The organism is Pseudomonas sp. FSL R10-2189, from assembly GCF_009600325.1.
GTDB lineage: Bacteria > Pseudomonadota > Gammaproteobacteria > Pseudomonadales > Pseudomonadaceae > Aquipseudomonas > Aquipseudomonas helleri.
In genome coordinates this window covers 169,605-224,295 of record NZ_WIVZ01000006.1, presented here as the reverse complement: position 1 = coordinate 224,295, position 54,691 = coordinate 169,605, and the positions used below count along the sequence as shown (strand labels likewise).

Genomic DNA, 54,691 nt, shown 5'->3' with positions numbered 1-54,691 from the left:
TAGAGTCTGAAAGTTCGTTAATAGGGTTGTTGAGGATTTTGTATCCGTCGCTTACTGACGAACTGGTAGGTGCAGGAAGGCTCTCATTTGCAGGCGAGGTTTCTGCCCCCGAAAGTCAGCGTGTTACCCATTCAGAGTTACTAGCGTGGTTTGAACAGCGTACAGGGCAAGTGCTTACTTGGGAGCAACTCCAGAATGCACCATCTACTGTTGCGATTTCGGCAAAAGGCATTTACAAGCCAAAAGAATCTGACTATGCGCTGTCGATTAGTCAGAGGCTAGACAGTCCTTACAGCGATCAAATGCCCGTTTATCAAGAGAATGGAAGTTGGCACTACACCTATGCTCAAGAGGAGAACCCACGTGGCAACTCCGAGAGTCTTTTTACCAATCAAGGGCTGAATAGGTGCAAGGAAAGCGGGGTGCCTGTGGCAGTTCTTGTGCAGCTCACGAAGAAGCCTCAAATCACGACATATAGGGTATTAGGGTTAGCAAAGGTTATCTCGTGGGAGGAAGGGTTTTTTACGCTTGAGAGCACAACATTGTCAGAAGACGGCATCACTGCAAATGCAGTAGATGTATCGTCTACTTTTTCGCCTGACGGTGTTGAAGATAACCGTACTCGCACCTTGAAGGAGATAACTCTACGTCAAGGACAGGGGGCATTTCGCAGTGGGTTACTTACCGCCTATGAGGGACGTTGCGCTATCTCAGGTTCCGCAGTTCAGCAGGTGCTTGAAGCTGCCCATGTCACGCCTTACTTAGGTAAAGAAACCAATCATATTAGTAACGGGCTTCTACTGCGCAGTGATCTCCACACGTTGTGGGACAGAGGTTTAATTTATCTGTGCGAGGAGCTCAAATTACGGCTTAAACCGAGTCTAGAAAACTCGGAGTACTCCTCCCTTGCGGGCGAAAAAATCAGGTCTAGAGCCCCTAATACCCCTGAACTATCAATGGATGCAGTACGAGCACATCGGGAGTGGTGCTGCACGAAAATCAACTCAAACCGAGCCCAGTGAGCTACCTGCAAAATCGATCAGTTGCTGCCACGCAGATGCAAGATGTCTGATCGCGCAAGCCTTGATGCCCGCACACCTAGCCATTTCAACAGCAAGAATCGGAGTGTGGGCACATTCCAGATACTCCTACTATGAAGCTCCAAGCATAGAGGAGCCCACCATGGCTACCACGCCTCAGGTCTTTCCCCCTTAACAATTCCAATCGCTTTTTGGATTGCTCGGCATCAGTCGTGCAATTTGCGGTTCATTTTTAAGTCAACGAACAGCGCCGAAGGCATACCATGAAATTATCTGATTATGTTCGACTACTTGTTCTGGCGGCGCTCTGGGGCGCCAGTTTTCTCTTTATGCGTATCGCGGCTCCTGTTTTGGGCGCATTGCCGACGGCATTCTTTCGCGTGTTGTTGGGCGCTGTTGGCTTGGCTGTCATTCTTGCCCTTTTAAAAACCAAAGTTGACTTCGACGGCAAGCTGAAAAAGATCATGGTGTTGGGGGTTATCAATTCTGGCATCCCATTTTTAATGTATAGCGTGGCGGCACTGTTGTTACCTGCCGGTTATTCGGCAATTTTCAATGCGACCACACCGATGATGGGCGTGATCATTGGTTGGTTGTGTTTCAGCGATTCGTTGACCCTGAAAAAGGGCGCCGGCGTATTAATCGGCCTGATGGGCATTACCGTGTTGACCAGTACAGGCCCCGTCACACTCTCAATGAGTATTGTGATGGGAGCATTGGCCTGTTTGGTTGCCACCAGTTGCTACGGCGCAGCAGGATTTCTGACTAAGAGATGGATCGCTGACAAGGGCGGGCTTGACTCCAAACTTGTCGCTTTTGGCAGTCAGATTGGCGCGACGCTGTTTCTCGCCCCGGTCTTCGGAATCTCAGCCGCGATGAGTCCTCCGGCTACTTGGGGTAACCCTGAGGTTTGGATGGCACTGGTAGCGATGGGGTTTTTCTGTACTGCGTGTGCGTACATCCTGTACTTCCGTTTGATCGCGGATATCGGTCCGGTGCGCTCACTGACAGTGACTTTCCTTGTCCCTCCCTTTGGCGTTATGTGGGGCGTGATATTCCTGGGTGAACATCTTTCGGCCGGGCATTTGTACGGAGGCGGGCTTATTTGTTTAGCTTTGTGGTTCGTTCTTGGCAAGAGCCCTCAACGCAGAGTCCCCGTCCCGGATTGATCCCAAAACCTAACCACCGCCAACCACCCGTTTCAACCGCTTTATGTAACTCCCCACAATCACCTTATGCGCCACCCCCACCGGCACCATATAAATACGCCCATACAGGTTATGGGTAACGACCGACGAGGTAATGGTGAGCAAGCGATCTGCGATCGAGATGCAGATCATCACGTCCAGGTGCCTGTCGCGCTCGGTCAGGATCAGCATCTGCGGGTCGCTGTGCTCCACCAGAAAGAAATCCAGATGATCGCCGACGTGTACGTCTTTACGCTCGGCGCCCGTGAAACCGCCGATCCGTTTTACGCCAAATTTTGCGGAGATCGCGTCCCTTATCTGGAACGCTGTTCGCATGAGCAGCCCCGAGTCGGCGGTGATGATATTCCAGGCGTCAAGCGGGCTGATGTGCACCGGGAGTTGGACCGATCTGATGTGGTAGTAGTCAAGTTCGGACGGCGCGCGCAGTGTGGGTGCAGGGGAGGTGATGGCCAAACTTTTTCCTTCCGGTGAGCTGATTTTATTTATCACAAGGTCCAGAGCCCTACGCACTCTAGAGAATCTCGACCACAGGGGTAATGAGTTTGGCGCCCAGGGCGATTTCTTCGGCCAGCACGCTTTTGAGTGTTTCTTTGCTGCCTTCTTTCATGGTTTCGGCCAGGCGCTGGCGGATTGAAAGCCCGTGGGTGAGGCAGTGCGGTGTTGATTTCAGGGCTTCCAGGCCTTTTAAGGTCAAGACGGCTCCCGAAACTTGGGTGTCGGGGCAGATCTCGCCGGTCAGGTAGCCGGTGCCGATGAGCCAGCGGACGGTGGCATTAAAAAAATCGGCGTCGCTTGCGGGCAGCTCCAGCAGGCACAGGTCGTTGCCTTCAGAGGTGAAGGTGGGCGTCGCCAGTTTTTTTGCGACGAGGTCGTAGGGGATCGGGAAGTGCTCGTACAGCTCGGCAAAAATTTTGCCAGCCAAGTCATTGAATTTATCGATATTGGTATCTGACATGTCGCAGGGCTCCGATAACAGACACTCAGCCTAAGAGGTAGCAGGATTGTAGCTCGCTCCTGCCAGGCTGGCTTCACTCTGGCTCAGCTCTTTGCAGGCGTCATGATCCGGCAAAGGAAAAAAACATCGACTACAGTCATCCTCTGCGCAGGCGTGTGCGTATTAATAACGGCGGTACTGCACGTTACTCGATAAGGATATGGAGTTATTTAATGTCAACGTTATTGGCAGTGAGACCCAAATTAGAAAGAAATATAGAGCTGGCCATTTGGGCCGGCATTGTGGCTGGCGTTATATCGGCGCTGGTGAAGTCGGGCTTTGAGACATTAATTCCGCCCAGAACCCTTAGCACTACGCCGCCCCCGGTGGTGCTTCTGGAGAAGCTCGGTTTTAACGTGGACCTCATGACCTATGAGTGGATGGGGTACAGCATCAACTGGGGCGGTAATGGTGTTCACATCCTGTTTTCTATCGTGATGGCGATTATTTATTGCGTGGCGGTGGAGTTTTTACCCCGAGCAAGAATGCTGCACGGTGTTGGTTTTGGCGTGGGCGTTTCGGTGTTTGCCCACGGTCTGGTCGTTCCGTTGTTGGGGCTTTCGGGGTGGTTGTGGCTGGCGGGCTCGCAAGCGCTGATCTCGGAGTTTGTCGGCACGGCGTTCTGGATTTGGACGATTGAGGCGATCAGGCGTGACCGTCGCTATAGCATTCCACGCAATCAGTTATAAATTTAGTTTTCTGCGACTGGCGATGACGGTCTTGCGCCAGTCGGTTATAAAAGACAGAAATAGACCAAAAGGGGAGCAGTATGAAAAGCCGGGTTCAAAAAAAGCATGTGTTTTTGATTATTTTTATTGCCTTTGCCGTGTTCAGTTTTTTGATGACTAACTGGGATCAATCACTTTGATTTAGTGAGTCGGCTTACGCCGCGCAGGTGTTTAAGCCTTACTCGAACAACAAAAAAGGGTGACCTCAACCGGTCACCCTTTTTTGCGTCTGCGCTTTTACATCATGCGCGCATGTTGGTCCCACAAAATCCAGATCGTTCCTGCAACGATTAACAGCAAGATCAATGACGTAAACAGTATGAGCATCAGGTCATCGCGGTGTGATTTGCCCAAGTCGATGTGCAAGAAAAAGCGCAAGTGCACCACCACTTGCACCAACGCCAGGAAGCCTAATACCGCGAGGGCCTGGGTGCCTGTGACGACCTTGAGCCAGACCAGGCCGAAGGCGATCAGGGTCAGGACCAGGGCCAACACGAGGCCGATGCAATAGCTGCGCTGCTCGTTGCCCGGTTGCGCCTGCACAGTGTTGCTCGATGAGGTTTCCGGGTTCATGTGGCGACTCCGAACAGGTAGACGAAGGTGAAGATCCCGACCCAGACGATGTCGAGCATGTGCCAAAACAAAGCGAGGCGTAAAAGCCGCAGTTTGACTGGTGTATTGACCCCCAGCGTCATCACTTGCACCGCCAGCACGATCATCCAGAGGATGCCGGCCGACACGTGCACAGCGTGGGTGCCGGTCAATAAGTAGTAGGCGGACAGAAAGCCACTGGTTTGCGGCCACGCATTGTGGGTTTCGATCATCACGTAATAGTCGTGGAGTTCGAAAGCCACAAAGGCCGCGCCAAGCACAGCGGTGAGCCCCAGCCAGCCCAGCAGGCGGGCGCGGCTGGTGCTGTATTTCATGGCCAAAATGGCGAAGCCAAAAGTGAAGCTGGACAACAGCAGCAAGAGCGTTTCGATAAAGGCCGAGCCCAGGTCAAAGACCTCGGCAGGCGTCGGGCCATGGGCGATGCCTTGGCTGCTCATGGCGGCATAGGTGGCAAAGAGCGCGGCAAACAGCACCAGGTCGCTCATCAGGAAAATCCAGAACCCGAAGATGACTTCTGAGGCTTTGGCGTGGCTCTCGCGGTCTGTCACGTCCAGGTTCACCCCGGGGTGCAGAGAGTGGGGCGCATTCATAGGGCTGACTCCAACACGTCATCAGGGAGTTTCTGGCCGGGCTGCCCGATTCTGTCCGGGGCGGCCTTGCCCCGGTTTTTCGGGCTCATTTCCAGGTCGCGGGTCACGCCGGGCGTGGCCCGTACGGCGGCCAAAAAGGCCTCGTGTTCCGCTTCGACGCGGCTGGCCGGAATAATCTCGGTTGTCTGTGAGACAAACGAACGTGCGATCACCACAGCCCAAGCGGCGACAAACGAGAACACCACCAGCCACCAGATATGCCATACCAGGCCAAACGCCAGGGTGAAGCTGAAGGCGCCGATCAATGGCGCCGCCATGGAGTTGCGCGGGACTTCGATGTCGCTGTAGGCCGCGGGCGAGCGATAGGCCTGACCGGTTTTCTTGGCTTCGGTAAACGCGTCGCGGCCGTCGACGTGAGGGATGACCGAGAAATTCCACGCCGGTGGAGGGGAGGGGATCGACCACTCCAGCGAACGCCCGTCCCACGGATCGCCCAGCAGCACAGTGAGTTGGCGGCGCTGGCGGATCGACACTGCGATCTGCACCAGCAAGAACACCGTACCGAGCAGCAGCAATGCGGCGCCGAGCATGGCCAGTGCAAACCAAGGGGTGAACGACGGATCGGACCACATCACGGTGCGCCTCGGTGCGCCATTCATGCCGAGCCAGTAGAGCGGGAAGAACGCCAGCAAAAAGCCGGGTGCCATCGACCAAAACGCCGCTTTGCCCCAGCCCTCGTGCAAGCGGAAGCCAAAGGCTTTGGGGAACCAGTACTGCACGGCGGCAAACATGCCAAACAGAACGCCCGGAATGATCATGTTGTGGAAGTGCGCGATCAAAAACAGCGAGTTGTGCACCTGAAAGTCGACGGTGGGGTTGGCCAGCAGAATGCCGGTCATGCCGCCGAGGACAAAGGTCAGCAGGAAGTTGATGTGAAACAGCATCGGCGTGGTGATGCGGATCCGCCCTCGGTACATGGTCAGGATCCAGTCGTACACCTTAACCCCGGTCGGAATACCGATGATCATCGTGGCAATACCGAAAATGGCATTGACGTTGGCACTTTGGCCCATGGTGAAAAAGTGATGCAGCCACACGCCGAACGAGAGCACCGCGATGCACATGGTGGCGTAGACGAGCGAGGTGTAGCCGTAGATCCGTTTGCCGACAAACGTTGAGACCACCTCTGACCACACGCCCAGGGCTGGCAGCAACAGGATGTAGACCTCCGGGTGCCCGAACAGCCAAAAGAGGTTGGCAAAGTTCATCATGTTTCCGCCGTCACCGTTGGTGAAGAAGTGGAAACCGACGTAGCGATCCAGCGCCAGCATGATTGTGGCCACGGTGAGCGGCGCCATGGCGAAGATCATCAAAATCGAGGTGCACAGTGTGGTCCAGCAGAACAGCGGCATGCGAAACATCGACATGCCAGGGCAACGCTGTTTGTACAGGGTCACGGCAAAATTGAGCCCGGTCAGGGTTGAGCCGATCGATGCCAGGGTGACTGACCAGATCCAGTAATCCACGCCTTCACCGGGGCTGAACTCAATGCCGGTATAGGGCGGGTAGCCACTCCAGCCGCCGGTTGAGAACTGGCCGACGACCAACGAGACCATGATCAAACCCGCGCCAGCTGCTGTCAGCATCAACGAAATCGCATTCAGCAGCGGGAAGCTGACATCGCGTGCGCCGATCTGCAGGGGCATCACGTAATTCATCAGGCCGGTGATAAACGGCATCGCCACGAAAAAAATCATGATCGTGCCGTGGGTGGTAAACAGTTGGCCAAAGTGATCAGCCGAGAGATAGCCCGCGCCATCGGCGGCCGCGAGTTGCTGAGAACGCATCACGCCCGCTTCGATCAAGGCCCGCAAGAACATGACCAGGGCGATGACGATGTACATGATGCCGATTTTTTTGTGGTCGACACTGGTCAGCCAGTCCCGCCACAGCGGCTTCCACCAATGCATGACGGTCAGCAAAACCACCACACCGATCGCGCCGAGGATCACAATGCTGCCCGCCCCGGACGCCACGAATTCGCTGGTTGAGGGGTGCTTGATGGCGCCGGCAAACACCAGTGAGTCCCAGCTAAGTTGCCCGAAAATAGTCTCCCAACTCACTGTTCTGCCCCTTTTGTGCTGGAGTGTTGAAGGTGCTGTTCATGCCCTGGTGATGGCTGGGCGCTAGCCGCTTTGGCGTGCCCATGGCCGCCGGTGAAACTGCCGAGAACCCGCTCGAACAAGCCTTTTTCGACACTGCCGTAATAGCGCGGCGCATGCTCGATGCTGGGTTTGAGCAGCTCTTGGTAAGTGCTCAGGTCCAGTGTCTGTGCGCTTTGGCGGGTGTCACGGACCCACGCGTCGAATTGCCCGGCCGGCATCACCACCGTGGGGAACGATTGAGTGGCAAAGCCATCCCCGTTGTACTGCGTGTTACGCCCCCGGTACTCACCGGCGCGGTCCGCCATCAGGTTCAATTGCGTGGTCATGCCGGCCATGGTGTAAATCTGCCCGGCCAGTTGCGGGATCATGAAGGACTGCATCACCGTGCCGCTGGTGAGCTTGAGGCGCACCGGTCGGTCTTGCTCCAGTGCCAGGTAGTCGAGGGTGGCGATACCTTGCTGCGGGTAGATGAACAGGAACTTCCAATCCAGCGAGACCACTTCAATGTCCAGCGGGTCGCTGCCAAGTGGGCGGTACGGGTCATATTTGTGCGTGTGCGCCCACAGCGCCGAGCTGAGGACAATGATCAGAATGATCGGTATGCCCCACAAAACGGCTTCATTACCCCAGTTGAAATCCCAGTCAGGCCGATACGCGCCCCGACCGCCGCGGCGGTAACGCCACAGCACCCAAGGGACGAGGATAAATATCGGCACGACGACGATGAGCATCAGCGAAATAATCGTTTTGAAGTGCTCAAATTGCGCGGCCGCAATCGGGCCTGCGGCGTCGATAAAACCGGCGTTGGCGATCGCCGTGTCAGCAGATGGAGCGGCTTGCGCCAGTGCGGGCAGCAGAAGGCCCGAGACAATCAGAGCGCAGGGTGTGATTCCTTTCACGCGGTAATCTCCTTGAGTCTTACAACTTGATCAGCGCTTTGTTGAGGGGGCTTTAGTCAAGGCATGCGTTCAGATGACCTCCAGTGCAGGGTTCGTCAGGCGACTGCAGTGCAGGGTTCGTCAGGCGACTGCCGGGTGAATGATTGGTACAGGGTGTCAGTTAAGGCTGGAGCGTTTGACCCGCACCGGCACTGATTTGTAAGCCGGAATACCGCTTTGCGGGTCAATGTTGTCCAGGGCAATCAAACAGTTGGCTTCCGGGTAGTAAGCGGCCACCGAGCCGGGCGCGATGGCGTGTTCCACGGCCGTCAGTTTCTCGTAACGCATCTGCCGGCCCGAGGTCACCGTCTCGATGTCCACCAGATCGCCGTGGGCCAGGCCGCGTGCCTGCAAGTCTTGCGCGCTGATGAACAGCACATCGCGTCGGCCGAAGACGCCCCGGTAGCGGTCATCCATGGAGTAAATAGTGGTGTTGTATTGGTCATGGCTGCGCAAGGTCATGAGCCGTAACACATCCTCGCCTTGCACCACCCAGTCTTCATCCACACCTGGGTACACATAAAACTCGGCTTTACCGGAGGGCGTGTGCCAAATGCGTTCGGTAGGCGGCAAAGGCAATCTGAAGCCGCCGGGCACACGGATTCGCTGGTTGTAATCTTCGAAACCGGGGATGGTTTTTTCGATCAGGTCACGGATCAGGTCGTAATTGGCCACAAGCTCCGGCCACGCAATCGACAAATGCGGCAGTGCAGCGCTTGCCATCCCGGCCACGATCGCCGGTTCTGAACGCAGGTGCTCGGAGGCGGGCGCCAAGCGACCGGCAGAGGCGTGGACCATGGACATCGAGTCTTCAACGGTAATCGCTTGCGCGATGCCATTTTGCAGGTCCAGTTCTGTACGGCCCAGGCAGGGGAAAATATAAGTCTCTTTCGCGACCAGCAAATGTGAGCGGTTCAACTTGGTGCCGATATGCACACTCAGGTCCAGCTGTTTCATGGCCGGGAAGCATTGCTCGGGGTCGGGCAGCGCCACCGCAAAGTTTCCGCCCAGGCAAATCAGCGCCTTTGAGGTTCCGGCAACCATGGCTTGCATGGTTTGCACCGCGTTGTGGCCTGGGGCAGCAGGGGGCTTAAAACCCAAGGTCTGTTCAATTTTTTGCAGAAAGCTCGCCGAGGGTTTCTCCGTGATACCCACCGTGCGGTTGCCCTGCACATTGGAGTGCCCGCGCAACGGGCATATGCCGGCGCCCGGTTTACCCAGATTGCCGCGCAGCATCAGCAGATTGCACAGCGAGCGCACGTTTTCAGTGCCGGCATTGTGCTGGGTGATGCCCATGCCATACGTGATGATGGTGGCATTGGATTTGGCATAGGCCGCCGCGACTTGTTCCAGCGCTGTGCGCGTGAGCCCGCTGTGGCGTTCGATCAGCGACCACTCGGTCGCGACCAAGTCTGCTTTCAGTGCTTCAAAGCCGTGGGTATGTGTCGCGATAAACGCGTGATCCAGCACTTCACCGACACGCTCCTCAAGTTCCAGTACAGCTTTCATCACCCCTTTAACCGCTGCCACGTCACCGCCTGCTTTGACATTCAGGTAGGTGGAGGCAATCGGTGTTGACCCATAGGTCGCCATTTCAACCATGTTCTGCGGGTCGGCAAAGGTCTCCAGGGCGCGTTCTCGAATAGGGTTAAACACCAGGATCGGTACTTTGCGGCGTGACACCTCATGCAAAGTACCCATCATTCTCGGGTGATTTGTGCCCGGATTATGGCCAATAGAAATGACCAACTCGCACAGATCAAAATCATCAAGAGACACCGTGCCCTTACCAATACCGATGGATTGCGGCAGGCCGACACTGGTGGGTTCATGGCACAGATTGGAACAATCGGGGAAATTGTTGGAGCCCAAACCGCGGGCAAATAACTGGAACAGATAAGCCGCTTCGTTAGAGGCTCGACCCGAGGTATAGAACTCAACTTGAGTGGGGTCGAGGCTGCGCAGAATCTCGCCAATACGTTCAAACGCAGTGTCCCAGGCCACGGGTTTAAACGTGTCAGAGGCGCGGTCATACACCAGCGGGCAGGTCAGGCGCCCGTAGTTTTCCAGCTCGTGATCGCTGCGATTGAGCAGAGCGCTCACCGTGTGTTCGGCAAAAAACTCCGGTGTCACGCGTTTGCTGGTCGCCTCCCACGTCACAGCCTTGGCGCCGTTTTCACAAAATTCGAAAGTTGAACTGTGCTTTTTGTCAGGCCAGGCGCAACCAGGGCAATCGAACCCATCGGGTTGGTTGGTTCTCAGGAGCGTGCTGACGGCCTGCACATTCTCCATTTGTTCGCGGATAGCATTCGCGGTGGCCTTTAACGCACCCCATCCTCCGGCAGGCGCTGTGTAATCACGAATACCCTCGACCTTTCCTTGCTTGGACATGTTCACTCCTTGAACCCCAGAAAACACGCTCTACGACGGCGTTGAGCCTGAATCCGGGCGCAACCCGACAAACTGACTCACGGTTATAAGTCTGTTTTTTATAAGGTTATTAGCGGTTCGATTGACCATAGGTAAGCGATCTATATCTGTCAAGAATGCCGCCGCTGCCCTTTATAAAGCCTGCGCAGATGAGTGACCGGGCGTGTTTATGTTATTAAGTTCAGCCCAACTGAAGGAGCAGACATCTATGGAAGACACCCTTGCCATCATTGCAACGATGACGCAGTCCGCTGACTTTCACGGCGCTTATGAACACGCCGTTCCGCTTGCGCAGCAGTACCCCAATGCAGTGGCTGCGCAAATAGCAGCGGCTTATGCGTGTGACCGCGTGGGTGATGAAGAACAAGCCCTGGTTTACTATCGCAAGGGCTGGGCGCTTGGCGTGCCTGAAGAACACCGATTTCAGTTTTTGATCGGTTTTAGCAGCACCCTCAGGAATGTAGGGTGCGCGCATGAGTCGCTCGAATGGTTACAACTCGCCAGGGGTGAACAGCCAAACAATCCGGCGCTTGCTGCGTTCACTGCGCTCGCTTTGCACACCGTTGGTGAGACCGAATTGGCGCTCGCCACCATGCTGGAGGCTGCTTTAAAAACGGGGGATGGCAACGGACTGGCACCCTATACCCGAGCGCTGACAGAGTACCGGGATGAGCTATTAGTGGCTGCCGGGAAACCACAGCACAACCCCAGTATTGAAACGGATAAGCCCAGCACTTCGGCTTGAGCCCATCAGATTTTTAGCACTTTGCGGGGGACCAATTGCCTGACTTCTTCAATTGACTTATAGGGAATCAAGCTGCTGGGAAGTTTCGACGTACTGGATAAGTTGTACACGCTGAAGTCAGCATCTATGACCTTTTCTGCCATCAGTTCGAAGGAGGGCAGAATGCGAGATTCCATATGCTCATCCAGCACGCAGGGTGACTTGTCTGATTGAGCCGTCTCATAAAAACGCCCTGTATCAGGGCATAAATCCACCCCGACCAAAAATACTTTATTGAAGCCCGCGTGATAGGCAACTTGCAAAGCAAGATAGGCCACTGTTCTGGCGTCGAAATAACCTTCACTTAAATCTTTACTGAAGCCGATGCTACTGTTTCTGCCTGTATGGAATTTGGAGCGGCGGATCAAATTACCAGGCTCGGCTGAGAATAAATCTCTCCAGGTAGATTTAGCCGCTTTTTTCAAGGCGTAAAATTCGCCGGATGGCACGGGGATGTCATGCAGCACATAATCTTCTCGCAGCACTACGCGCTGGCTAAGTGCCAGCCCTGCGTGGAATAAGCGGCTTTGCTGGGTGAAGAAGCCAGAGTCGGTGCAGACATAGAAAAAAGGGCTGATTGAAGTATTCAGGAACATCGAAATCGCGCCGTTCACCACAATCATCGGCACGTGTTTAAACTCATTTAGAGGGAAGTCTTTGGCTGATGCACCCGAAGCAATGATAAATACAGCACCCTCAGCGATATCCTTGCAACCCGACAGTGCAAGCGGCGTAGGAGAATGGGTGGAAATATAGGTGCTGGCAACGCCCATGGCTTTGAACCCTCTGGAGCAGAAACTGAAGAACCTTACGCCCAAATGTGCAGAGCATATGTAGTCCTTTTCCAGTATAGGCGTGGGATATCGACTTCGCTGATGAAAAATCAGTCAGTTTGGAAGTTTTGATGAGATTCGTGCGCGCAATTTCACCAGATTTTCACAACTGTTAAGAAGTGTTAGTTGTCTTAACATAAGTTTAAAAAACTTATTATTAGTTGATTTTTTTAATTGCTTGGTTATAGCAGGTTCTCTGAGTTGGAACCTGCTATTGGTTGTGTTGTTGAACTACTGGGCCTTATTGGTTGTGGCAAACTTCTTGGCCGCAATAACACACACAATCACCGCGCCGGTCACGCCAAACATGCCAAGGGTCACCGTTTCATGCAGAAAAGTAGCGGCCAGGGCCAGCCCGAAAAATGGTTGCAACAGTTGAAGCTGGCCCACGGCGGCAATACCCCCCAGGGCCAGGCCGCGATACCAGAAGAAAAAGCCGATCAACATGCTGAACACGGAGATGTAGCCCAAGCCGAACCACGCAGGCGGACTTATACCTGCGAAAGAGGCGGGGGCCACGATGCAGGCCAGTGTTGCCATGATTGGCAGCGAGAGCACCAGCGCCCATGAAATAACCTGCCAGCCGCCTAAGGTTCGCGACAGTTTGGCGCCTTCGGCGTAGCCAAGGCCGCAGATCAGGACTGCCAACAGCATCAGCATGTCGCCTCGGGCTGAGGCGGTCAGCCCTTGTGAGATGGCAAACGCGATCACCAGTGCACTGCCCAGAACCGAGAAGAACCAGAACGCCGGGCGCGGGCGTTCACCCCCGCGCAGCACGGCAAAGGCGGCAGTCGAGAGCGGCAGCAGGCCGAGGAAGACGATGGAGTGCGCCGAGGTGACATGCTGCAAGGCCAACGCGGTCAACAATGGAAACCCCAGCACGACGCCGATCGCCACAAGCAGCAGTGAAAACAGCTGGCTTCGATCCGGGCGTCTGGCTTTAAGCGCCAGCAGAATGCACAGCGCCAGCACCCCGGCGATGGTGGCCCGGGCAAAGGTCAGAAAAACCGGATTAAACTCTTGCACGGCGACGCGGGTCGCGGGCAACGAGGCGCTGAAAATGACCACGCCGATAAAACCGTTGATCCAGCCGGAAAGGTTTTTCTCGGTCGCTGGGGAGTGCAAATTAGAGGTGCGTTCCATCGGGTCTCACGCTCAAGGCTAAAGGCAGGATTGCTTTAGGCGCATGCTATGGCTGAAGATTGATGACAATCAAAATATTGTCATGGATACATATTCCGATGCCCCGTTCCCGATACAAGTCGCTGGTTGACTCGTTTGCCGCTGATATCCGCTCAGGGCGGTTGTCGCCGGGTACACGCTTGCCTACGCACCGCCAGTTGGCCGCGACACAGGGGTTGGCGCTGGTCACGGCGAGCCGGGTGTATGCAGAACTTGAGGCCATGGGGCTGGTCAGCGGAGAGACCGGGCGCGGGACGTTTGTCAGGGAGACGTCGCTACCCCCAGGTCACGGCATTGACCAGCCGAAAGTCACGGCGGGCATGTTGGACCTCAACTACAACTACCCGTCCGCGTTGGGGCAAGCCGACATGCTTCGCACTGCGTTGCGGCAACTGGCGTTATCCGGGGATCTGGAGTCGTTGTTGCGTTACCAGCCCCATGGTGGCCGCCTGCACGAGCGAGCGTCAGTGGCGAGGCATCTGTCAGCTCGCGGTTTGAACGTCCCGGCCGAACAGGTGTTGATCGTCAATGGTGCTCAGCATGGGTTGACGGTGGCGTTGATGGCCTTGTTAAAACCTGGCGATGTGGTGGCGGTTGATGCGCTGACCTATCCGGGGTTTAAAGCGCTTGCGCAGACCCTGCACCTGGAAGTTTTGTCTGTGCCGGTAACCGACTGCGGCCCCGATCTCAACGCACTGCAAAAACTCTGTTGCAGCCGTTCAGTCCGTGCGGTTTACAGCATGCCGACACTGCACAACCCGCTGGGTTGGGTGATGAGCATCGAGCAGCGTCAGCAACTGGTCGCCATAGCGCGCACCCATGACCTGCATATTATTGAAGACGCTGCCTACGCTTTTCTTGTCGAAAACCCACCGCTGCCTATCGCCGAACTGGCGCCAGAACGGACAATTTACGTGTCAGGGCTTTCCAAAAGCGTTGCTGCGGGCTTGCGTGTCGGCTTTATGGCTGCCCCCGCGCACCTGATCGCGGCATTGGAGCGCGTGATCCGGGTGACCGCGTGGAACACTCCCGGCGTCATGACTTCGCTTGCCAGCGCATGGCTGGAGGATGGAACCGTCAGCCGCCTGGAAGTGCAAAAGCGCCAAGACGCACATGCCCGACAAAACATTGCTGACGAACTCCTGGCTGGGTTGCGCACTGTCCGTCACCCGTACTCCTACTTCATCTGGCTGCCTTTGTCTGATGACGCCCGCGCAGAGCAAGTCGTGACGGCCCTTATGCGCGAGCACGTTTCGGTGTCGTCTGCGCAGCCGTTTGCGACCTCGTCTCATGTGCCGCGTGCGATTCGTCTGGCGTTAGGGTCAGTAGACTTGGCGTCACTGAGTGAGGGGCTGGCTAAAGTGAAGTGGGTGGTTGATGCGTATTCGTAGGGTTTAGCGCCGGGTTTGGATTTGCCTTGGTAAAAGCTGCCACTGAGTGCTTCAGTGGCAGGCCGACCAGTGCACGGGGTTCAAATCCCCGAGCGTGTCATCGGGCTGAGTATCTGACTGCCCAGATTCAAGGCTTGGGTCACCAAGCTCCTCAATTCCAGAGGGTTTTCGCCCCGGACGTGCTGCGCCAGTTTTTCTCCGAGAGTGGGGGTGCCATCCTGGCCTTCGGCAAAGGCTCGGAGGATCAGCAGGCCATTGCTCGTGAGGACGACTTCAAAAAACGAAACGCCTGACATGCCGTCGAAGTGGATGTAGCCGACGTCGGCCAGCCATTTGACGGTAGCCAGAAACAGGTTTTCTTCTTGGCTCAGTAGCTGGCGGTTGCTGTCTTCGAGGGTGTTGTAGTCGATGAATTCTTCTGCAGACAGTGTGATGGGCAGCGGGAAATTGCGGTACAGGCGGCCGAGAATCAAGCCGGTGTTACTGTCGAACAGTTCTATGTTGTTGGACGGCAGGTCGTTGACGGCGTGCGTGCTTTTATCTTTGGCAGAACCAGCAAATCCTTTGAACATGCGAACCTCTTCCAGTGGCGGCTGCGTGCCGCGTTCAAACATTTGTCCCTATGGGTATAGCACAGGCCATGAGGATGGGCTGAGTCGCGTACACCCTGTAGCAGTTGACGAGCCTTGCGAGGCTACGTCCGGGCGCGCAGCGGCCGTAAAAATAGCCAAGATCAAAAGATCGCGAGCAAGCGCGCTCCTACAGTTTTAATGCGCCTCAACCTCAAGGCCATACAACGCGCAATACTCGGCCCACTCCATGCCTGCCATTTGCGCCACTTCGCGGTGCACTTCAAGGCGCTGTGCTTGAAAGTCTTCGGGCGTTTCACTGGTCAATTGCAGGGTCAGTTCCCAGGCAAAAAAGCCCAGTCGTTCAGCCTCTGCTTCGAAGGCTTCGTTGAGGCGTTCCTGGCGATATTCCTGCATGGATTGGCCCGCCGCACGGGCTGCCAGCGGGTTTAGTTTTTCAAGTTCTGCGGCCAGTTCCGGGCGTTCGCCCAAGAACCGGTCAAGGGCTTTTTGATGCTGAGGTCCAGGTTCGGTCACACAGGTCTCCACATAATGAAGGTTGTAAATACAGCATAGACTGCGCGGGCCAAGCCGCTCAGCGTCGCTCATGCTGCTTGCGATAAGCCCCCGGTTGCACGCCGATCGCTTTGGTAAATGCCCGGGTGAAGGCGGCAATCGACTGATAGCCCACCGCACCACAGACTTGTTCGACGGTGTGCCCGGTTTGCAGCAATCGGCAAGCATGGCGCATGCGCAACGCCAGCAAGACATGCCCCGGCGATTGCCCGGCCTGTTCGCTAAACCGTTTAAAAAACGCCGAGCGTGACAGACCGGTGCAGGCGGCCATGCTTTCCAGTGTCCAGGGCTGCTCGGGGTGTTCGATCAGTTGCTCCAGCAAGCTGGAAAACAGCGGTTGCCTCGCCAAGGCAACCAAACCCCCGAGGTTCGGGTTGTCGCCGACTTGCTGGCGTAAGACATAAAGGAACAGCAGGTGGCTCAGGCGCTCAAGCAGGGCTGACGATGGCCCCGGCGTTCGCTGACATTCTTCCAGTATCAACTGGAAAAGCGTGCGCGCTGCGTGGGACGACGGGTCGTCCGCGCGTAAGAGAATCCAGGCGGGCAGGGCTTCGATGATCAGCGCTGAAAGCCCCGGCTGAAAATGGAAGAAACCGCAGACCAAGCCCACGCCATCTTCCGCCTGGCTGTCGAGCGCTTGCATGGTCTGGCGCGGCAGTTGCGCGGCCAGGCTTGGGTCTTGGGCGCTGGACAACCGGTACTTCAAGTCTTGCAGCAGAAACAGCGCATCCCCCGCGTTGAGCTGCACGCCCGTGGTCTGCCCCTCCACATGCAGCCAGCATTGGCCCTGCACGACCATATGGAAACTGGCACGGGCCAACCCCTCGGTGCTGCTGTGCCAGCCGCCGCAATAACGGCCGACGTGAAACAGACTGGCATCCAGCTCAAGGCTTTCTAATAACCAATCGATTAGTGGGGTGGAAGAAATCATCTAATGGAAACACTCAGGAGCAAGTAATCGCTACTTTAGAATATGGAATGAATTTTTTATAACCAACAGACTGTTTAGACACCTTACGCAGGAGTCACCACATGTCTCGCGTCACCCTTCATACCCTGGAAACCGCACCGCAAGCCGCCAAGCCATTTCTGGAAAACGCGCAAAAAAGCTCAGGATTTATTCCGAACTTGCTAGGGATTCTAGCCAATGCGCCGGCGGCATTGGAAACCTATGTCACGGTTTCGGCGCTTAACGGCAAGTCTGAGCTGACCCTGCCTGAGCGCGAAGTGGTGCAGTTGATTGCTGCCACGCGTCATGGTTGCGATTTTTGTGTCGCAGGGCACACCGCCGTGGCGCAAAACAAGGCAAAGCTGCCAGACGAAGTGGTGACGGCGCTGCGCGGCCAAACCGAGTTGCCCATTGAACGACTGGAAGCGCTGGCGGCGTTCACCCGTGAAGTGATTGCCACCCGTGGTGATGTCAGCGACGGCACTTATGCCACCTTCAAGGCCGCCGGTTTTAGCGAAGGCCAGGCGCTGGAAGTGATCCTGGGCGTGAGCCTGGCGACCTTGTGCAACTTTGCCAACGTCTTCGCGCGGACCCCGTTGAACCCTGAGCTGGCGCGTTACAGCTGGAACAAACCTGAGTAATCAGCGGGCCACGATTTTAAGGAGATACCCACATGCTCGACCCTGTACTCAGTCATTGGCTGGAGACCGAAGCCGAGGCGCTCGACCTGGGTCACAGCGACCCGCAGACCGTTCTGTCACAGCTGGCGGCTGCCAATGTGCTGCGGGTCGGGGTTGACCCGGCGTTGGGCGGCAGCGGCGGCTCCGTCGTCGATGCAATTGAAAGCGTGGCCAGTGTCGCCAGTCACTCGCTGGCCTCGGCGTTTGTATTTTGGGGCCAGCGCGCGTTTATCGAATACGTCCTGCAAAGCCCGAACAAGGCGTTGGGTGAGCGCTTGCTGCCCGATTTGTTGAGCGGTCAACTGGCGGGTGCAACCGGCCTGTCCAATGCCATGAAGTTTTTGTCGGGGGTCGAGACCCTGCAAGTACAGGCGCGGGCCGAGGCCAATGGCTGGAGCCTCAATGGGCGTTTGCACTGGGTGACCAACCTGCGCAAAAGCGGGTTTGTGGTGGCGGCAGCGATTGATCGGGAAGAGGGCGGTACGCCGTTTGTGTTGGCTATCCCTGACGCCCTGCCGGGGCTGACGCGTTCGGCGGACCTGCAACTGATGGGCTTGCAGTCGAGCAATACCGCAGCCATTGATTTGCAAGCTGTTCAGGTGGCTGAAGAGTGGTTGTTACACGACAACGCCAAAGTGTTTTTACCGGCCGTGCGTCCGGCCTTCCTGGGCTTGCAATGTGCCATGGCCATTGGACTGGCGCGGCGTTCGCTTGACGAAGCGCAAGCGCATCTGCAAGGCCCTCGCGCAGGCTTGCTAGAACTCCTGGAAGAGCAACGGGCGGCTCTTGAAAGCCACGTCACAGCGCTTAAAGCAGGGCTGCTGGACGGGCGTTTTCTGACGCAACCGGCAGCGCTGTTCAAGATCCGCATCGCCTTGGCCGAAGCCACCGCCAGTGCCGTGCAGTTCGAACTGCAAGCCAGTGGCGGTAAGGCTTATCTGAGTGCTTACGGCAGCGCCTTTGCGCGGCGCTGGCGCGAATCGGCCTTTGTGCCGATTGTGACCCCAAGCCTGGTACAGCTGCGGGCTGAATTGCAGCGTCAAAGCCAGGCCAGTGCGCAATGAGTACGGTGGTGCTTGAGGCGCGCCAGATCACCCTGGGCTATGCCCGTGACGCGGGTTGGCAGTCGGTGCTGGAAGGCTTTGATCTGCAATTGATGCCCGGTGAAGTGGTCTCGGTGCTGGGCCCCAGCGGCGTCGGCAAGTCCAGCCTGCTGCGGGTGCTGGCCGGTTTGCAGACAGCCCACGGCGGTAGCGTCCGCGTGCTGGGCCAGCCGCTCAACGCGCCGCATCCGCGTGTGGCCGTGGCCTTTCAAGACCCCAGTCTGTTGCCGTGGTTGAGCCTTGAAAGCAACGTCGCGTTTGGCCTTGATTTCGCCAGCCAGCCCACAGTCTCCGGCGCCGAACGCAAGGCGCGGGTGGACCAGGCCATTGCCGAGGTGGGCTTGCAGCACGCACGCGGCCAGTACCCGGCGCAACTGTCGGGCGGCATGGCGCAGCGGGTCGCATTGGCGCGGTGTCTGGCACGCCAACCCCACGTGCTGTTGCTGGACGAGCCGTTTGGCGCGCTCGACGAAGTGACCCGCGCCGACATGCAACAGCTCTTGCTCAAAGTGATCGAGCGGCACAACACCGCCGCATTGTTGATCACCCATGACATTGACGAAGCCCTGCTGCTCAGCGACCGAATTCTGCTACTGGGTCACAGCCCGGCGCAGACGGTGGCGCAGTGGCGCATTGATCTGGCGCAGCCGCGCGACGAACGGATCGATGAACTGGGTGCCTTGCGCATAGACATTCTTAAAACCCTTCGGCGGGCAAGCCGCAAACCCGATGCAGTTATTGACCCTTTGCCCAACTCGCTGGAGCGTGAACATGTGCCTGGACGACTTTACCCACACTCGACGTGACATTTTAAAACTCAGCGCCATGCTCACCGCGGCGGGGGCTTTGCCAATGCTGGCCAGCTTGCAAGCGCGGGCGGCTGCCGAGCCGGATGCGCCCGTTCGTATTGGCTACCTGCCCATCACCGATGCCACGCCCCTGCTGGTTGCGCACAACAATGGCCTGTTTGAAGCCGAAGGCATCAAGGCCGAGCGCCCGGTGCTGTTGCGCAGTTGGGCGCAGGTGATCGAGGCGTTTATTTCGGGCCAGGTCAACGTGATCCACTTGTTGTCGCCAATGACGGTGTGGGCGCGTTATGGCAGCAAGGTACCGGCCAAAGTCGTGGCCTGGAACCATGTAGGCGGCTCCGGTCTGACCGTGGCGCCGCAGATTACCGACGTCAAGCAATTGGGCGGGCAATCGGTGGCGATCCCGTTTTGGTACTCGATCCACAACGTGGTGGTGCAGCAGTTGTTCCGTGAAAACGGTTTGCAGCCGGTGACACGCCCCGTCAACAGCCCGTTGGCCGCGAACGAGGTCAACCTGGTGGTGATGCCGCCTTCAGACATGCCGCCAGCACTGGCCACCCAGCGCATCGCTGGCTACATCGTTGCAGAGCCGTTCAATGCCCTGGCGGAAGACCTCAAGGTTGGGCGAGTGCAGCGCTTTACCGGGGACATGTGGCGCAACCACGCCTGCTGCGTGGTGTTTATGCATGAGCATGATTTGAACAATCGCCCCGAGTGGTCGCAAAAAGTCGTGAATGCCATTGTTAAAGCGCAAGTCTGGACCCGCGACAACCGTGAGCAGGCCGCCAAACTGTTGGCCAAAGACGGCGAAAATCGCTACACCCCGCACAGCTCGCAAGTGTTGCAACGGGTGCTGTCCCCAGCGGCCACGGAGCGCACGGGCTATGAACATGATGGCGCGATCCGCCACGCGAACTGGGATGAACAGCGCATCGACTTCCAGCCTTATCCTTTCCCGAGCTACACCGAAGAACTGGTCACGCGACTCAAACACACGCTGATTCAGGGCGATAACGGTTTTCTCGCAGACCTTGACCCCAAACAGGTGGCAAAGGACCTGGTGGACGACCGTTTCGTCAAAAACAGCATTGCCAGCGCCGGAGGCCTGAAAGCGTTCGGCCTGCCCGATAGTTTCGAACGCACCGAGGAGTTCGGCTTTTGAAAACCCCAACACCTTCACCTGCACGCCAATGGCTGCTCGGCGTGGCAGGGCTGTTGAGCCTGTTGCTGCTGTGGTGGCTGGGCATTGAGCTGTTCGGCAGCGCGCAGGGGCTGTCGGCACGATTCTCGCCGCAGGCCACCTTTGCCAGCCTGTTTGACTTGCTCGGCAGTGCGCAGCTCTATGACAACGTCTGGGTGAGCGTGAAGCGCATTCTGATCAGCTTGCTGATGGCCCTGTTGATCGGGGTGCCGCTGGGCTTATTGATTGGCGGTTCGCGCAACCTCGAAGCGGCCACCACGCCAGCGTTTCAGTTTTTACGGATGATCTCGCCGCTGTCGTGGATGCCGGTGGTGGTGATGCTGATGGGCGTGGGCGATCAGCCGATCTACTTTTTGCTGACGTTTGCCGCCGTGTGGCCGATTTTGCTCAATACCATCGCCGGTGTTCGGCAACTGGACCCGAGGTGGCTGCAACTGAGCCGAAGTCTGAGTGCCACGCGATGGGAAACCCTACGCCGGGTCATTCTGCCGGGGGTTCTTGGGCATGTTTTGACCGGGGTGCGGTTGTCGATAGGGATCTTGTGGATCGTGCTGGTGCCCTGCGAAATGCTTGGTGTGAGTGCCGGTTTGGGTTACTTCATCCTCGACACGCGCGACCGCCTGGCTTACTCCGAACTGATGGCCATGGTGGTGCTGATCGGTGTGCTGGGCTTTGCCCTGGATGCTTGCGCGCGCAGTTTGCATCGGCGCTGGGTGCATGCCTGAGCCGTTGCACCTAGTGTTCGGTCATAGAGCCTTTGTGTACTGAGCCACTGAAGGGGTGCGGTCTGTGCACGGTGCGACGGCCGGTGATGACGTACAGCACATCCACGCCGATCAAGGTGATGGCGGCCAGATAGTCGGCGCGAGGCATGCTCAGGTCCCGCTCATAACAGCCTTGTGCGTAACGCCCAACCCCGCCAGCGTCGGCGAAAAGTTCTTGCGTCAGCTTCAGGCGTAGACGTTCCTGTTTTAAGCGTGATCCGTATGTACTCATAGATGCAGCCCGTGAAAGCCAGAGGGGTCACAAAAAAGAGTAATTCAAGCAATGAAATAGGGAAAGGGTAGGAGCTGTAAATGCCTACTAACAAGTAGGATATTTGCCTACTCCATGCAGGATTACTGCTGAGCAATCCTGCATGGCGGGGTATCAGACGGCTGGTCTGGCTTCTGTTTCTGGCAGGAACCAGTTCAAGAGCAAGGCACAAATACCGCCTGTGGCGACCCCGGACTCCAGCACATTGCGCAAGGCTGCAGGCATATGTGCGAGGAACTCAGGCACTTGCGACACACCCAGGCCCAGGGCCAGCGATACGGCAATAATCAGCAGTGCGCGACGGTCCAATTGAATGCTCGCCAGAATATTGATCCCCGATGCGGCAACCGCACCGAACATCACCATGGCCGCGCCGCCCAGTACCGGTTCCGGTACGGCCTGGATGGCCCCGGCCACGCTTGGGAACAAGCCCAGCAGAATCAACATGCCGGCAATCCACACACCAATATGGCGGCTGGCAATCCCGGTGAGCTGAATCACACCGTTGTTTTGCGCAAAGATCGAGCTTGGGAAGGTATTGAAGACACCGGCCAGCAACGAGTTGGCCCCGTTAACCAGCACGCCGCCCTTGATGCGCTGCATCCACACCGGGCCTTCAACCGGCTGGCGCGACACTTTACTGGTAGCGGTCACGTCGCCAATCGCTTCCAGCGACGTCACCAGGTAAATCACCAGCATCGGAATAAACAATGCCCACGAAAACCCCAGGCCAAAGTGCAGCGGCACCGGCACCTGGAACACTTCGGCCTGATGCATGCCGGTGAAGTCCAGACGGCCCAGATAACCCGCCAGCGCGTAGCCCACTGCCAAAGCGATGACAATCGCGCAACTGCGCATCCACACCAGCGGGATACGGTTGAGGATCACGATAATCGCCAGCACCACGCCGGACAGCATCAGGTTTTCACCGTTGGCGAAGGTGCCATTGGCCATGGCGCTAAAACCGCCGCCCATGCTGATCAGGCCGACTTTAATCAGCGTCAGACCAATCATCAGCACCACGATGCCGGTGACCAGCGGGGTGATCATGCGTTTAACAAACGGCAAGACCCGCGAGATGCCCATTTCGACGAACGATCCGGCAATCACCACACCGAAAATCGCGGCCATTACGCCTTCGACCGGGGTGCCTTGCTTGACCATCAACGCGCCACCGGCAATCAGCGGGCCGACAAAGTTGAAGCTGGTGCCCTGAACAATCAGCAAACCGGCGCCAAAAGGCCCGAAGCGTTTGCATTGCACAAAGGTCGCGATGCCGGAGATCACCAGCGACATGGAGACGATCAGGTTGGTGTCGCGGCTCGACACGCCGAGCGCCTGACAAATCAGCAGCCCGGGGGTAACGATTGGCACGATGATGGCCAACAGGTGTTGCAGCGCGGCCAGAAAGCCGATCCACGGCTTGGGGCGGTCTTCGAGGCCAAAGACCAGTTCGCTGGTCTGGGACTCGGCTTCATGCGGGGTTTTGGGAGAGGTCATGGCGAGCGCCCTGGAAAAAAGAGCGCGATTCTACTGGTGTTAGGCCACCACGCCCAGTGTTTGCTTGCACGGGCTTTCGCTCCGGGCCCAGGCGAACTTAAATCAATCGAATGATTAAGCCGCGCTGTGGTCGCAGTTAAAGGCCCGAAGGGCACATGGCAGCACTTTTAAAGGGACGTGACTTGATGCTTGAACCCACCTGGACCGCCTTGAAACACCACCGCCGGCTGCAGCACATTGTGGCGACCCTGGTGCGCTTTGGCGCGCAGGACGTCTTGATTCGCCTGGGGCTGGGGCGTTTGCTCGCCGAGGTGAAGGCCGAACCCGGCGAGTCGCTGCCCGCCACTACCCCGCAGCGGGTACGCATGGCCCTGGAAACGTTGGGGCCGACGTTTATCAAGTGTGGGCAGATACTCGCCAGCCGCAGTGACATCTTGCCGCCTGCGTGGGTTGAAGAACTGCAAGCTTTGCACAGTCAGGCGTCGACCTTGCCCTGGTGTGAGCTTGAAGCCCAAGTGTTGGAAGACCTGGGCTGCGAGCTGGAGCAGGCGTTTGCCGAATTTGAGACTGAACCTTTGGCGGCGGCATCGATGGCCCAGGTCTACCGCGCGCGGTTGCTCACGGGCGAGGCGGTGGTGGTCAAAGTTCAGCGCCCCGGCTTGCGCCAACAAATGACCGCCGATTTGCAGTTGCTGGAAAGCCTCGCGCAGTTGATTGAGCAAAATGATGCGCTGGCGCTGTATCAACCGCGCCAGATGGTTCGGCAGTTGGCCAGAGCGATGCTCGAAGAACTGGACTTCACCCAAGAGGGGCAAAACTGCGACAGCGTGGCGCAGAATTTCGCGCAGACCCCGCACATCGTCATCCCGTCTATTTATTGGGCGTTCAGCAGTCAGCGCTTATTGGTTCAGGCGTTTTTGCCCAGCTTTACCCCGCTGACCCGTGCAGCATTGATAGAGCAGGGGCTGGACCCGAGCCTGCTGGCCAAACGCGGAGCGCAGGCATTTATCAAAATGTTGCTCGAAGATGGCCTGTTTCATGGTGATCCGCATCCCGGCAACTTGCGGGCAATGAGTGAGAATCGCGTGGGATTTATCGACTTCGGCATGGTGGGGCGCCTTGATGAGCGCCGTCGGCTTGAAGTCATGAACTTTATGCGGGCTTTGACCGAAGGCAGCACCGAGGTGTTGGTGGGCGTCTTGATCGACTGGAGTGGCGAGCGGGTGCAAGACCTGTCGCTGATCGAACAGGCGGCCCGCGAATACATGTCGCGGCAACAGGGCGGACCTCTGAAAATGAGCGCCTTGATCACCGACTTTCTTGAGTTGATCCGTGAATACCGCTTGCCGCTGCCCGCGGATTTGCTGGTGCTGTTCAAAGCGCTGATTACGGCGGATGGCGTGTTGACACAGCTGGATCCGGAGCTTGATCTGGTGGCCACGGCCAAGCCTGCAGTGGAAAAGATGCTGCGCGAGCAATTTGACTGGAAAGCCGCCAAGCGTCTGGGCATTGAGGGCGTGCAACTGGGGCGCGGGGTGTTGGCGGATTTGCCCAAACTGACCCGCTTGATGGTGCATCGGCTCAAGCACGGCGTGGTCGACCTCAAGGTCGATATGCCGGGGCTGGAACGCCTGGAGCGCTCGCTGCGGTTAGCCTCGACCCGCCTGTCGCTGGCGTTGTTGATCAGCGCGCTGCTGATTGCCTTCGGCCCGCAAATAGCCGCGGCCGGGCCCGTTTGGCAAGGCTTGTCAGCGGTGGGATGGTTGGCCGGGATAGCCACATTGGGAGGTTTGCTGGCGTTTCTATGGAGCCTGTTTAAAAGCCCGTAATCACCACCACCCACCCTGTAGGAGCGAGCTTGCTCGCGATCTTTTGATCTTTTAAAAGCTCGCGAGCAAGCTCGCTCCTACAGGGGATGGGTGTGCGGTTAACTGTCGTTACACATGCAACGCATGCCCCAAGGCGCGCAGGGCGGCTTCTTGCACGGCTTCGCCCAAGGTCGGGTGAGCGTGGATGGTGCCGGCGATGTCTTCCAGGCAAGCGCCCATTTCCAACGACTCGGCAAAGGCGGTCGACAGCTCGGAAACCCCGGCGCCCACGGCTTGCCAGCCAACAATCAAATGATTGTCACGCCGCGCGACTACCCGCACGAAACCGGTTTTGGATTCCAGGGTCATGGCCCGGCCGTTGGCGCTGAACGGGAAGCTGGCGCTGATAAAATCCAGCCCCGCCGCTTCAGCGTCAGCCGGGCTTTTGCCCACCACGACTATTTCCGGGTCGGTAAAGCACACCGCCGCAATGGCTGCCGGGCTGAACTCACGCTGTTTGCCCGCAATGATCTCGGCCACCATTTCACCTTGCGCCATGGCCCGGTGCGCGAGCATCGGCTCGCCGGTGAGGTCGCCGATGGCCCAGACGTTGCGCATGCTGGTGTGGCAACGGTTGTCGACGCGAATTGCCGGGCCGTTCATGGCCAGCGCCAGGGTTTCCAGATTGAAGCCTTGGGTACGCGGGCGGCGACCGACGGCGACCAACACCTGATCGGTTTCCAGGGTTTGGCTCTCGCCCATGCGATTGCGCATCGACAGGGTTTTGCTGCTGGCCTGGAAGCCTTCAACGCTGTGCTCAAGGTACAAGGTGATGCCCAGCGCCTTGAGCGATTCAGCCACCGGCAATGTCAGGTCTTTGTCGTAGGTCGGCAAGATCCGCTCACGGGCCTCGACCACGGTCACTTCTGCGCCCAGTTTGCGGTAGGCGATGCCCAGTTCCAGGCCGATATAACCCGCGCCCACGACAGTCAGGCGTTTGGGGATCGCGGCAGGGTTGAGCGCTTCGGTGGACGAAATAATGGCCCCGCCAATCGGCAGTATCGGCAAATCAACGGTCTGCGAGCCGGTGGCCAGCAACAGGTGCTCGCACTCGATGCGCTGCCCGTCGACTTCCACGGCTTTGCCATCAAGGATGTTGGCCCAGCCATGAATAACCTTGACCCCGTGCTTTTTCAGTAAGGCGCCAACACCGGTGGTCAGGCGGTCAACAATGCCGTTCTTCCATTGCACGCTCTGGTTGATGTCCAGGGTCGTAGCTTGGGTCTTGATGCCTAAAGGCGACTGGTTAGTGCTGTAGCACTGCGTGGTGTGGAACTGTTCGGCCACGTGGATCAGCGCCTTGGACGGGATACAGCCGACATTGAGGCAGGTACCGCCCAGCGACTGGCCTTCGATCAAGACCGTTGGAATACCTAGCTGACCGGCGCGGATCGCTGCCACATAGCCGCCAGGACCGCCGCCGATAATCAGCAACGTAGTGTGATGAGTGGGTTGCATATTCACTCCAGAAACAGGCTGGCAGGTTGTTCGAGCAAGCCACGCATGGCCTGGATAAATTGCGCCGCGTCCATACCGTCGACCACGCGATGGTCGAATGAGCTGGAGAGGTTCATCATTTTGCGGATCACGATCTGGCCTTTGACCACAACCGGGCGCTCGACGATACGGTTGACGCCAATAATGGCGACTTCCGGCAGGTTGACCACCGGGGTGCTGGCTATGCCGCCCAGCGCGCCGAGGCTGGTGAGGGTAATGGTCGAGCCGGACAGTTCTTCGCGGGTCGCCTTGCCAGTGCGCACGGCATTGGCCAGACGGGCGATTTCATCGGCGGCAGCCCACAAATTCAGGCTTTCTGCGTGGCGAACCACCGGCACCATCAAGCCGCCATCGCTCTGCGCGGCCACGCCAATGTGGGCGGCGCCAAAGCGGGTGATTATTTGCGCTTCGTCGTCATAGCGCACGTTGATCTGCGGGAAGTCGCGCAAGGCCACAACCATGGCCCGCATCAAAAATGGCAGCAAGGTCAGCTTGCCGCGGGTCTCGCCCCATTTCTGATTGAGCTGGGCCCGCAGCTCTTCGAGTGCGGTCACGTCGATTTCTTCAACGTAGCTGAAGTGTGCGGCGCGGCGTTTGGCATCTTGCATGCGCTGCGCGATCTTGCGGCGCAGGCCGATCACCGGGATGTGCTGTTCATCCGTGCGCATGGCGTAACCGCTGGCAGGTGCAGTGCTGGTGCTGGTGTCCTGTGCCAGGTAGGCATCAAGGTCGTCATGCAGCACACGGCCTGCAGGCCCGCTGCCTTGCACAAAACGCAGTTCGATCCCGGCATCCCATGCGCGTTTTCGTACAGCCGGGGAGGCCAGCGGTCGTTCGTTGGCTTCACGGGCGACAGGAGCCGCTCGCGGGGTTGGCGCAGTTTTGACCGCCGCCACCGACACCGCCGCCACTTCAACTCGGGCCTGCGCAGGGGGAGGGGGCGCCGCTGCCGGTGCTTCGGCGGCTACTGCGGGTGCGGGCGCAGCGTCTTCACGCAGGTTGCCCGCGCCTTCGACTTCAATGCGGATCAATTCACTGCCCACCGCCATGACCTCGCCGGGCTGACCGCCCAGCGCCAGTACACGGCCGGCCACAGGGCTCGGAATGTCCACAGTGGCCTTGTCGGTCATGACGTCGGCCACCACCTGATCTTCGCTGACCAGGTCACCGACTTTGACAAACCATTCCACCAGCTCAACTTGCGCAATGCCTTCGCCAATGTCCGGCATCTTGATAACGTGCGTACCCATTTAAACCTCCATGACCCGTTGCAAAGCCGCACCCACTCGCGCCGGGCCAGGAAAGTAGGCCCACTCCTGCGCATGCGGGTAGGGCGTGTCCCAGCCGGTTACGCGTTCAATCGGTGCTTCCAGGTAGTGGAAGCAGTGCTCTTGAACCAGCGCAATCAGCTCGGCGCCAAAGCCGCAGGTGCGGGTGGCTTCGTGCACGACGACGCAGCGACGGGTTTTCTTTACGGAGGTAACAATTGCATCCAGGTCCAGCGGCCACAGGCTGCGCAGGTCGATGACTTCAGCGTCGATTCCGGTTTCTTCGGCTGCGGCCTGGGCCACGTAGACGGTGGTGCCGTAGGTCAGGATGGTGACTTCGGTGCCAGGCCGCACAATGGCGGCGCAGTCCAGCGGCACGGTGTAGTAGCCATCCGGCACGGCACTGGCGGAGTGTTTGGACCACGGCGTGACCGGGCGCTCGTGGTGGCCATCGAACGGGCCGTTGTACAGGCGTTTTGGCTCAAGGAAGATCACCGGATCATCGTTTTCGATGGCGGCAATCAGCAAGCCCTTGGCGTCATACGGGTTGGACGGCATGACGGTGCGTAGGCCGCAGACCTGCGTGAACATTGCTTCGGGGCTTTGGCTGTGGGTCTGGCCGCCATAAATGCCGCCGCCGCAGGGCATGCGCAGGGTCATGGGGGCGATGAATTCGCCCGCCGAGCGATAGCGCAAGCGCGCCGCTTCAGAGACGATCTGGTCGGACGCCGGGTAGAAGTAGTCGGCAAACTGGATTTCGGCCACCGGGCGCAAGCCGTAGGCGCCCATGCCCACGGCGGCACCGACAATGCCGCTTTCCGAGATCGGTGCGTCAAACACCCGCGAGCTGCCGTACTTGGCCTGCAAGCCTTCGGTGCAGCGGAACACGCCGCCGAAGTAGCCGACATCCTGGCCGAACACCACCACGTTGTCATCGCGCTCAAGCATGACATCCATGGCCGAGCGCAGGGCCTGGATCATCGTCATGGTGCTGATACTCACGGCGTTCTCCATCTGAATTTTATTGTTGTCGTTCATCTGGTTATAACCCCAACTCTTGACGTTGCCGACGCAGGTGGTCGGGGATGTCCTTGTACACGTCTTCAAAAATCGTCGCGGCGCTCGGCATTTGTCCGCCCGCCAGGGTGCCGAAACGCTCGGCTTCCTTTTGCGCGCCAATGATTTCGGCTTCGAGCTCGGCGCTGACCGCCGCGTGTTCTTCTTCCGACCAGTTGCCGGTGGCAATCAGGTGCTGCTTGAGACGGGCAATCGGGTCGCCCAGCGGGAAGTGGCTCCAGTCGTCAGCCGGGCGGTATTTGGACGGATCATCCGAGGTGGAGTGCGGGCCTGCGCGGTAAGTGACCCATTCGATCAATGTGGGGCCCAGGTTGCGCCGTGCGCGTTCTGCGGCCCACACCGAGGCGGCGTATACGGCCACGAAATCGTTGCCGTCAACCCGCAGCGAGGCAATCCCGCAGCCTACGCCACGACCGGCGAAGGTGGTGGATTCGCCGCCGGCGATTGCCTGAAAGGTCGAAATCGCCCACTGATTATTCACCACGTTAAGAATGACCGGCGCGCGGTACACGTGGGCAAAGGTCAGGGCGGTGTGGAAGTCAGATTCGGCGGTGGCACCATCGCCAATCCAGGCCGAGGCGATTTTGGTGTCGCCCTTGATAGCCGAGGCCATGCCCCAGCCGACCGCTTGTACAAATTGAGTGGCGAGGTTGCCAGAAATACTGAAAAAGCCGTAGTCGCGCACCGAATACATGATGGGCAATTGCCGACCCTTGAGGGGGTCGCGCTCGTTGGACAGTAATTGGCAGATCAGGTCGACCAGCGGCACGTCGCGGGCCATCAGAATGCTTTGCTGGCGGTAGGTCGGGAAGCACATGTCATCCAGGTTCAGCGCCAGGGCCTGAGCGCTGCCAATGGATTCTTCGCCCAGGCTTTGCATGTAGAACGACATTTTTTTCTGACGCTGGGCGACCACCATGCGGGTGTCGAAAATTCGCGTTTTGAGCATGGCGCGCATACCGGCGCGCAGTACCTCGGTCGGGACGCCTTCGGCCCACGGGCCAAGTGCCTGGCCTTGGTCATCGAGCACGCGAATCAGGCCTTTGGCCAGATCAGCCGTGTCGGCAGGGTCTACGTCGATAGCGGGTTTGCGGACCTTGCCGGCATCGGTCAGGCGCAGGTAGCTGAAGTCGGTCTTGCAGCCTGGTCGGCCGGAGGGCTCGGGAACGTGCAGGCGCAGCGGTGCATAGTCGGTCATGGCTTTCTCTACGCTCGATCTTGTCGTGTTTATTAGGCGCGGGAGCTAGTTGTGAGTCGAAAATCTGGCTGTTTAAAAAGCCAAATCTTGTCCTACAACAATCATAGGCCTGACCGTGAAGAATATTTATCTGTAGTTCATTGTGCTTTGCGCTCAATAAGGATAAGAATTCTGCATAAACATAAAAAACAGGTGTTTTTATCTCATGCGTAAGCTAGATCGAACGGATATCGGGATTCTCAACAACCTTCAGCAGAATGCGCGCATCACCAATGCCGACCTTGCGCGCTCGGTTAATTTGTCACCGACGCCGTGTTTTAACCGCGTCAAAGCCATGGAAGAGCGCGGGCTGATTCGTGAACAAGTGACCCTGCTCGACGCCGACATGCTGGGCCTTCACGTTAACGTGTTTATTCATGTCAGCCTGGAGAAGCAGGTCGAGGAGGCGTTGCAGCAGTTTGAGGCGGCGATTTCGGATCGCCAGGAAGTCATGGAGTGCTATTTGATGGCCGGCGACCCGGATTACTTGATCCGGGTGCTGGTACCGAGCATTCAGGCGCTGGAGCGTTTCATGATGGACTTTCTGACCAAAGTGCCGGGGGTGGCGAACATCCGTTCCAGCTTCGCCCTCAAACAAGTACGTTACAAAACCGCGTTGCCCTTGCCACCGGGCGGCCTGACCCTCGAAGAGTAATCTTTAACCGTAGGAGCGAGCTTGCCTCGCGATCTTTTGATCTTTAAAGATCGTAGCCTTCGGCAGCTCCGAGGGGTATTGGGTGTGATGCATGCTTTTAAAACCGCAGGCGCCAGCGTTCATTGAAACGCAGGTCGACAATCGCCAGCGGTTCGATATCGATCAGGTTAAAGGAGGCGGTGCTGGCCTGCAGTGCATGCAAGATCGCGGCGCGGATGACGAAGGGGTGAGTCACCACGGCAAAGTGGCCTTCTTCGCGAAATGAGTCGAGCCAGGTGCCAACCCGTACGCACAGCTCATTCACCGTTTCGCCGCCATGGGGGGCCTTGTCGGGGCTGTTGATCCACTCGGCCAGCGCCTGGGGAATATTCTGCTGGAGATCTGCCAGGCTGTGACCTTTCCAGTCCCCCGCGTCGTAATCCTCAAGCTCGGGGATGATTTCAATTTCGCCGCCCAGGGCGTGAGCTGTTTGCAAGGTTCGCGCTTCGGGCGCGCAAAGGATGCGCACGGGCTTTTTCAGGGCTGAGGCGATAAGTGCCGCTTTTTCCAGGCTTTTGGGTTCAGGCGGCTCATCCAGTGCAAAGCGCCCTTGACGCTGCGCTTCAGTGCGGGCGTGAGAAATAAAACTGAGGCGAGTGGGCATTATCATTTCCTTGCGCGGTACGCGTTGTTAACCCTCGGGCAGCGTTTGGGCGCCCCCTAAATGAGATTAGGCGAGTATTATTGCGGCGTATTCCTATCTCAAGGTACTTCGCGATGTCTGCTGCTTTCTTGAAAAAAATCCTCAATGCATCAGCGTTGGTGGCACTGATGGTAGGTGCCAGCACTGCCTTCGCCCACGCGCATCTCGAACAAGCAACCCCGGCTGCTGATAGCAGCGCTAGCGACGTGAAGGTATTACGTTTGCAGTTCAGCGAAGGTGTTGAGCAGGCGTTCACCAAAGTGGCTGTCAGCCATGACGGCGCTCCCGTCGCGTTGAGCAGTGTCAAAACCGAACCTGCGGATAAAAAAGTATTGATCGTAACGCCTGAACAGCCCTTGGCGGCGGGGCAGTACGAGGTCAAATGGGACGCGGTGTCGGTGGATACCCACAAAAGTAAAGGTGAGTACAGCTTCACGGTGAGCAACTGATTTGATGTTCAGCGCCATGGTGGTCTGCCGGTTTGTGCATTTCAGTGCGGTGTTGCTGCTGTTCGGTGGCTGGGTCTTCAGGCCGTTGTTGCCGGGGGCGCTGTCAGGTCCTCGGCAGCAGGTGCAGGGCGCCTATCGCGGGTTGGCCTGGTTGGGGCTGTTCAGTGGCCTTGCCTGGTTACTGCTGACGACGTTCTCAATGGCCGGGAGCTGGGCAGACACGCTGGACCTGGCCACCCTGAAGCTGGTGCTGGGTAGTACCTTTTTCGGTCAGGTCTGGACCGCCCATTTGCTGTTCAACGGGTTGTTGCTGATTGCGTTGTACGCCACGGCCCGCTTCGGCCTGATCGCTGTCTTGAACTTTTTGCTGCTGGCCACGCTTGCGCCCGTTGGACATGGCGCGATGCTTGATGGTTGGCAGGGCCAGTTGCTGATCCTCAATCAGATAATCCACTTGCTGTGTGTCGGTGCCTGGGTGGGCGGGCTGCCGGTGTTGTGGTGGGTCCTTACGCGGCCTGCCGGGGTCGCGGTCGATGCGGTGTTGCGGCGTTTCAGTAATATCGGTTTCGTGCTGGTGGCCGGGATTATTCTTACAGGGCTGATCAATACGCGGGTGCTGACCGGAGCGCTCTGGCCTACGCCGCTGTTTCAGGGCTTTGCGCTGATTCTGTTGATCAAGGTGGGGCTGGTCGGGTTGATGCTGCTGTTGGCTCTGTTCAATCTGCTGATGAGTCGCGCGGGGCACTTCGAGGTCTTACGCCGCAGTGTCGCACTGGAGTGGCTTTTTGGGGTGTCGGCAGTAGCGGCAGTTTCACTGTTAGGCACGTTGCCACCGCTGGTCGTCAGCTAGGGCGCATCTGTCTCAATCTTCATCCAGAGCGGTTTTGCCATCCGTTATATTTACCCCTCTCGTAACAAAAAAATACAAAGAGAGGGCTTTTCGTTGGATCTTTCACATCCGCTATGGCTTGCGCACGACACGCAGTTGATCGTGTGCTGCCTGCTGGCAATTGTCGCCATTATTGTTTTAATCAGCGTCTGCAAGCTCACGCCTTTTCTTTCGATTCTGATCGGTACCTTTATTGCCGGGATCGGTGCCGGGTTGCCGCCAGAAATGGTCGCCAAGGCATTCAGCAAAGGCGCAGGCAGCATTCTGGGGGAGGCCGGGATCATCATTGCCCTGGGCGCGATGCTCGGGGCCTTGATGGCGGAATCCGGAGCAGCGGACCAGATCGCCGCCACTTTGCTGCGCCATGCCCGGGGCCGCGCCTTGCCGTGGGTGATGGCATTGGTGGCAATGGTGATTGGCTTGCCCTTGTTTTTCGAAGTGGGCCTGGTGCTGATGGTGCCGATCATTTTTGTCATCGCCCGCCAGTCGGGCCAGCCGCTGCTTAAGGTCGCCATTCCGGCACTGGCCGGTATGACGGCGCTGCATGCCCTGATGCCTCCACACCCCGGGCCTTTGATTGCGGTAAGCGCCTTGCACGCGGATCTGGGGCTGACCATGTTGCTGGGGCTGTGCCTGGCGATTCCGGCGGTGATTCTGGCTGGGCCGCTGTACGGCATTTGGTTGTCCAAGCGCATGCATGTGGTGGAGCCAGCCGAGTTGGGCGCGCTGTTTTCCGCCAAGGTCCCGACGCGACGCAAGCCAACCTTTGCGGTGTCCTTGCTGATTATTCTGCTGCCCGTGCTGTTGATGTTGGGCAGCACGCTGGCCAAGGTGGCCATGGCGCCGGAGAGCGGATTGGCCGTGACCCTTAAGTTTCTCGGTGAGCCGTTGATTGCGCTGGGGCTGGCGGTGCTGGCGGCGGTGATTTGCCTGGGCTGGTCCATCGGCATGGCTCGCGATCGAGTGGGCGGTGTACTGCGCAAAAGCCTGGCGCCGATTGCCGTGTTGCTGCTGACGATTGGCGCGGGCGGCGGCTTGAAAGAAACTCTGCTGCAAGCCGGCATCAGCGACACCATCAGTAAAGTGGCGACCGGTGCGCATCTGTCCTACGTCATGCTGGCCTGGCTGATTGCAGTGGCGTTGCGTCAAGCCACAGGTTCGGCAACCGTGGCGACCACAACGACGGCCGGTATTCTGGCACCCCTGATCATCGGCCTTGAAGGTGTACAAGGCTCGTTGGTGGCGTTGGCAATCGGAGCGGGCTCGGTGTTCTTCTGCCACGTCAACGACGCGGGCTTCTGGATGGTGCGCGAGTACTTTGGCCTACAGCTCAAGCAGACCTTGATGGTGTGGTCAGTGCTGCAAACCATCGTCTCGCTGGTGGGGCTGCTGGGCGCGCTGTTGCTGTGGAATTTGCTGGTCTAGAAACGTTACTGATCCTTGTAGGAGCGAGCTTGCCTCGCGATCTTTTAAAAGATCAAAAGATCGCGAGGCAAGCTCGCTCCAACAGGGTGGACTAAATCAGCAAGAAAACTGCCAACAATCCACCAAAGATCGCCCATTTTTCCAGGTAGTAGCGCGTGCGATTGCGCTTTTTCAGTTCTTTGCCGCGCAGACGGATCTTGTACAGCCGGGTAAAGGCCCGGTTCAGGCCACCGGTTTTATCGTTGTCATCGTTCGGCGAGCTGGCCGACGCCATGACGGTGCGGCTGAACCATTGGTTGAAGGCCGCCGCCCAGCGATATTTCATTGGGCGCTCAACGTCACAGAACAGGATGATGCGGTTCTTGTCGGTGGTGTTTTCGGCGTAATGAATAAAGGTTTCGTCGAACATCACCGCTTCACCGTCACGCCAGGCATAGTTCTGGCCATCGACATTGATGTAGCAGCCCGGATCATTCGGGGTGTCCAGGCCCAAGTGGTAGCGCAACGAACCGGCGTAAGGGTCACGATGGCGAACCAGCTTCGAGCCGGGTGGCAACTCGGCAAACATCGCCGCCTTGACGCTGCCGATGCCGTTAAGCAATTCAATCGTACGTGGGCACAGCTCCATCGCTGAAGGGTGGTTGTCGCCGTACCATTTCAGGTAAAAGCGTTTCCAGCCGCTCTTGAAGAATGAGTTGAAACCCACGTCGTTCGGTTGTTCGGAGCGCTTGATTTCACCGGCCTGCATCAGGTTTCGCGCTTCTTCACGAATTTCTTGCCAATGGTCCTCCAGGACCTGGAGCTGCGGGAAGTCTGCCGGCTTGAGGTAAGGCTGGCTGGGCACCTTGGAAAACAGATACAAGAAGCAGTTGAGCGGCGCCAGAAACGTCGAGTGGTCGCTCAATTGACGCCCCAGCTTGTGGCGGACTTTGCCCCGCAAGTGGACGTATGCGATGGAAAAAACATAAACAGCAATAATGATGAGTTTCAAAAGTATCGTCACACAGTAAGAAATACACTGCCCGACTTGCACGCAAGTGGCCCGGCATCCTGTAGGAATTGCCGGGTACTGGTGTAGCTGGAAGGGAGCCAAAGCGTAAGGTTAAACACCAGTTTGTGCATTTTCCAGCCTTTGACGACAGATAAATGTCTGTGTGCGTACAGTCTTTGGTCGGGTTGCGAGCCAGTTTTGTTTGTTTTGAGCTGTTCTAGCGGTGTTTTTATGCCTGAATGCGGGCTTCCTGGATCAGTCTGTCAACTTCATCGGCATTGGGTGACGTCGCCGGCCCCCGGCGGGTAACGGCCAAAGCAGCCGCGGCATTGGCGCGTTTGGCCGCCTCTGGCGCAGCGTAGCCAGCGCTTAACGCAGCAATCATGACACCGCAATGAGCGTCTCCAGCACCATTGCTGTCGATGGCCTGCACCTTGAATCCGGCAATCAACTGTGACCCGTGGTCGTCGCAGACCCAGCAGCCTTGCGGGCCGTCGCGCAGCACGATCAGGCAATCGCCGGGCAGGCGCGCTCGCAGGCCGGGCAGGGCGTCGGCAACGGTGCGGGTAGAGGTAAAGCCGAGCGCTTCGCTGCGATTGCTGGTCCATAGGTGCAGACGCGGCAATAAAGCGCTGATCAAGGCGGGGTCAATGCTGTGTACTAACGGCCCCGGGTCGAATGTGACATGCACGCTGCGTGGCAGTCCATTCAGCCAATTGAGCAGGGATTCGGCCTTGCCCGCATGCAGCAGGCTGTAGCCACTGACGTACACGTAATCATCGGGCGCGACCTGGACGCTTGCGAGGTCTTCATTGGACAAAATCCCTTCTGCGCCAATACAGGAAATAAACGTACGTTCGGCGTTGGCCTCTGTCAGCGCTACGCACAGCCCGGTGTCTTTGTGCGGGTCAATCGGCTGGATGAACTCGATGCCTTCGTCACGCATGGCCAGACGTGCAATGTCACCGAACTGACCGTGACCGTGACGGCCCAGGTAGAGGGTGTTCAGGCCGTTGCGCCGGGCAGCGGCCATGACATTGAAGCCGCCACCGGCATGGAAGCTGGCACTGCTGGCCAGCGCATCACCGCCGGGGCGGGGCAAGGTGTCGAGGGCCATGACCAGATCGATGATGACTTGGCCTGTGTGCAGCAATCTAGGCATTGGCTGCCCCCGTGCTGGCAGGGCGGCGGTCTTTGGCGCCGCCCAGCAATGCATACAAACCACCCGCCACTACAAATGTGACAACCCAGCCCAGACCGTTGTGGCCCAGCCATGAGTCCGCCAGCGGCCCGACGAACCAGGTGGCGTCTGAACTGCCGACCTGGGTGAAGCAAAAACCCAGCACCAGTGCCAGCGCCCAAGAACCCAGCGCCCGCCACTCAATGCCGCCGTTGTACCAGTAACGGCTGTGACGGCTGAGGTCCATCAGGTCGGCGGGGCTGTAGTAGTGGCGATGAATCAGGTCGACAACAAAGATGGCGACCCATGCGGTGATCGGAATGGCTGTGAGGGAAATAAAGGTAATGAATGGGGCGTAGAAGCTGTCGGCATACAGCATGAAGTACGTCGAACCGGCGAAAATGGCGACGATATCGACGACAACGGCCTGCACCCTTTTGATCTTGATGCCCAGGGTCAATGTGGTGAGCCCGGCCGAGTACACAGACAAGTGATTGGACAGCAGCAAGCCGCCAAAGGCGCTGAGCAGGTAGGGCACCGCCATCCAGGCTGGCAACATGTTGCGTATGGCCGCAATGGGGTCGGTTGCCGAAGCGAGGTCATGGTTGCCCACCGACAACAAGCCCCCCAGGGTAATCAGCAGCACCAGCGGGATACCCGCGCCGCAGGCGGCAGACGCGACCAATTGTCGGGCACTGACGCTGCGGTGTTGATAACGCGACATATCGGCGCCCGCATTGGCCCAGCCGATCCCGGTACCAGCCGCCATGATCCCGATACCGATAATCATGGCGCTGACCGGCGCCGAGGGGGCGCTGAACACGGCCTGCCAGTGGATGGTGGCGCAGAGAAACCCCGCGACCAGCAGGTTGAGCGCGCCAAACAGGTAGGTGGCCCACTGCTGAATGACCAGTAATGTGGCATGGCCCAAGCCCGAAACCGACAAGGTCAGCAGGGTAAAAACGGCGATAAAGAGCAGGGTCAGCAGCGGGGCGTGGGTCGCCTCGGTGGGGGTGCCGAACACAATGGCCGACAACGCCAGCAGGACATAAGCGGCGGTGGTGGTGTTGACGGTTTCCCAGCCTACGCGTGAAATCAGGGAAACCAGCGTAGGGCCAATATTGCCCCGCACACCGAAGATCGCGCGTGACAATGTGAGGCTTGGTGCACGACCTCTACGCCCTGCAATCGAGATGACGCCGACCACGGCAAATGAGCCTGCCGCGCCGATCAGCGCAACAATGATCACCTGCCAAAAGGCCAGTTGGTGGAAGGCCACCAAGGTGGCGCCCAGTGGCAAACCGAGAATGCTGATGTTTGCCGCAAACCAGACCCAAAACAGTTGCAACGGATTGCCATTGCATTCGTTTTCGGGAACGGGCTCTATGCCACGGGTTTCCAGTTGCCCGGCGCTGTGCCCGACGTTGGGATTGCTCATGGGGTGCTGCTCCTGGTGCTGTTTTGCCGTTCGGACACAGCCGCTCGCAGCTGTCTGTGAGCGCTGAGGGTGGGGCGGTCCTTCGCGGTTTTTCAGGCGTTTCGCAGTATCAGTAAGTGTTCAACCAAAGGTTCCAGCTGCAGGCTGTTGACCTCTTTGACTTGCTGGATCAACGGCAGCGGCCATTGTTCCAGCCCGGCACATGCACCCAGCATCGCGCCGAGGATCCCGGCAATGGTGTCGGTGTCGCCGCCAATGCTGGCGGCGATGCACAGGGCGTTAAAGCTGCTGAGGCTGCCGCTGGCAACCCGTTGCGCAAGGGCAAAGGCGGCCACAACGGATTCCTGTGAAGCGACCGATGTGCCAATGACGTCGTACAGCAAGTCACCGAGGTTGTCCGGGTTGCACTCATGGCTGGCGTGACGGGCCCAGCGAATCCGTGGCCCTATGCGTCCACCTGCGACCCAATGGCCGTGGTGTTCGGCGATGTAGGCCATTTCAGTGCCCGCATTAAGGGCGTGCTCGAGTTTTTTACCGTTGAGACCGCTGGAAATCACCGCAGCCACGGCAGCTGCGCTGGCGATCCCAAGGCTGGTGTTGTGAGTGACCTGGCAGGCTTGTACCACCGCCTTGATGAATCGGTCGGGCTGGCTAATGTCAGCGGCGATGCCGACCGGGGCAATGCGCATCGCTGCGCCATTGGTGGTGCCATAGCGGCCTGACTCTTCAGGGCTATGGCCTGCCAGAATCATCTCGATTGCGCGCTTGGTTGAGGGTCCCAGTAAATCTTGAGAGCCTTTGGCCTGCATCACGGCTTCCCAAGCGATCAGGCGTTGCGCGAGAGTGTTTGGATCGATGTGGCCATTACCGTCAACCAGCAGTTGGGCGACCAGGATCGCTTGCTCGGTGTCATCGGTGATTGAGCCTTTGGGCATATTGGGGGCGATCGGCTGGTCTGCTGGCGCGTCTACCAGCCCGGTGATCTGCCCGAAGCGCGCGATGATCTGGGCGCGGCTGAACGACTGGGTGGGCATGCCCAGGGCATCACCCAGCGCCAGGCCGTAAAAGGTACCCAGCGCACGATCATTCGATTTCATTGGGGGCTCCAAAGGAGTGGTGCATGCGAAAGTGTGTCGGGTCCAGCCAGCTTTCGACATGCTCCATCAATCGCCCATGGCGGTCATAGGTGGTGCGTAATGTTTTGAGAAACACCGTGCCTGCCGGGCGGCCGAGCAAATAGGCGTCGTCTTCGTTCAGGGGGGCGGCGCCTATCCACTGGTCGCCGTGATCGCCAATAAAGCCATAGGCGGCGAGGGTAATGGTGAGTGAGTCATCAATCATGCCGACGCCGGGCAGGCCTTCAAGGCCGCCAATTGCGGGGATGAACGAGCGCTCCAGGGATATCGCTGTCCCGTCGCTGCGCCGACGGCGGCGCTCCAGCACGATGAAATGGCTCAAGCCAAACTGAAGGTTCAAGTCCGGGCGTTCAACGGCTTCCAGTTTGAGCTGTTCGGTATGGATGCGAGCGCCAGTACTGGCCAGGGCTTGCGCCCAACCCTTTTTTTGATCGAGGGGGATACCGTCAAAGGTCACGACCGAGCCTCCAGCAGTGCGTCGAGCGATGTATTTACGCCGCTCCAGCTCCATCAGCGCCTTGTGTAGCGTGCTGCGACTGACACCCAGTTCCTCAGCCAGTTGTTCTTCACCGGGCAAGACATAACCGTCTTCCATGAGCCCGCTTTCGATCTGGCGGACGAGCTCATTGACTACCTGTTGTTTTTTGTTAAATCGAGCTTGTTTTATCATGCAGAGAGTAATAGCTCAGGCCTGACAGTTCGGCAACCCGGGAGTTCCATGAAATTTTCACGGGCATGAGCATTAGCTGAAGGGTTCGTACGGAGCTTGTAGTCCCGGGGAGTGCAAAGCGGTTCAGGGCAAGTGCAAGCCCAGTATCGACAGCAGGTCTTGTGGGAAAAACAGCGCAGATGTTTGCTGTAATTCTTCGCGAGACCACCAGCGGTGCTGGGTCATGACCTCGCGTTCTTGAGCGGTCCAGCCGCCATCGCTGACCTGCTCAACGTCCACGTGCACGATAAAGAAACGCTCATCGGCCATCACCCAAGCGCCGTCAGGCAGTTGCATCTCAAACACCCGTTGTGCGCACTCTGCACCCACATCGGCAGTGACAATACCGACTTCCTCATGTAATTCGCGGATGGCGGCCTGTTCAAAGGTTTCTCCAGGCTCTACGCCTCCGCCGGGTGTTGCCCAATATTCTTGACCTTGCAAAGCGCCTGTCTTATGGGTGAAGCGGAAAAGGAGTACGCGATTTCCGGGGCTTATGACCAGTAATCGGGAGGAGGGGCGTTGGCGCATTGTGCTGCTCACTGTGGTATTGATCTGAAAAGAAGAAGGCGTTGCGGAACGGCTGATGTGCGATAGGGCAGTATGCTTGACCGGGCGCGGCGCGTGTGTGACGGTTTTTGATGTTTACGGGGGGCAGACTTTATGACGCAGCACAGCGATTTTGGCGCACTTACATTCAGGCCTGCGGACTTAAATGCTCACCTTGAAACGTGCATACGCTTCAGAGCCGACACTTTTGTCTGCGGCTTCGGCTCTGCTGACCGTTTTTATGGCGCGGATGGCAAGGGCGTTGAGTCTTACATCACGTGGGTGAAGGAGAAGGCGGCCGCATTGGCTGGATCTGTCGTTCATGTGTGGGATGGCGAGCAGATCATTGGGCAGATAGAGATGGGCCTGGTGCCGAACATTGAGTCGGTGGGCTACGTCAATTTGTTCTATCTGACACCGCAATACCGCGGGCGAGGGCTCGGTGCCCTGCTCGAAGCGTACGCCTGGAAGTATCTGGGCGCTTTGGGGTGCACCTCGCTGCGCTTGTCGGCCAGCCCTACCAACACGCCTGCCTGGTTGTTTTATCAGCGTAACGGCTGGGAAGACCTGGGCCCGCGTGACGATGATCCAACGGTTCGCAAGCTGCAAAAACACGGCAAGGTTCAGGTGCCTGATGGGAGCCAGGTGATTAACCCGGATGACTACCTCGAAACCGCGTCTGGGCGTGAATTTACCCCCGAACGTAATATCGAGGCGTGGGCGCATGCCTATGAACGGCTCTCGAAGCAGTTGGCGCAGGCGCCTGCGGGGGTATTTGTGTATCTGGTGATGGGTGTGCAGGGCGCGGGAAAATCCCATTGGGTGTCCGAAAATCTGGGGCGCTTGGGTCATCGCGCGATAGCCTTTGACGCCGCACTGCCCGCTCGGCGCCATCGAGAACAATTGCTATCGATCGCCCGTGAACACGGGGCACCGGTGATTGCGATTTTCGTTAAAGCGTCGCTTGAGCAAGCGCTCTCGCGCAATGCCAGTCGCACGCCTGACAAAAGGGTGCCAGAAGAGGCGATGAAAAGCGTTTTCGGTCTGATTGAGCCGCCAACCGAAGCCGAAGGGTTCCTTTGGGTCGAAATCATTGACGGCACTCGGCAACCCGCTGTGCTGCAAGTGCCCAGTGCCGCGTCAGCATAAAGTGGATAACGGTTCGTTTTACATGCCCTGCAGCGTCTGAAGGGCATGTAACGACCTTAGCCGCAGGCCTTGAGGTTAACCGGGCCGACAAATTCGTTGCCGCGACCCATCACGCAGGCCACTGCCTGGTTGCGTTGGCGCTCCCAGGCTTGCACCGGGTAGGTCTTGTTCCAGGCCTCATACAGTTGCCGATCCTGATTGGAGAGGCGCAAGTTGTAGTGCTTGCTCATATAGAAGTAGGTGCGCGCGATCATGCCGCGTATGGACGGGCGCGGCATGACTTTTTTGGCTTTGAAATCAACTTGTGTCAGGCAAGACCCGTATTGACCGGATTGTGCGGGCAGCCAACCAAAACTGAAGTTGTTTCGATCACCGTTAACCTCACCAATGCTGGGCACCAGGTTGTGCAAGTCGGCTTCTGCCACTTTGTAGACAGGGTCGTTACGGGTGCAATTTTTTCGTCCGCCGTTTTGCCAGCATTGGCGCTGATGGCCAATTTGCCAGGCGGGAACAATGTGTTCCCATTCAATACGCGCTGCACGATTGGCATTTTTACGCGGGACGTAACCGCAGCCTTTAAGGTCGACGCGGTTGCCAGTGTATTTGCAGCCACAATAAAACTCGGTTGATTGCGGGGCGTAGAGTTTCCAGGCGACCTTTTTGGCTTCGTTGAATGTTTGCGGGGCTGCGGCGTGTGCGCTTAACACGGTAAAGAGGCTGGCAAATGCCAGTAAACGAACCCTCATTGACTCAGTCTTCCTCAGATACGGTCCAGAAAACATTCACGCCGCCACAATCACGGTGAGCGATGGTGACGTTGTCGTTTTCGGAGATTTCTTCCAGCAAGCGTTCCCAGAACTCCGGGTTGTCACCTTCTTGCCGTTCAAGCACCGCCATCCGGTCTTTTTGGGCTTTAGGCGAGCTGATGATTTTTTGTATGCGCATACCGAAAACTTCGTACGGACTTGGAAGGGTAGGCTCTTTCGCCCCTTTTTTAGCCATGATGCAATCCTTGGTTAGCTGTATGCGCATACAGTATTTTACTGCGAGAGATTTGGCAACTGTTTGCAATGCTCGCGCTGCCGGGATGGGACTGCGTTTTTTCGGTTTAGTGCGAAAACAAGAAGAGAATCAAGCAAATAGACCACTCATCCGGGCGAATGAGTGGTAGGAAGCCAAACGCCGGGAGGCGTTTGGCGCGGGTTTTTAGTATTCCCAGAACATCCGCTGCAGCTCTTTGCTGTCTTGGGTTTTGGTCAGGGCGACCATGGCCAGGATGCGGGCTTTTTGTGGGTTAAGGTCGTGAGCGACAACCCAGTCATATTTGTCGTCTGGCTGTTCTGCGTTGCGCAGTACGAACCCGCCGTTGTTTACGTGGGAAGAACGAATGATTTGCACGCCATCTTTGCGCAGTTCTTGCAGGGTCGGGACGACGCGAGACGATACCGAACCATTGCCGGTGCCTACGTGAATGATCGCTTTGGCGCCGTTTTGTGCCAGTGCTTTGTAAGCGGTGTCATCTACGTTGCCGTAGGAGTAGGCGATGCCGACATTAGGCAGGGACTTGATGTTTTTAATGTCGAATTCAGAATCCATGGTGTGACGCTTGGCGGGCAGGCGGAACCAGTAGGATTTGCCTTCAACCACCATGCCCAGTGGGCCCCAGGGGCTTTTGAATGCTTCAGTCTTGATGTTCATCATTTTGCTGACATCACGACCCGACTGGATTTCGTCGTTCATGGTCACCAGTACGCCTTTGCCGCGAGCTTCTTTGCTACCGGCTACCGCTACCGCGTTGTACAGGTTGAGCATACCGTCAGCGGACATTGCAGTGCCCGGGCGCATGGAGCCAACGACGATGATTGGCTTGTCGGTTTTTTCAACCAGGTTGAGGAAGTAGGCGGTCTCTTCCAGGGTATCGGTGCCGTGGGTGATCACAATTCCGTCGACATCTTTGCTGTCTGCCAGCTCGGCAACCCGGCGCCCCAATTGCAGCAAGTTGTCGTTGGTGATGCTCTCTGAGGCAATTTGCATGACTTGCTCGCCACGCACGTTTGCCAATTGGCTCAACTCAGGAACACCCGCAATCAGTTGGTCGATGCCCACTTTGGCTGCGGTGTAAGTTGCGCTGTTGGCTGCGCTGGCGCCTGCGCCTGCAATGGTGCCGCCGGTTGCCAGAATGACCACGTTAGGTTTGGCGGCGGCTTCTTGGGCCTGAGCTGCCGGCATAGCCAGAAGGAGGGCCAGGGCGCCCGGAATAATTGATTTCAAGACTGCTGTTTTCATTGTTCTCTCTCTTATTAGTAGGCGCTCAGATTGGCGCGGCGCACGTCATTGCAAAGGCATGAGCCGAAGGAAGGGCAGCACACTCCATGCCACTATCAGTGCCAATTTGTATTTTTTGTAACTTGTTGTTTTGTAAGGAGATATTTTGAATTTTTTATTTGGTTTTATGCGCAGGGACGGAATCCCGAACATTCGAGGTGTTGTCTGTTCGGGGATTCGACTGCTTACAGTGTGTTGAAATGCAGAGTGGCGATCTACCAAACGGGTTTTGGCGATGCTTTTGGAGGGAGCGCGAGGAGGGGGGGCTCAGACTGATTTTGGGCTGTCGGCAGGTTTGTATTTTTCAAACACCTGGCTGACAAACGCTCTTGCAGCCTCTGTACCCAGCTCTTTGACCAGAAGATCAATGCTGATGATGGCCAGCTCTTCCGGGCTACCTGGGCTATAAGAGCATTGCCCTTGCGGCCACTTGGCTTTGATATCTGCATCGATGCTGACTGTTGTCATGGGTATCTCATGAGGGGTTTCAAAAACGCGATTTTAGCAAAATGTCATCTTGAGGCGATCAGAATGGTGAAATTATTCATGTGCTCGCTGCCGGCGTATCCGTCTTTACCCGTAGCCACGGCGGAGATGCCTGAATTGATGACGGTTTATGGTTTGTACATATTTCGTCACGATTAGGCGTGCGCAGTCGTTATTCAGTCGGGCAAACTCTTGCGACTGTAGGCCTGATCCGAAAATGCTATCAGTCCACATGCAACCTATATGCGCAAACGCTGTCGCAAGGGTTCTGACTATTTATCTTAAGGAGGCTTCATGTCCTGGAAGCTAGCATCATTGGGTTCATTGTTGGCAGTCGCAGTGCTGTCTGGGTGCAGCAGCACGCACGATGCTGTGAAGGAGCCTGTTGCTGACACTGGGCATACGCGTTGCGATGCCAAAGCTGCCGATTTTGCGATTGGCCAAAAAGCCTCTGCAAGCCTGCTGGAGCAAGCCCGTATCAAGGCTGGCGCGCAGACTGCGCGGATCTTGTCGCCGCACGACATGATCACCCTTGAGTACCGTTCTGATCGTTTGAACCTGAATGCCGATGACAACGCTGTCATTACCCGCGTTAACTGCGGCTAACGGCATGTAGCCGAGTTTCAGGCATAAAAAACCCCGTCACATGGACGGGGTTTTTTAGTTCGCGGGAGATTTACTCCGGACGAACCTGTGCAGCTTGCATACCCTTTTGGCCTTTCTCAGCCACGAAGGAAACGGTTTGGCCTTCTTTCAGGCTTTTGAAACCGTCGCTTTCGATAGCTTTGAAGTGTACGAACAGGTCGTCACCGCCACCTTGAGGAGTGATGAAGCCGAAGCCTTTTTCATCGTTGAACCATTTTACGGTGCCGGTTTGGCGATTAGACATGGTGTATCTCCAAGAAACTTATATTTTCAGTAGTACTGTGCTGCTCAGGCCAACTGGGCACACTTGGCTATCATAGTCGAAATGTGCGCTTTGGGACCCCCCCTGAGCTGTAGTTTGCAGCATTGTTAGCTTTTGTCTGGCGCTTAAAAAGCCTTGGGGCCCCGTTTTATGGGGCTTTTAGGGCGAAAACGGCCGTAAAAAAAAGCAACTAATGAGGCATATTTTTTAGTTCAAAACTGCATTTTGGCCGTTTTAGTCTTGTTTATTGCCTTACAAAACCCTATTTCTTGGGTTGAGGGCTTGCTTTGCACTCCGCGATTGCATTCAGCGCGTCTTGTTGGAGCTGAGGATTTTTAGCGCCTGCCGGGCCCATCAGTTCTTTGATTTGAGCCGTGGTGAAGTTCTTTTCGATTTTATCGGCACCACATGCGCAGTGCGCTTTGGCAGCTTCTTCGCCGATGGTTTTTGCAGCTGCGGGCACGCATTGGGCCGTGTACTGAGCTTTCAAGTCTTTGGGCCAGGCAGCCTGGGCGCTCAGCGGCAGCAACAGTGCCAGTGGTGCGGCGAAAGCCAAAAGATGAGTCATGCGCATGTGATGCTCCTTGTGATCGCTGAATCTGAAATGATGTCGCTCACTATCTGAGGCACTAATTAAGCTCAAGTTCATCATTTCGCAAAATTCGCTGGCTGTTTTTTACGTAAAAAAAGAGGGAGGGGCGAGGCTCAGGCATCTGTGTTAGCATGCCGCCCTTGGCTGATTTGTGTGAGGGTGAGCTCTTGAGCCGCCAGACAACGCCATAAACTTTTGATTTGAATTCCAGTCACTCTGGTTCGGTTTTCGGTTGGCCGCAAGGCTCCTGCCACTGTGAGGCAGGTACACCACCGAATCGCGTACTGGCTCATCCCAACCCACGTGACCTTTGGTAGGGGTCACCACTAGGAGAGGAGGCGCCATGCCAACTATTACTCTTCCCGACGGCAGTCAACGTTCATTCGATCATCCGGTCTCTGTGGCCGAGGTCGCTGCTTCCATTGGTGCAGGCTTGGCCAAGGCCACTGTGGCCGGCAAAGTCAACGGCAAGCTGGTTGATGCCTGCGACCTGATCGAACATGACTCCACCTTGCAAATCATTACGCCCAAGGATGAAGAGGGGCTGGAGATTATTCGTCACTCTTGCGCTCACTTGGTCGGCCACGCAGTCAAGCAGTTGTACCCGACAGCCAAAATGGTGATCGGTCCTGTTATTGACGAAGGTTTTTACTACGATATCGCCTTTGAGCGTCCGTTCACTCCGGATGACATGGCGGCTATCGAGCAGCGCATGCAGCAACTGATCGAAAAAGATTACGACGTCATCAAGAAAGTGACGCCGCGTGCTGAAGTGATCGAGTTGTTTGCCAAACGCGGCGAAGACTACAAGCTGCGTCTTATTGAAGACATGCCGAACGAACAGGCCATGGGTCTGTACTTCCATGAAGAATACGTTGATATGTGTCGCGGACCTCACGTCCCGAATACACGTTTTCTGAAATCGTTCAAATTGACCAAGCTGTCGGGCGCCTACTGGCGTGGCGATGCCAAAAACGAGCAACTGCAGCGTATTTATGGCACTGCCTGGGCCGACAAAAAGCAGCTGGCTGCTTACGTTCTGCGTATTGAAGAAGCCGAAAAACGCGACCACCGCAAAATCGGTAAGCGTCTGGGCTTGTTCCACACTCAAGAAGAAGCGCCGGGCATGGTGTTCTGGCACCCGAATGGCTGGACGCTGTATCAAGTGCTTGAGCAGTACATGCGCAAAGTGCAGCGCGACAATGGCTACCTTGAGATCAAGACTCCTCAGGTAGTGGATCGCAGCCTGTGGGAAAAGTCCGGTCACTGGGCTAACTACGCTGAAAACATGTTCACTACTGAGTCGGAAAGCCGCGACTACGCGATCAAGCCGATGAACTGCCCTTGCCACGTGCAAGTGTTCAACCAGGGGCTGAAGAGCTACCGTGAGTTGCCACTGCGTCTGGCTGAGTTCGGTGCCTGCCACCGTAACGAGCCGTCGGGTGCCTTGCACGGCATCATGCGTGTTCGTGCGTTTACTCAGGATGATGCGCATATTTTCTGCACTGAAGAGCAGATGCAGGCCGAGTCCGCCGCTTTCATCAAGCTGACTCTGGATGTGTACGCAGACTTCGGCTTTAAAGACATCGAGCTCAAGCTGTCGACTCGCCCTGAGAAGCGCGTAGGTTCCGACGAGCTGTGGGATCGTGCTGAAAGTGCATTGGCTTCGGCGCTTGATAGCGCGGGTCTGGCTTATGATCTACAGCCGGGTGAAGGTGCCTTCTACGGTCCGAAGATCGAGTTCTCGCTAAAAGATTGTCTCGGTCGTGTCTGGCAGTGTGGTACCTTACAGCTCGATTTCAACCTGCCGATCCGTCTTGGCGCTGAATATGTGTCCGAAGACAACAGTCGCAAGCATCCCGTTATGCTGCACCGCGCGATCCTCGGATCGTTCGAACGCTTTGTCGGTATTTTGATCGAGCATTACGAAGGTGCGTTCCCTGCGTGGCTGGCGCCAACTCAGGCAGTGATCATGAATATCACTGATAAACAGGCAGAATTTGCCGCCGAAGTTGAAAAAACTCTCAATCAGAGCGGATTTCGTGCCAAGTCTGACTTGAGAAATGAAAAGATCGGCTTTAAAATCCGCGAGCATACTTTGCTCAAGGTTCCCTATCTTTTGGTTATCGGAGATCGGGAAGTCGAGATGCAGACTGTCGCTGTGCGTACTCGTGAAGGTGCTGACCTGGGCTCGATGCCCGTCGCCCAGTTCGCTGAGTTCCTCGCGCAAGCGGTTTCCCGGCGTGGTCGCCCAGATTCGGAGTAATTATTATTAAGCGTGAAATGAGACAAGATAAACGAGCTGCACCGAAAGCCCCGATCAACGAGAATATCTCGGCACGCGAGGTTCGGTTAATTGGCGCTGACGGCGAGCAGATTGGCATCGTCTCGATTGATGAAGCGCTTCGTATCGCTGAAGAGTCCAAGCTGGACCTGGTAGAAATCTCAGCGGACGCAGTCCCGCCTGTTTGCCGGGTGATGGACTACGGCAAGTCGATCTTCGAGAAGAAGAAGCAGATTGCTGCGGCGAAGAAGAACCAGAAGCAGATTCAAGTAAAAGAAATCAAGTTTCGTCCAGGGACGGAGGAAGGGGATTACCAGGTAAAACTGCGCAACCTGGTACGTTTCCTGAGTGATGGGGACAGGGCCAAGGTGTCATTACGATTCCGCGGCCGTGAGATGGCCCACCAGGAGCTGGGTATGGAACTGTTGAAGCGGGTTGAAGCTGACCTTGCCGAATACGGGACCGTCGAACAGCATCCTAAGATGGAAGGACGCCAGCTGATTATGGTCATCGCCCCGAAAAAGAAGAAGTAACCACCAGGGCACGGCAGGCCTTGCGGTTATGTTTATCAACTGAATGCGGAGTATCCGAACATGCCAAAGATGAAGACTAAAAGTGGTGCTGCTAAGCGGTTTCTGAAAACTGCAAACGGTATCAAGCACAAGCACGCTTTCAAGAGCCACATCCTGACCAAAATGTCGACCAAGCGTAAGCGTCAACTGCGCGGTAGCAGCTTGCTGCATCCGTCTGACGTGGCAAAAGTCGAGCGCATGCTGCGCCTTCGTTAATTTTTGGATCAAGACTAGAGGAAGTAACTCATGGCTCGTGTAAAGCGTGGCGTCATTGCCCGTAAACGTCACAAAAAAATTCTGAAACTTGCTAAAGGCTACTACGGTGCACGTTCACGCGTATTCCGTGTTGCCAAGCAAGCGGTAATCAAGGCAGGCCAATACGCCTACCGTGACCGTCGTCAGAAAAAACGTCAGTTCCGCGCTCTGTGGATCGCTCGTATCAACGCTGGTGCTCGTATCAACGGTCTGTCTTACAGCCGTCTGATCGCTGGCCTGAAAAAAGCTTCCATCGAGATCGACCGTAAGGTTCTGTCTGATCTGGCAGTGAACGAAAAAGCGGCGTTTGCTGCGATTGTCGAGAAAGCTAAAGCCACCTTGGCTTAAGTACCCCCGACAGTTCTTGCGCTCACTGTGTGGGCGCAAGCGCTAAACGTCTTAAATAGGGGAAGAGCCTTCAAGCTCTTCCCCTATTTTGTATCTGGAGTCTGTACATGGAAAACCTGGATGCGCTGGTCTCTCAAGCACTAGAGGCTGTGCAAAGCGCTGAAGATATCAATGCCCTGGAGCAAATCCGGGTTCTATACCTTGGCAAAAAAGGTGAATTGACTCAGGTGATGAAGACCCTGGGGAATTTGCCGGCAGAAGAGCGCCCGCAAGTGGGGGCCCTGATCAACGTTGCCAAGGAACGTGTCACAGAGGTTCTCAATACGCGCAAAGCATTGTTTGAGGAGGCTGAACTGGCCGCCAAACTGTCTGCCGAGTCTATTGATGTGACCCTGCCTGGCCGTGGCCAGACCTCCGGCGGTCTGCATCCGGTTACCCGGACTCTGGAACGTATCGAACAGTTCTTTACCCACATTGGCTACGGCATTGCCGAGGGCCCTGAGGTCGAAGACGACTATCACAACTTCGAGGCGCTCAACATCCCAGGCCATCACCCGGCCCGGTCGATGCATGACACCTTTTATTTCAACGCGAACATGTTGTTGCGCACCCATACCTCCCCGGTACAGGTCCGCACCATGGAATCGCAGCAGCCGCCGATTCGCATCGTCTGCCCAGGCCGTGTGTACCGTAGCGACTCAGATATCACTCACTCGCCGATGTTCCACCAGGTCGAAGGCCTGCTGGTTGATCGCGATATTAACTTTGCGGACCTGAAAGGGACCATCGAAGAGTTCCTGCGGGTCTTCTTCGAAAAAGAATTGGCCGTGCGCTTCCGTCCGTCGTACTTCCCGTTCACTGAGCCTTCGGCCGAAGTGGATATGGAATGTGTGATGTGCAGCGGCAAGGGCTGCCGTGTCTGCAAGCAGACAGGCTGGCTTGAAGTCATGGGCTGCGGCATGGTGCATCCAAACGTATTGCGCATGTCTGGAATCGACCCGGAAGAGTTCTCGGGCTTTGCTTTCGGCATGGGCGTTGAGCGTCTGGCCATGCTGCGTTACGGCGTGAACGACTTGCGTCTGTTCTTCGATAACGACTTGCGGTTCCTCGCGCAATTTCGCTAGTCGTAACGAATTCTTAGGAGAGCAGGATGAAATTCAGTGAACAATGGCTGCGTGGTTGGGTTAACCCGCAGGTAGGTCGCGACGAGCTGGTTGCTCGTTTGTCGATGGCCGGTCTTGAGGTCGATAGCGTTACGCCGGCCGCCGGTGTTTTCAGTGGCGTTGTCGTGGGTGAGGTGCTCAGCACCGAACAGCACCCGGACGCTGATAAATTGCGCGTGTGCCAGGTCAGCAATGGCGCCGAGACGTTTCAGGTTGTGTGCGGTGCACCCAATGTGCGCCCAGGCCTGAAGATCCCGTTCGCCATGATCGGTGCCGAACTGCCAGGCGATTTCAAAATCAAGAAAGCCAAGCTGCGGGGCGTTGAGTCCAACGGCATGCTGTGCTCGCAAGCTGAGCTGCAGGTTGGCGAAGGCAATGACGGCTTGATGGAATTGCCAGCCGATGCGCCGGTAGGCGAGGATTTCCGTGTCTATCTGGACCTGGAAGACGCCAGTATTGAAGTTGACCTGACCCCTAACCGCGGTGACTGCCTGTCGCTGGCGGGCCTGGCTCGCGAAGTGGGTGCGCTTTACGCAGCCGAGGTGAAACGTCCTGTGGTCGCTGCTGTTGCAGCCGTGCACGATGAAGTCCGCCCTGTTGAAGTGCTTGCACCTGCTGCGTGCCCGCGTTATCTGGGGCGTGTCATCCGTAACGTTGATCTGTCCCGTCCTACGCCGCTGTGGATGGTTGAGCGCCTGCGTCGTGCAGACGTGCGTAGCATCGACGCTGCTGTCGACATCACCAACTACGTGATGCTGGAGCTGGGTCAGCCGTTGCACGCATTCGATCTCGCCGAGATCAATGGTGGCATTCGCGTGCGCATGGCAGAAGAAGGCGAGAAACTGGTTCTGCTTGATGGCCAGGAAGTCACCCTGCGTAGCGATACGCTGGTGATCGCTGACCACTCCCGCGCATTGGCAATTGCCGGTGTCATGGGCGGTGAACACAGTGGTGTATCGGCAACGACACGCGATGTGTTCCTCGAAAGCGCATTTTTCGATCAAATTGCTGTTGCAGGCAAAGCGCGTTCTTACGGTTTGCACACTGATGCTTCGCATCGTTACGAGCGTGGCGTGGACTGGAAACTGGCACGTGAAGCGATGGAGCGGGCCACAGGCTTGCTGCTGGACATCACCGGCGGTGAAGCGGGTCCAATCGTTGAAACCGTCAACGAGCAATACCTGCCATCCATTGCTCCGATCACCCTGCGTGCTGCGCGTATCACCCAAATGTTGGGTCTGGAAATGGACCCTGCCGAAGTTGAGCGTTTGCTCAGCGCTTTGGGCCTGACCATCTCCGCCGACGGGGCAGGGCAGTGGCGCGTAGAAGTGCCAAGCCATCGTTTCGATATCAGCCTTGAAGTTGATTTGATCGAAGAGCTGGCCCGTCTTTATGGTTACAACCGTCTTCCGGTTCGTTACCCGCAAGCTCGCCTTGCGCCACAAGCGAAAGCTGAAGCGCGTAGCGAACTGCCGGAATTGCGTCGTCTGTTGGTCGCGCGCGGCTATCAGGAAGCAATTACTTACAGTTTTATCGATCCGAAGCAGTTCGAATTGTTCAGCCCGGGTGTTGAGCCTCTGTTGCTGGCCAATCCGATCTCCAACGACATGGCGGCCATGCGCGCTTCCCTGTGGCCGGGCCTGGTTAAGTCCTTGCAGCACAACCTCAATCGTCAGCAAGACCGCGTTCGTCTTTTCGAAAGTGGCCTGCGGTTTGTAGGGCAACTGGAAGGCTTGAAACAAGAGCCGATGCTGGCTGGCGTTGTATGCGGTACCCGTCTGCCGGAAGGCTGGGCGCAAGGTCGCGATGTAGTCGACTTCTTTGACGTCAAGGCTGACGTTGAGGCTGTGCTGGGTTTTGCTGGCGCGCTTGATGACTTCACCTTCGTGGTGGGTAGCCATCCTGCTCTGCATCCTGGTCAAACCGCTCGCATTGAGCGCGATGGTCGTGAAGTGGGCTACGTCGGTGCAATCCACCCTGAGCTGGCAAAAACTTTGGGTCTGGATCGTCCGGTGTTCCTGTTTGAGCTGGTATTGGCAGAAGTGGCTTCGGGCAAAATGCCGAAATTCCACGAACTGTCGCGTTTCCCGGAAGTCCGTCGTGACCTGGCGTTGTTGGCCGATCGTGACGTTGCAGCCAGCGACGTGCTGAATGTAATCCGTGAAAATGCAGGCGAATGGCTCACAGACCTAAGGCTATTTGACGTTTACCAGGGTAAAGGTATTGATCCGCTTAGAAAAAGCCTTGCAGTTGGCTTGACCTGGCAGCATCCATCGCGCACTCTTAATGACGATGAGGTGAACACCACGACACAAAATATCCTCACCTCGCTCGAAAACAGGTTGAACGCCACGTTAAGGAAGTGACGTATGGGGGCTCTGACGAAAGCTGAAATGGCGGAACGTCTTTATGAAGAGCTGGGCCTGAATAAACGCGAAGCCAAAGAACTGGTTGAGCTGTTTTTCGAAGAAATCAGGCACGCTCTTGAAGACAATGAACAGGTCAAGTTGTCAGGTTTTGGCAATTTTGACTTGCGTGACAAGCGACAGCGGCCTGGCCGCAATCCGAAAACGGGAGAGGAAATCCCGATCACGGCTCGCCGTGTGGTCACCTTTCGTCCAGGGCAGAAGTTGAAAGCCCGAGTAGAGGCCTATGCTGGAACCAAGTCATAACGACGAGCTCCCGCCGATCCCAGGCAAACGCTACTTCGCCATTGGCGAAGTTAGCGAGCTCTGTGCGGTAAAACCGCATGTGCTGCGCTATTGGGAGCAAGAGTTTCCTCAACTCAACCCCGTAAAGCGTCGCGGAAACCGCCGGTATTATCAGCGCCAGGACGTGCTGATGATCCGGCAAATTCGCGCACTGCTGTACGACCAAGGTTTCACCATCGGCGGCGCGCGTCTGCGTCTGTCAGGCGATGAAGCCAAAGACGACACCACGCAATACAAACAACTGATCCGCCAAACGATCTCCGAATTGGAGGACGTTTTACTGGTACTTCGCAAATAAACCTGCATTTAAAATACTTTCGTATTTCAAAAGCTTAAGGTATATTTCTCGACGTTCTAGCAACACGCAACACAGATGTAACGCCTAGTCGGGGCGTAGCGCAGTCCGGTAGCGCACTAGCATGGGGTGCTAGGGGTCGAGTGTTCGAATCACTCCGTCCCGACCATATTTTTCAATGACTTAGCCCAACTTTTGCGAGTTGGGCTTTTTCATGTCCAGGGACTTTTGCGGGGGGATCACCCCTTTATCCTCCTCAAGATTGTCAACGCTGGCCCGCGCGAATCAGTTGACGATGCTTTGTTTGCCGCTTCGATCAGTTGCCCAAGCTCTGCGGTAGAATAGTGGCTCGTAATGCTTCCGCTCTTATGCCCAAGCAAAGCCTTTCGATCTTCCAGTGTCACGCCTGCTGCACGCAGCCTTCCGCCAAAGGTGTGCTTCAGGTCATGAATGCGGATTCTGGAAAAGCCATCATGTGCCAGCCGCAAATACTTTTCCTGCCATCTCTTCGCCGCTCTGACGCGAGCCTTCTTCCAGGCTGAGCCATTCTCCCGGTGAACCATTGTTTCGTCGCCTTCTCCGTCTTGCTTGCCGAAGGGGAAGACGTACAACTTGTGCTGACCTAGCTGCTTCTCAATGACCCACTTGGCCACGGTGTGGGCCATCACCAAGCGTTTGTCCCGGTTCTTAACGTTCGCCCAGAGAGTCCGTGTGGAATCAAAAAAAGCACGGTATCCAACTCCACCATCGCAATCCCCCAATACCATTAAATCTTGCAGACTTCCTGCACCCAACACCTGCTTTTAACCTTGAGCAAAGTCTCCATTTACCAGCGGACCAGCCCAACAGGCCATCGGCATGGGCAGCGAACGACTCACCCTCAAAGGCGCGATCTATCCAGGCTTCAAAGGCGGCCTCAAGCAATTCGACACCCTGCGTAGCATCGGCGCCCAGCTCCAGCTACTGGGCCTGACCACCCGCTACGGCGACGTACTGGGCAACTGGTGTTTAAAAAACATCGAAGAAGAACAAAGCGCCTTCCTGCAAGGCGGCATCCCCCGTAAACAGGGCTTTACCTTGGAGTTTGTACACTATGGCGATGACCTGCAGAACCGCTAGCGGCGACGTGCTCGACACGCTTTGCCAAAACTACTACGGCCACCTCAAAGGCGCGGTCGAAGCCGTGCTCGATGCCAACCAAGGGTTGGCAAATGAGGCGCAGCCGTATCGGGCCGGG

Annotated in this window: 57 protein-coding genes, 1 tRNA gene and 2 pseudogenes (2 of these 60 only partly in view); 28 read left to right on the top strand and 32 right to left on the bottom strand. The window is 57.1% G+C overall.

Going from position 1 to position 54,691, the window contains the following annotated elements; translation table 11 throughout:
• On the top strand, positions 1-1,022 hold the 3' portion of the coding sequence (locus GHO32_RS07765) for a DUF2002 family protein (protein ID WP_153336137.1). Its footprint begins 307 nt before the window's first position; 1,022 of the gene's 1,329 nt are visible here — the last part of the coding sequence; its start codon lies beyond the left edge, outside the window; the stop codon is at positions 1,020-1,022.
• A gap of 281 nt (positions 1,023-1,303) precedes the next feature.
• Entirely contained in the window at positions 1,304-2,209 is a 906-nt protein-coding gene (locus GHO32_RS07760; protein ID WP_153336138.1) for a DMT family transporter, read from the top strand.
• A 9-nt stretch (positions 2,210-2,218) separates the two neighbouring features.
• On the opposite strand, the gene GHO32_RS07755 is transcribed toward GHO32_RS07760, so the two are convergent.
• On the bottom strand, positions 2,219-2,701 hold the full coding sequence (locus GHO32_RS07755) for a DUF2867 domain-containing protein (protein WP_153336139.1): 483 nt from the start codon (positions 2,699-2,701) through the stop codon (positions 2,219-2,221).
• 58 nt (positions 2,702-2,759) lie between these two features.
• A complete protein-coding gene (locus tag GHO32_RS07750) occupies positions 2,760-3,203 on the bottom strand; it encodes a hypothetical protein (RefSeq protein ID WP_153336140.1) in 444 nt (147 codons plus the stop codon).
• A 212-nt stretch (positions 3,204-3,415) separates the two neighbouring features.
• Between GHO32_RS07750 and GHO32_RS07745 the strand changes: the two genes are divergently transcribed.
• Positions 3,416-3,931, top strand: a complete 516-nt coding sequence (locus GHO32_RS07745; protein WP_153336141.1) for a DUF1440 domain-containing protein — start codon at positions 3,416-3,418, stop codon at positions 3,929-3,931.
• 276 nt (positions 3,932-4,207) lie between these two features.
• Here the strand turns inward: GHO32_RS07745 and cyoD are convergent, their stop codons facing one another.
• From cyoD to GHO32_RS07720, 5 genes are all read right to left on the bottom strand, one after another.
• Positions 4,208-4,543, bottom strand: coding sequence for a cytochrome o ubiquinol oxidase subunit IV (gene cyoD / locus GHO32_RS07740; RefSeq protein ID WP_048369373.1), 336 nt, complete (start codon positions 4,541-4,543; stop codon positions 4,208-4,210).
• The gene (locus tag GHO32_RS07735; protein ID WP_153336142.1) at positions 4,540-5,172 is read right to left on the bottom strand and encodes a cytochrome c oxidase subunit 3; all 633 of its coding nucleotides are present in this window, start codon (positions 5,170-5,172) and stop codon (positions 4,540-4,542) included. The genes cyoD and GHO32_RS07735 overlap by 4 nt, the downstream gene beginning before the upstream one ends.
• Positions 5,169-7,280 (bottom strand): cbb3-type cytochrome c oxidase subunit I, encoded by a 2,112-nt coding sequence (locus tag GHO32_RS07730; protein ID WP_371924550.1) that lies wholly within the window; start codon positions 7,278-7,280, stop codon positions 5,169-5,171. The genes GHO32_RS07735 and GHO32_RS07730 overlap by 4 nt, the downstream gene beginning before the upstream one ends.
• Positions 7,281-7,291: 11 nt before the next feature.
• The gene (locus GHO32_RS07725) at positions 7,292-8,236 is read right to left on the bottom strand and encodes a COX aromatic rich motif-containing protein (protein ID WP_368668391.1); all 945 of its coding nucleotides are present in this window, start codon (positions 8,234-8,236) and stop codon (positions 7,292-7,294) included.
• 156 nt (positions 8,237-8,392) lie between these two features.
• Positions 8,393-10,666: an FdhF/YdeP family oxidoreductase gene (locus GHO32_RS07720; protein ID WP_153338154.1), complete on the bottom strand. Its 2,274-nt coding sequence runs from the start codon at positions 10,664-10,666 to the stop codon at positions 8,393-8,395.
• A gap of 247 nt (positions 10,667-10,913) precedes the next feature.
• Between GHO32_RS07720 and GHO32_RS07715 the strand changes: the two genes are divergently transcribed.
• Positions 10,914-11,450 (top strand): tetratricopeptide repeat protein, encoded by a 537-nt coding sequence (locus GHO32_RS07715; protein WP_178113852.1) that lies wholly within the window; start codon positions 10,914-10,916, stop codon positions 11,448-11,450.
• 5 nt (positions 11,451-11,455) lie between these two features.
• Here the strand turns inward: GHO32_RS07715 and GHO32_RS07710 are convergent, their stop codons facing one another.
• Together GHO32_RS07710 and GHO32_RS07705 are read right to left on the bottom strand one after the other, a co-directional pair.
• Positions 11,456-12,262: a lipopolysaccharide biosynthesis protein gene (locus GHO32_RS07710; RefSeq protein ID WP_256665480.1), complete on the bottom strand. Its 807-nt coding sequence runs from the start codon at positions 12,260-12,262 to the stop codon at positions 11,456-11,458.
• 291 nt (positions 12,263-12,553) lie between these two features.
• The gene (locus tag GHO32_RS07705; RefSeq protein WP_153336146.1) at positions 12,554-13,465 is read right to left on the bottom strand and encodes a DMT family transporter; all 912 of its coding nucleotides are present in this window, start codon (positions 13,463-13,465) and stop codon (positions 12,554-12,556) included.
• A gap of 98 nt (positions 13,466-13,563) precedes the next feature.
• Between GHO32_RS07705 and GHO32_RS07700 the strand changes: the two genes are divergently transcribed.
• On the top strand, positions 13,564-14,895 hold the full coding sequence (locus tag GHO32_RS07700) for a PLP-dependent aminotransferase family protein (protein WP_153336147.1): 1,332 nt from the start codon (positions 13,564-13,566) through the stop codon (positions 14,893-14,895).
• A gap of 80 nt (positions 14,896-14,975) precedes the next feature.
• Here the strand turns inward: GHO32_RS07700 and GHO32_RS07695 are convergent, their stop codons facing one another.
• From GHO32_RS07695 to GHO32_RS07685, 3 genes are all read right to left on the bottom strand, one after another.
• Positions 14,976-15,467, bottom strand: coding sequence for a hypothetical protein (locus tag GHO32_RS07695; RefSeq protein ID WP_153336148.1), 492 nt, complete (start codon positions 15,465-15,467; stop codon positions 14,976-14,978).
• Between the two features lie 195 nt (positions 15,468-15,662).
• Positions 15,663-16,001 (bottom strand): DUF6388 family protein, encoded by a 339-nt coding sequence (locus tag GHO32_RS07690; protein ID WP_368668392.1) that lies wholly within the window; start codon positions 15,999-16,001, stop codon positions 15,663-15,665.
• 58 nt (positions 16,002-16,059) lie between these two features.
• Entirely contained in the window at positions 16,060-16,971 is a 912-nt protein-coding gene (locus tag GHO32_RS07685) for an AraC family transcriptional regulator (protein WP_048369365.1), read from the bottom strand.
• A 101-nt stretch (positions 16,972-17,072) separates the two neighbouring features.
• On the opposite strand from GHO32_RS07685, the gene GHO32_RS07680 reads away from it, so the two are divergent.
• The 5 genes from GHO32_RS07680 to GHO32_RS07660 are packed head-to-tail and all read left to right on the top strand — an operon-like array spanning position 17,073 to position 21,507.
• Positions 17,073-17,630 carry a carboxymuconolactone decarboxylase family protein gene (locus GHO32_RS07680; RefSeq protein WP_153336149.1) on the top strand — a complete coding sequence of 186 codons (558 nt, stop codon included), beginning with the start codon at positions 17,073-17,075 and terminating at the stop codon, positions 17,628-17,630.
• Between the two features lie 32 nt (positions 17,631-17,662).
• Positions 17,663-18,733, top strand: coding sequence for an acyl-CoA dehydrogenase family protein (locus tag GHO32_RS07675; RefSeq protein ID WP_153336150.1), 1,071 nt, complete (start codon positions 17,663-17,665; stop codon positions 18,731-18,733).
• Entirely contained in the window at positions 18,730-19,578 is an 849-nt protein-coding gene (locus tag GHO32_RS07670; protein WP_153338155.1) for an ABC transporter ATP-binding protein, read from the top strand. Before GHO32_RS07675 ends, GHO32_RS07670 begins: the two co-directional genes overlap by 4 nt.
• The gene (locus tag GHO32_RS07665; protein ID WP_153336854.1) at positions 19,544-20,743 is read left to right on the top strand and encodes an ABC transporter substrate-binding protein; all 1,200 of its coding nucleotides are present in this window, start codon (positions 19,544-19,546) and stop codon (positions 20,741-20,743) included. Before GHO32_RS07670 ends, GHO32_RS07665 begins: the two co-directional genes overlap by 35 nt.
• Positions 20,740-21,507: an ABC transporter permease gene (locus GHO32_RS07660; protein ID WP_153336855.1), complete on the top strand. Its 768-nt coding sequence runs from the start codon at positions 20,740-20,742 to the stop codon at positions 21,505-21,507. Before GHO32_RS07665 ends, GHO32_RS07660 begins: the two co-directional genes overlap by 4 nt.
• A gap of 10 nt (positions 21,508-21,517) precedes the next feature.
• On the opposite strand, the gene GHO32_RS07655 is transcribed toward GHO32_RS07660, so the two are convergent.
• Both GHO32_RS07655 and GHO32_RS07650 read right to left on the bottom strand, forming a co-directional pair.
• A complete protein-coding gene (locus tag GHO32_RS07655; protein WP_048369359.1) occupies positions 21,518-21,778 on the bottom strand; it encodes a helix-turn-helix domain-containing protein in 261 nt (86 codons plus the stop codon).
• A 153-nt stretch (positions 21,779-21,931) separates the two neighbouring features.
• Positions 21,932-23,317 carry a nucleobase:cation symporter-2 family protein gene (locus GHO32_RS07650; RefSeq protein ID WP_153336856.1) on the bottom strand — a complete coding sequence of 462 codons (1,386 nt, stop codon included), beginning with the start codon at positions 23,315-23,317 and terminating at the stop codon, positions 21,932-21,934.
• A 155-nt stretch (positions 23,318-23,472) separates the two neighbouring features.
• Here GHO32_RS07650 and GHO32_RS07645 point away from each other — a divergent pair, with 155 nt between their 5' ends.
• Positions 23,473-25,146: an AarF/ABC1/UbiB kinase family protein gene (locus GHO32_RS07645; RefSeq protein ID WP_256665481.1), complete on the top strand. Its 1,674-nt coding sequence runs from the start codon at positions 23,473-23,475 to the stop codon at positions 25,144-25,146.
• A 108-nt stretch (positions 25,147-25,254) separates the two neighbouring features.
• On the opposite strand, the gene lpdA is transcribed toward GHO32_RS07645, so the two are convergent.
• The 4 genes from lpdA to GHO32_RS07625 are packed head-to-tail and all read right to left on the bottom strand — an operon-like array spanning position 25,255 to position 30,225.
• Positions 25,255-26,643: a dihydrolipoyl dehydrogenase gene (lpdA, locus tag GHO32_RS07640; RefSeq protein ID WP_153336857.1), complete on the bottom strand. Its 1,389-nt coding sequence runs from the start codon at positions 26,641-26,643 to the stop codon at positions 25,255-25,257.
• A gap of 2 nt (positions 26,644-26,645) precedes the next feature.
• Positions 26,646-27,932 (bottom strand): dihydrolipoamide acetyltransferase family protein, encoded by a 1,287-nt coding sequence (locus GHO32_RS07635; RefSeq protein ID WP_153338156.1) that lies wholly within the window; start codon positions 27,930-27,932, stop codon positions 26,646-26,648.
• Positions 27,933-28,988, bottom strand: a complete 1,056-nt coding sequence (locus tag GHO32_RS07630; protein ID WP_048369354.1) for an alpha-ketoacid dehydrogenase subunit beta — start codon at positions 28,986-28,988, stop codon at positions 27,933-27,935.
• 4 nt (positions 28,989-28,992) lie between these two features.
• Positions 28,993-30,225: a 3-methyl-2-oxobutanoate dehydrogenase (2-methylpropanoyl-transferring) subunit alpha gene (locus GHO32_RS07625; RefSeq protein ID WP_153336215.1), complete on the bottom strand. Its 1,233-nt coding sequence runs from the start codon at positions 30,223-30,225 to the stop codon at positions 28,993-28,995.
• A 205-nt stretch (positions 30,226-30,430) separates the two neighbouring features.
• Between GHO32_RS07625 and GHO32_RS07620 the strand changes: the two genes are divergently transcribed.
• Positions 30,431-30,919 carry an Lrp/AsnC family transcriptional regulator gene (locus GHO32_RS07620; RefSeq protein WP_123751544.1) on the top strand — a complete coding sequence of 163 codons (489 nt, stop codon included), beginning with the start codon at positions 30,431-30,433 and terminating at the stop codon, positions 30,917-30,919.
• Positions 30,920-31,016: 97 nt separating this feature from the next.
• On the opposite strand, the gene GHO32_RS07615 is transcribed toward GHO32_RS07620, so the two are convergent.
• Entirely contained in the window at positions 31,017-31,562 is a 546-nt protein-coding gene (locus GHO32_RS07615) for a histidine phosphatase family protein (protein ID WP_153336216.1), read from the bottom strand.
• A gap of 113 nt (positions 31,563-31,675) precedes the next feature.
• Between GHO32_RS07615 and copC the strand changes: the two genes are divergently transcribed.
• From copC to GHO32_RS07600, 3 genes are all read left to right on the top strand, one after another.
• The gene (gene copC, locus GHO32_RS07610; RefSeq protein WP_153336217.1) at positions 31,676-32,050 is read left to right on the top strand and encodes a copper homeostasis periplasmic binding protein CopC; all 375 of its coding nucleotides are present in this window, start codon (positions 31,676-31,678) and stop codon (positions 32,048-32,050) included.
• Positions 32,051-32,054: 4 nt separating this feature from the next.
• On the top strand, positions 32,055-32,900 hold the full coding sequence (gene copD / locus GHO32_RS07605) for a copper homeostasis membrane protein CopD (RefSeq protein WP_153336218.1): 846 nt from the start codon (positions 32,055-32,057) through the stop codon (positions 32,898-32,900).
• Positions 32,901-32,993: 93 nt separating this feature from the next.
• The gene (locus GHO32_RS07600; RefSeq protein WP_153336219.1) at positions 32,994-34,364 is read left to right on the top strand and encodes a gluconate:H+ symporter; all 1,371 of its coding nucleotides are present in this window, start codon (positions 32,994-32,996) and stop codon (positions 34,362-34,364) included.
• 91 nt (positions 34,365-34,455) lie between these two features.
• Here GHO32_RS07600 and lpxO read toward each other — a convergent pair whose 3' ends face one another.
• The 6 genes from lpxO to GHO32_RS07570 all read right to left on the bottom strand — a co-directional run bounded on the left by lpxO (position 34,456) and on the right by GHO32_RS07570 (position 40,349).
• Positions 34,456-35,355, bottom strand: coding sequence for a lipid A hydroxylase LpxO (gene lpxO, locus GHO32_RS07595; protein WP_153336220.1), 900 nt, complete (start codon positions 35,353-35,355; stop codon positions 34,456-34,458).
• A gap of 229 nt (positions 35,356-35,584) precedes the next feature.
• Complete coding sequence (locus tag GHO32_RS07590; protein ID WP_153336221.1) at positions 35,585-36,517, bottom strand: PfkB family carbohydrate kinase; 933 nt, start codon at positions 36,515-36,517, stop codon at positions 35,585-35,587.
• Positions 36,510-37,973 (bottom strand): cytosine permease, encoded by a 1,464-nt coding sequence (locus tag GHO32_RS07585; protein ID WP_153336222.1) that lies wholly within the window; start codon positions 37,971-37,973, stop codon positions 36,510-36,512. The genes GHO32_RS07590 and GHO32_RS07585 overlap by 8 nt, the downstream gene beginning before the upstream one ends.
• A 92-nt stretch (positions 37,974-38,065) precedes the next feature.
• Positions 38,066-39,070, bottom strand: a complete 1,005-nt coding sequence (locus tag GHO32_RS07580; protein ID WP_153336223.1) for an ADP-ribosylglycohydrolase family protein — start codon at positions 39,068-39,070, stop codon at positions 38,066-38,068.
• On the bottom strand, positions 39,057-39,779 hold the full coding sequence (locus tag GHO32_RS07575) for a GntR family transcriptional regulator (RefSeq protein WP_153336224.1): 723 nt from the start codon (positions 39,777-39,779) through the stop codon (positions 39,057-39,059). The genes GHO32_RS07580 and GHO32_RS07575 overlap by 14 nt, the downstream gene beginning before the upstream one ends.
• 123 nt (positions 39,780-39,902) lie before the next feature.
• Positions 39,903-40,349: an NUDIX hydrolase gene (locus GHO32_RS07570; protein ID WP_153336225.1), complete on the bottom strand. Its 447-nt coding sequence runs from the start codon at positions 40,347-40,349 to the stop codon at positions 39,903-39,905.
• Between the two features lie 321 nt (positions 40,350-40,670).
• Between GHO32_RS07570 and GHO32_RS07565 the strand changes: the two genes are divergently transcribed.
• Entirely contained in the window at positions 40,671-41,516 is an 846-nt protein-coding gene (locus GHO32_RS07565) for a GNAT family N-acetyltransferase (RefSeq protein ID WP_178113851.1), read from the top strand.
• Between the two features lie 56 nt (positions 41,517-41,572).
• Here the strand turns inward: GHO32_RS07565 and GHO32_RS07560 are convergent, their stop codons facing one another.
• From GHO32_RS07560 to GHO32_RS07545, 4 genes are all read right to left on the bottom strand, one after another.
• Complete coding sequence (locus GHO32_RS07560; protein ID WP_048369341.1) at positions 41,573-42,262, bottom strand: endonuclease; 690 nt, start codon at positions 42,260-42,262, stop codon at positions 41,573-41,575.
• A 4-nt stretch (positions 42,263-42,266) separates the two neighbouring features.
• Complete coding sequence (locus GHO32_RS07555; protein ID WP_048369340.1) at positions 42,267-42,518, bottom strand: DUF1654 domain-containing protein; 252 nt, start codon at positions 42,516-42,518, stop codon at positions 42,267-42,269.
• Between the two features lie 204 nt (positions 42,519-42,722).
• The gene (locus tag GHO32_RS07550) at positions 42,723-43,802 is read right to left on the bottom strand and encodes an asparaginase (RefSeq protein ID WP_048369339.1); all 1,080 of its coding nucleotides are present in this window, start codon (positions 43,800-43,802) and stop codon (positions 42,723-42,725) included.
• 306 nt (positions 43,803-44,108) lie between these two features.
• On the bottom strand, positions 44,109-44,309 hold the full coding sequence (locus tag GHO32_RS07545) for a hypothetical protein (RefSeq protein ID WP_153336227.1): 201 nt from the start codon (positions 44,307-44,309) through the stop codon (positions 44,109-44,111).
• 312 nt (positions 44,310-44,621) lie between these two features.
• On the opposite strand from GHO32_RS07545, the gene GHO32_RS07540 reads away from it, so the two are divergent.
• Positions 44,622-44,933 (top strand): I78 family peptidase inhibitor, encoded by a 312-nt coding sequence (locus GHO32_RS07540; protein ID WP_153336228.1) that lies wholly within the window; start codon positions 44,622-44,624, stop codon positions 44,931-44,933.
• A gap of 70 nt (positions 44,934-45,003) precedes the next feature.
• Here the strand turns inward: GHO32_RS07540 and GHO32_RS07535 are convergent, their stop codons facing one another.
• A complete protein-coding gene (locus GHO32_RS07535; protein WP_003179963.1) occupies positions 45,004-45,216 on the bottom strand; it encodes a cold-shock protein in 213 nt (70 codons plus the stop codon).
• 280 nt (positions 45,217-45,496) lie between these two features.
• Complete coding sequence (locus GHO32_RS07530; RefSeq protein ID WP_153336232.1) at positions 45,497-45,808, bottom strand: hypothetical protein; 312 nt, start codon at positions 45,806-45,808, stop codon at positions 45,497-45,499.
• Between the two features lie 361 nt (positions 45,809-46,169).
• Here GHO32_RS07530 and thrS point away from each other — a divergent pair, with 361 nt between their 5' ends.
• From thrS to GHO32_RS07485, 9 genes are all read left to right on the top strand, one after another.
• Positions 46,170-48,092, top strand: a complete 1,923-nt coding sequence (gene thrS, locus GHO32_RS07525; RefSeq protein ID WP_153336229.1) for a threonine--tRNA ligase — start codon at positions 46,170-46,172, stop codon at positions 48,090-48,092.
• Entirely contained in the window at positions 48,092-48,643 is a 552-nt protein-coding gene (gene infC / locus GHO32_RS07520; RefSeq protein WP_173430611.1) for a translation initiation factor IF-3, read from the top strand. The genes thrS and infC overlap by 1 nt, the downstream gene beginning before the upstream one ends.
• A gap of 60 nt (positions 48,644-48,703) precedes the next feature.
• Positions 48,704-48,898, top strand: coding sequence for a 50S ribosomal protein L35 (gene rpmI, locus GHO32_RS07515; protein WP_002553160.1), 195 nt, complete (start codon positions 48,704-48,706; stop codon positions 48,896-48,898).
• A 30-nt stretch (positions 48,899-48,928) separates the two neighbouring features.
• Positions 48,929-49,285, top strand: coding sequence for a 50S ribosomal protein L20 (gene rplT / locus GHO32_RS07510; protein WP_048369333.1), 357 nt, complete (start codon positions 48,929-48,931; stop codon positions 49,283-49,285).
• A 107-nt stretch (positions 49,286-49,392) separates the two neighbouring features.
• Complete coding sequence (gene pheS / locus GHO32_RS07505; RefSeq protein WP_153336230.1) at positions 49,393-50,409, top strand: phenylalanine--tRNA ligase subunit alpha; 1,017 nt, start codon at positions 49,393-49,395, stop codon at positions 50,407-50,409.
• A gap of 26 nt (positions 50,410-50,435) precedes the next feature.
• The gene (gene pheT / locus GHO32_RS07500) at positions 50,436-52,814 is read left to right on the top strand and encodes a phenylalanine--tRNA ligase subunit beta (RefSeq protein WP_153336231.1); all 2,379 of its coding nucleotides are present in this window, start codon (positions 50,436-50,438) and stop codon (positions 52,812-52,814) included.
• Positions 52,815-52,817: 3 nt separating this feature from the next.
• The gene (gene ihfA, locus GHO32_RS07495) at positions 52,818-53,120 is read left to right on the top strand and encodes an integration host factor subunit alpha (protein WP_002553164.1); all 303 of its coding nucleotides are present in this window, start codon (positions 52,818-52,820) and stop codon (positions 53,118-53,120) included.
• Positions 53,101-53,457: a MerR family transcriptional regulator gene (locus tag GHO32_RS07490; protein ID WP_019829202.1), complete on the top strand. Its 357-nt coding sequence runs from the start codon at positions 53,101-53,103 to the stop codon at positions 53,455-53,457. The genes ihfA and GHO32_RS07490 overlap by 20 nt, the downstream gene beginning before the upstream one ends.
• An 89-nt stretch (positions 53,458-53,546) precedes the next feature.
• Positions 53,547-53,623: transfer RNA gene (locus GHO32_RS07485), tRNA-Pro, on the top strand.
• A gap of 70 nt (positions 53,624-53,693) precedes the next feature.
• Here the strand turns inward: GHO32_RS07485 and GHO32_RS07480 are convergent.
• A pseudogene (locus GHO32_RS07480) lies at positions 53,694-54,271 on the bottom strand (tyrosine-type recombinase/integrase); the annotation flags it as partial.
• Positions 54,272-54,291: 20 nt separating this feature from the next.
• Here GHO32_RS07480 and GHO32_RS07475 point away from each other — a divergent pair.
• Together GHO32_RS07475 and GHO32_RS07470 are read left to right on the top strand one after the other, a co-directional pair.
• Positions 54,292-54,573, top strand: a pseudogene (locus GHO32_RS07475) (phage tail protein); the annotation flags it as partial.
• A protein-coding gene (locus tag GHO32_RS07470; RefSeq protein ID WP_153334678.1) for a tail protein X crosses the window boundary here: on the top strand, positions 54,548-54,691 show its 5' portion. It continues 63 nt past the right edge of the window; 144 of the gene's 207 nt are visible here — the first part of the coding sequence; it begins with the start codon at positions 54,548-54,550; its stop codon lies off the right edge, out of view. The pseudogene GHO32_RS07475 and the gene GHO32_RS07470, both read left to right, overlap by 26 nt.

What these genes read in the sequence shown, in the direction of transcription:
- lpdA (WP_153336857.1), bottom strand. Translation starts at nt 26,643, where the DNA reads ATGCAACCCACTCATCACACTACGTTGCTGATTATCGGCGGCGGTCCT.
- GHO32_RS07735 (WP_153336142.1), bottom strand. Translation starts at nt 5,172, where the DNA reads ATGAATGCGCCCCACTCTCTGCACCCCGGGGTGAACCTGGACGTGACA.
- GHO32_RS07490 (WP_019829202.1), top strand. Translation starts at nt 53,101, where the DNA reads ATGCTGGAACCAAGTCATAACGACGAGCTCCCGCCGATCCCAGGCAAA.
- GHO32_RS07570 (WP_153336225.1), bottom strand. Translation starts at nt 40,349, where the DNA reads ATGCGCCAACGCCCCTCCTCCCGATTACTGGTCATAAGCCCCGGAAAT.
- GHO32_RS07590 (WP_153336221.1), bottom strand. Translation starts at nt 36,517, where the DNA reads ATGCCTAGATTGCTGCACACAGGCCAAGTCATCATCGATCTGGTCATG.
- GHO32_RS07530 (WP_153336232.1), bottom strand. Translation starts at nt 45,808, where the DNA reads ATGCGCATGACTCATCTTTTGGCTTTCGCCGCACCACTGGCACTGTTG.
- GHO32_RS07635 (WP_153338156.1), bottom strand. Translation starts at nt 27,932, where the DNA reads ATGGGTACGCACGTTATCAAGATGCCGGACATTGGCGAAGGCATTGCG.
- rplT (WP_048369333.1), top strand. Translation starts at nt 48,929, where the DNA reads ATGGCTCGTGTAAAGCGTGGCGTCATTGCCCGTAAACGTCACAAAAAA.
- GHO32_RS07540 (WP_153336228.1), top strand. Translation starts at nt 44,622, where the DNA reads ATGTCCTGGAAGCTAGCATCATTGGGTTCATTGTTGGCAGTCGCAGTG.
- GHO32_RS07580 (WP_153336223.1), bottom strand. Translation starts at nt 39,070, where the DNA reads ATGAAATCGAATGATCGTGCGCTGGGTACCTTTTACGGCCTGGCGCTG.
- rpmI (WP_002553160.1), top strand. Translation starts at nt 48,704, where the DNA reads ATGCCAAAGATGAAGACTAAAAGTGGTGCTGCTAAGCGGTTTCTGAAA.
- GHO32_RS07615 (WP_153336216.1), bottom strand. Translation starts at nt 31,562, where the DNA reads ATGCCCACTCGCCTCAGTTTTATTTCTCACGCCCGCACTGAAGCGCAG.
- GHO32_RS07700 (WP_153336147.1), top strand. Translation starts at nt 13,564, where the DNA reads ATGCCCCGTTCCCGATACAAGTCGCTGGTTGACTCGTTTGCCGCTGAT.
- GHO32_RS07665 (WP_153336854.1), top strand. Translation starts at nt 19,544, where the DNA reads ATGTGCCTGGACGACTTTACCCACACTCGACGTGACATTTTAAAACTC.
- GHO32_RS07535 (WP_003179963.1), bottom strand. Translation starts at nt 45,216, where the DNA reads ATGTCTAATCGCCAAACCGGCACCGTAAAATGGTTCAACGATGAAAAA.
- thrS (WP_153336229.1), top strand. Translation starts at nt 46,170, where the DNA reads ATGCCAACTATTACTCTTCCCGACGGCAGTCAACGTTCATTCGATCAT.
- GHO32_RS07650 (WP_153336856.1), bottom strand. Translation starts at nt 23,317, where the DNA reads ATGACCTCTCCCAAAACCCCGCATGAAGCCGAGTCCCAGACCAGCGAA.
- GHO32_RS07560 (WP_048369341.1), bottom strand. Translation starts at nt 42,262, where the DNA reads ATGAGGGTTCGTTTACTGGCATTTGCCAGCCTCTTTACCGTGTTAAGC.
- GHO32_RS07655 (WP_048369359.1), bottom strand. Translation starts at nt 21,778, where the DNA reads ATGAGTACATACGGATCACGCTTAAAACAGGAACGTCTACGCCTGAAG.
- GHO32_RS07550 (WP_048369339.1), bottom strand. Translation starts at nt 43,802, where the DNA reads ATGAAAACAGCAGTCTTGAAATCAATTATTCCGGGCGCCCTGGCCCTC.
- GHO32_RS07545 (WP_153336227.1), bottom strand. Translation starts at nt 44,309, where the DNA reads ATGACAACAGTCAGCATCGATGCAGATATCAAAGCCAAGTGGCCGCAA.
- GHO32_RS07760 (WP_153336138.1), top strand. Translation starts at nt 1,304, where the DNA reads ATGAAATTATCTGATTATGTTCGACTACTTGTTCTGGCGGCGCTCTGG.
- GHO32_RS07575 (WP_153336224.1), bottom strand. Translation starts at nt 39,779, where the DNA reads ATGATAAAACAAGCTCGATTTAACAAAAAACAACAGGTAGTCAATGAG.
- pheS (WP_153336230.1), top strand. Translation starts at nt 49,393, where the DNA reads ATGGAAAACCTGGATGCGCTGGTCTCTCAAGCACTAGAGGCTGTGCAA.
- ihfA (WP_002553164.1), top strand. Translation starts at nt 52,818, where the DNA reads ATGGGGGCTCTGACGAAAGCTGAAATGGCGGAACGTCTTTATGAAGAG.
- pheT (WP_153336231.1), top strand. Translation starts at nt 50,436, where the DNA reads ATGAAATTCAGTGAACAATGGCTGCGTGGTTGGGTTAACCCGCAGGTA.
- GHO32_RS07675 (WP_153336150.1), top strand. Translation starts at nt 17,663, where the DNA reads ATGCTCGACCCTGTACTCAGTCATTGGCTGGAGACCGAAGCCGAGGCG.
- GHO32_RS07750 (WP_153336140.1), bottom strand. Translation starts at nt 3,203, where the DNA reads ATGTCAGATACCAATATCGATAAATTCAATGACTTGGCTGGCAAAATT.
- copC (WP_153336217.1), top strand. Translation starts at nt 31,676, where the DNA reads ATGTCTGCTGCTTTCTTGAAAAAAATCCTCAATGCATCAGCGTTGGTG.
- GHO32_RS07625 (WP_153336215.1), bottom strand. Translation starts at nt 30,225, where the DNA reads ATGACCGACTATGCACCGCTGCGCCTGCACGTTCCCGAGCCCTCCGGC.
- GHO32_RS07685 (WP_048369365.1), bottom strand. Translation starts at nt 16,971, where the DNA reads ATGATTTCTTCCACCCCACTAATCGATTGGTTATTAGAAAGCCTTGAG.
- GHO32_RS07720 (WP_153338154.1), bottom strand. Translation starts at nt 10,666, where the DNA reads ATGTCCAAGCAAGGAAAGGTCGAGGGTATTCGTGATTACACAGCGCCT.
- GHO32_RS07680 (WP_153336149.1), top strand. Translation starts at nt 17,073, where the DNA reads ATGTCTCGCGTCACCCTTCATACCCTGGAAACCGCACCGCAAGCCGCC.
- GHO32_RS07705 (WP_153336146.1), bottom strand. Translation starts at nt 13,465, where the DNA reads ATGGAACGCACCTCTAATTTGCACTCCCCAGCGACCGAGAAAAACCTT.
- GHO32_RS07670 (WP_153338155.1), top strand. Translation starts at nt 18,730, where the DNA reads ATGAGTACGGTGGTGCTTGAGGCGCGCCAGATCACCCTGGGCTATGCC.
- GHO32_RS07715 (WP_178113852.1), top strand. Translation starts at nt 10,914, where the DNA reads ATGGAAGACACCCTTGCCATCATTGCAACGATGACGCAGTCCGCTGAC.
- GHO32_RS07620 (WP_123751544.1), top strand. Translation starts at nt 30,431, where the DNA reads ATGCGTAAGCTAGATCGAACGGATATCGGGATTCTCAACAACCTTCAG.
- copD (WP_153336218.1), top strand. Translation starts at nt 32,055, where the DNA reads ATGTTCAGCGCCATGGTGGTCTGCCGGTTTGTGCATTTCAGTGCGGTG.
- GHO32_RS07585 (WP_153336222.1), bottom strand. Translation starts at nt 37,973, where the DNA reads ATGAGCAATCCCAACGTCGGGCACAGCGCCGGGCAACTGGAAACCCGT.
- GHO32_RS07630 (WP_048369354.1), bottom strand. Translation starts at nt 28,988, where the DNA reads ATGAACGACAACAATAAAATTCAGATGGAGAACGCCGTGAGTATCAGC.
- GHO32_RS07710 (WP_256665480.1), bottom strand. Translation starts at nt 12,262, where the DNA reads ATGGGCGTTGCCAGCACCTATATTTCCACCCATTCTCCTACGCCGCTT.
- GHO32_RS07745 (WP_153336141.1), top strand. Translation starts at nt 3,416, where the DNA reads ATGTCAACGTTATTGGCAGTGAGACCCAAATTAGAAAGAAATATAGAG.
- GHO32_RS07695 (WP_153336148.1), bottom strand. Translation starts at nt 15,467, where the DNA reads ATGTTCAAAGGATTTGCTGGTTCTGCCAAAGATAAAAGCACGCACGCC.
- cyoD (WP_048369373.1), bottom strand. Translation starts at nt 4,543, where the DNA reads ATGAACCCGGAAACCTCATCGAGCAACACTGTGCAGGCGCAACCGGGC.
- GHO32_RS07645 (WP_256665481.1), top strand. Translation starts at nt 23,473, where the DNA reads ATGGCAGCACTTTTAAAGGGACGTGACTTGATGCTTGAACCCACCTGG.
- GHO32_RS07555 (WP_048369340.1), bottom strand. Translation starts at nt 42,518, where the DNA reads ATGGCTAAAAAAGGGGCGAAAGAGCCTACCCTTCCAAGTCCGTACGAA.